Origin of the sequence: Paracraurococcus lichenis (genome assembly GCF_030657435.1) — a bacterium.
In the GTDB taxonomy this organism is placed as follows: Bacteria; Pseudomonadota; Alphaproteobacteria; order Acetobacterales; family Acetobacteraceae; genus Paracraurococcus; species Paracraurococcus lichenis.
Genome location: NZ_JAUTWS010000009.1, coordinates 1 through 52,423, shown reverse-complemented (window position 1 = coordinate 52,423; position 52,423 = coordinate 1). Strand labels below are relative to the sequence as shown.

64 protein-coding genes and 1 pseudogene (1 of these 65 cut by a window edge) are annotated in these 52,423 nt (G+C 69.5%); 24 read left to right on the top strand and 41 right to left on the bottom strand.

Annotated features, from left to right (window positions below; all coding sequences use genetic code 11):
• The 4 genes in view from trpA to Q7A36_RS11330 are tightly spaced (at most 57 nt apart) and all read left to right on the top strand, a layout consistent with a single transcriptional unit that may run on beyond the window.
• Nucleotides 1-752, top strand: the 3' portion of a protein-coding gene (gene trpA / locus Q7A36_RS11345) for a tryptophan synthase subunit alpha (RefSeq protein WP_305103803.1). Its footprint begins 67 nt before the window's first position; the window shows 752 of its 819 coding nt (coding positions 68-819); its start codon lies off the left edge, out of view; it ends in the stop codon at nt 750-752.
• 57 nt (nt 753-809) lie between these two features.
• The gene (locus Q7A36_RS11340; protein ID WP_305103802.1) at nt 810-1,049 is read left to right on the top strand and encodes a type II toxin-antitoxin system ParD family antitoxin; all 240 of its coding nucleotides are present in this window, start codon (nt 810-812) and stop codon (nt 1,047-1,049) included.
• Nucleotides 1,046-1,978 (top strand): acetyl-CoA carboxylase, carboxyltransferase subunit beta, encoded by a 933-nt coding sequence (gene accD / locus Q7A36_RS11335; RefSeq protein ID WP_305103801.1) that lies wholly within the window; start codon nt 1,046-1,048, stop codon nt 1,976-1,978. Before Q7A36_RS11340 ends, accD begins: the two co-directional genes overlap by 4 nt.
• The gene (locus tag Q7A36_RS11330) at nt 1,975-3,252 is read left to right on the top strand and encodes a bifunctional folylpolyglutamate synthase/dihydrofolate synthase (protein ID WP_305103800.1); all 1,278 of its coding nucleotides are present in this window, start codon (nt 1,975-1,977) and stop codon (nt 3,250-3,252) included. The genes accD and Q7A36_RS11330 overlap by 4 nt, the downstream gene beginning before the upstream one ends.
• A gap of 25 nt (nt 3,253-3,277) precedes the next feature.
• On the opposite strand, the gene Q7A36_RS11325 is transcribed toward Q7A36_RS11330, so the two are convergent.
• A complete protein-coding gene (locus tag Q7A36_RS11325) occupies nt 3,278-3,766 on the bottom strand; it encodes a hypothetical protein (protein WP_305103799.1) in 489 nt (162 codons plus the stop codon).
• A 17-nt stretch (nt 3,767-3,783) separates the two neighbouring features.
• On the bottom strand, nt 3,784-4,122 hold the full coding sequence (locus Q7A36_RS11320; RefSeq protein ID WP_305103798.1) for a hypothetical protein: 339 nt from the start codon (nt 4,120-4,122) through the stop codon (nt 3,784-3,786).
• A 427-nt stretch (nt 4,123-4,549) separates the two neighbouring features.
• Here Q7A36_RS11320 and Q7A36_RS11315 point away from each other — a divergent pair, with 427 nt between their 5' ends.
• From Q7A36_RS11315 to Q7A36_RS11305, 3 genes are all read left to right on the top strand, one after another.
• The gene (locus Q7A36_RS11315; protein ID WP_305103797.1) at nt 4,550-4,870 is read left to right on the top strand and encodes a HesB/IscA family protein; all 321 of its coding nucleotides are present in this window, start codon (nt 4,550-4,552) and stop codon (nt 4,868-4,870) included.
• Between the two features lie 139 nt (nt 4,871-5,009).
• Complete coding sequence (gene nifS, locus Q7A36_RS11310; protein ID WP_305103796.1) at nt 5,010-6,173, top strand: cysteine desulfurase NifS; 1,164 nt, start codon at nt 5,010-5,012, stop codon at nt 6,171-6,173.
• A 71-nt stretch (nt 6,174-6,244) separates the two neighbouring features.
• The gene (locus tag Q7A36_RS11305) at nt 6,245-6,835 is read left to right on the top strand and encodes a hypothetical protein (RefSeq protein ID WP_305103795.1); all 591 of its coding nucleotides are present in this window, start codon (nt 6,245-6,247) and stop codon (nt 6,833-6,835) included.
• A gap of 45 nt (nt 6,836-6,880) precedes the next feature.
• On the opposite strand, the gene Q7A36_RS11300 is transcribed toward Q7A36_RS11305, so the two are convergent.
• Complete coding sequence (locus tag Q7A36_RS11300; protein ID WP_305103794.1) at nt 6,881-7,294, bottom strand: Rieske (2Fe-2S) protein; 414 nt, start codon at nt 7,292-7,294, stop codon at nt 6,881-6,883.
• A 127-nt stretch (nt 7,295-7,421) separates the two neighbouring features.
• Between Q7A36_RS11300 and Q7A36_RS11295 the strand changes: the two genes are divergently transcribed.
• The gene (locus tag Q7A36_RS11295; RefSeq protein ID WP_305103793.1) at nt 7,422-7,868 is read left to right on the top strand and encodes a hypothetical protein; all 447 of its coding nucleotides are present in this window, start codon (nt 7,422-7,424) and stop codon (nt 7,866-7,868) included.
• Nucleotides 7,869-7,953: 85 nt separating this feature from the next.
• Nucleotides 7,954-8,274, top strand: a complete 321-nt coding sequence (locus Q7A36_RS11290; protein ID WP_305103792.1) for a hypothetical protein — start codon at nt 7,954-7,956, stop codon at nt 8,272-8,274.
• Nucleotides 8,275-8,316: 42 nt separating this feature from the next.
• Here Q7A36_RS11290 and Q7A36_RS11285 read toward each other — a convergent pair whose 3' ends face one another.
• The 10 genes from Q7A36_RS11285 to nifH form a co-directional block, all read right to left on the bottom strand.
• Nucleotides 8,317-8,940, bottom strand: a complete 624-nt coding sequence (locus tag Q7A36_RS11285) for a nitrogen fixation protein NifQ (protein ID WP_305103791.1) — start codon at nt 8,938-8,940, stop codon at nt 8,317-8,319.
• Nucleotides 8,941-8,954: 14 nt separating this feature from the next.
• A complete protein-coding gene (fdxB, locus tag Q7A36_RS11280) occupies nt 8,955-9,242 on the bottom strand; it encodes a ferredoxin III, nif-specific (RefSeq protein WP_305103790.1) in 288 nt (95 codons plus the stop codon).
• 3 nt (nt 9,243-9,245) lie between these two features.
• Nucleotides 9,246-9,446 carry a CCE_0567 family metalloprotein gene (locus tag Q7A36_RS11275; RefSeq protein ID WP_305103789.1) on the bottom strand — a complete coding sequence of 67 codons (201 nt, stop codon included), beginning with the start codon at nt 9,444-9,446 and terminating at the stop codon, nt 9,246-9,248.
• Nucleotides 9,447-9,460: 14 nt separating this feature from the next.
• On the bottom strand, nt 9,461-9,928 hold the full coding sequence (locus tag Q7A36_RS11270) for a NifX-associated nitrogen fixation protein (protein ID WP_305103788.1): 468 nt from the start codon (nt 9,926-9,928) through the stop codon (nt 9,461-9,463).
• Nucleotides 9,929-9,933: 5 nt separating this feature from the next.
• Complete coding sequence (gene nifX, locus Q7A36_RS11265; RefSeq protein WP_305103787.1) at nt 9,934-10,329, bottom strand: nitrogen fixation protein NifX; 396 nt, start codon at nt 10,327-10,329, stop codon at nt 9,934-9,936.
• Entirely contained in the window at nt 10,326-11,717 is a 1,392-nt protein-coding gene (gene nifN, locus Q7A36_RS11260; protein WP_305103786.1) for a nitrogenase iron-molybdenum cofactor biosynthesis protein NifN, read from the bottom strand. The genes nifX and nifN overlap by 4 nt, the downstream gene beginning before the upstream one ends.
• A gap of 11 nt (nt 11,718-11,728) precedes the next feature.
• Nucleotides 11,729-13,408: a nitrogenase iron-molybdenum cofactor biosynthesis protein NifE gene (nifE, locus tag Q7A36_RS11250; protein WP_370655659.1), complete on the bottom strand. Its 1,680-nt coding sequence runs from the start codon at nt 13,406-13,408 to the stop codon at nt 11,729-11,731.
• A 115-nt stretch (nt 13,409-13,523) separates the two neighbouring features.
• Nucleotides 13,524-15,083 carry a nitrogenase molybdenum-iron protein subunit beta gene (gene nifK / locus Q7A36_RS11245; protein ID WP_305103785.1) on the bottom strand — a complete coding sequence of 520 codons (1,560 nt, stop codon included), beginning with the start codon at nt 15,081-15,083 and terminating at the stop codon, nt 13,524-13,526.
• A gap of 73 nt (nt 15,084-15,156) precedes the next feature.
• Nucleotides 15,157-16,659 (bottom strand): nitrogenase molybdenum-iron protein alpha chain, encoded by a 1,503-nt coding sequence (gene nifD, locus Q7A36_RS11240; RefSeq protein ID WP_305103784.1) that lies wholly within the window; start codon nt 16,657-16,659, stop codon nt 15,157-15,159.
• A gap of 72 nt (nt 16,660-16,731) precedes the next feature.
• A complete protein-coding gene (gene nifH / locus Q7A36_RS11235) occupies nt 16,732-17,619 on the bottom strand; it encodes a nitrogenase iron protein (protein WP_305103783.1) in 888 nt (295 codons plus the stop codon).
• A 406-nt stretch (nt 17,620-18,025) separates the two neighbouring features.
• Between nifH and Q7A36_RS11230 the strand changes: the two genes are divergently transcribed.
• Nucleotides 18,026-18,457, top strand: a complete 432-nt coding sequence (locus Q7A36_RS11230) for a response regulator (RefSeq protein WP_305103782.1) — start codon at nt 18,026-18,028, stop codon at nt 18,455-18,457.
• 85 nt (nt 18,458-18,542) lie between these two features.
• Here Q7A36_RS11230 and Q7A36_RS11225 read toward each other — a convergent pair whose 3' ends face one another.
• The 3 genes from Q7A36_RS11225 to Q7A36_RS11215 are packed head-to-tail and all read right to left on the bottom strand — an operon-like array spanning nt 18,543 to nt 20,041.
• Entirely contained in the window at nt 18,543-18,773 is a 231-nt protein-coding gene (locus tag Q7A36_RS11225; RefSeq protein ID WP_305103781.1) for an FmdB family zinc ribbon protein, read from the bottom strand.
• A 55-nt stretch (nt 18,774-18,828) separates the two neighbouring features.
• Entirely contained in the window at nt 18,829-19,254 is a 426-nt protein-coding gene (locus tag Q7A36_RS11220) for a Rieske (2Fe-2S) protein (RefSeq protein WP_305103780.1), read from the bottom strand.
• A 34-nt stretch (nt 19,255-19,288) separates the two neighbouring features.
• Complete coding sequence (locus Q7A36_RS11215; protein ID WP_305103779.1) at nt 19,289-20,041, bottom strand: hypothetical protein; 753 nt, start codon at nt 20,039-20,041, stop codon at nt 19,289-19,291.
• A gap of 363 nt (nt 20,042-20,404) precedes the next feature.
• On the opposite strand from Q7A36_RS11215, the gene Q7A36_RS11210 reads away from it, so the two are divergent.
• The 3 genes from Q7A36_RS11210 to Q7A36_RS11200 are packed head-to-tail and all read left to right on the top strand — an operon-like array spanning nt 20,405 to nt 21,237.
• Nucleotides 20,405-20,725: a hypothetical protein gene (locus Q7A36_RS11210; protein ID WP_305103778.1), complete on the top strand. Its 321-nt coding sequence runs from the start codon at nt 20,405-20,407 to the stop codon at nt 20,723-20,725.
• Nucleotides 20,726-20,971 carry a hypothetical protein gene (locus Q7A36_RS11205; RefSeq protein WP_305103777.1) on the top strand — a complete coding sequence of 82 codons (246 nt, stop codon included), beginning with the start codon at nt 20,726-20,728 and terminating at the stop codon, nt 20,969-20,971. It abuts the gene before it with no gap.
• 26 nt (nt 20,972-20,997) lie between these two features.
• Nucleotides 20,998-21,237: a hypothetical protein gene (locus Q7A36_RS11200; protein WP_305103776.1), complete on the top strand. Its 240-nt coding sequence runs from the start codon at nt 20,998-21,000 to the stop codon at nt 21,235-21,237.
• A gap of 11 nt (nt 21,238-21,248) precedes the next feature.
• Here the strand turns inward: Q7A36_RS11200 and Q7A36_RS11195 are convergent, their stop codons facing one another.
• The 21 genes from Q7A36_RS11195 to sppA all read right to left on the bottom strand — a co-directional run bounded on the left by Q7A36_RS11195 (nt 21,249) and on the right by sppA (nt 33,555).
• Nucleotides 21,249-21,695, bottom strand: coding sequence for a Rieske (2Fe-2S) protein (locus Q7A36_RS11195; protein WP_305103775.1), 447 nt, complete (start codon nt 21,693-21,695; stop codon nt 21,249-21,251).
• A gap of 18 nt (nt 21,696-21,713) precedes the next feature.
• The gene (locus tag Q7A36_RS11190) at nt 21,714-21,929 is read right to left on the bottom strand and encodes a hypothetical protein (RefSeq protein WP_305103774.1); all 216 of its coding nucleotides are present in this window, start codon (nt 21,927-21,929) and stop codon (nt 21,714-21,716) included.
• A 20-nt stretch (nt 21,930-21,949) separates the two neighbouring features.
• Complete coding sequence (locus Q7A36_RS11185; RefSeq protein ID WP_305103773.1) at nt 21,950-22,258, bottom strand: 2Fe-2S iron-sulfur cluster-binding protein; 309 nt, start codon at nt 22,256-22,258, stop codon at nt 21,950-21,952.
• Between the two features lie 41 nt (nt 22,259-22,299).
• Nucleotides 22,300-23,502, bottom strand: a complete 1,203-nt coding sequence (locus Q7A36_RS11180; protein ID WP_305103772.1) for a DegT/DnrJ/EryC1/StrS family aminotransferase — start codon at nt 23,500-23,502, stop codon at nt 22,300-22,302.
• Nucleotides 23,499-23,768, bottom strand: a complete 270-nt coding sequence (locus tag Q7A36_RS11175; protein ID WP_305103771.1) for a DUF6129 family protein — start codon at nt 23,766-23,768, stop codon at nt 23,499-23,501. The genes Q7A36_RS11180 and Q7A36_RS11175 overlap by 4 nt, the downstream gene beginning before the upstream one ends.
• Nucleotides 23,769-23,820: 52 nt before the next feature.
• A complete protein-coding gene (locus Q7A36_RS11170) occupies nt 23,821-24,219 on the bottom strand; it encodes a DUF3024 domain-containing protein (protein WP_305103770.1) in 399 nt (132 codons plus the stop codon).
• A 17-nt stretch (nt 24,220-24,236) separates the two neighbouring features.
• The gene (locus tag Q7A36_RS11165) at nt 24,237-24,476 is read right to left on the bottom strand and encodes a nitrogen fixation protein NifZ (RefSeq protein WP_305103769.1); all 240 of its coding nucleotides are present in this window, start codon (nt 24,474-24,476) and stop codon (nt 24,237-24,239) included.
• Nucleotides 24,473-24,805, bottom strand: a complete 333-nt coding sequence (locus tag Q7A36_RS11160) for a nitrogen fixation protein NifZ (protein ID WP_305103768.1) — start codon at nt 24,803-24,805, stop codon at nt 24,473-24,475. Before Q7A36_RS11160 ends, Q7A36_RS11165 begins: the two co-directional genes overlap by 4 nt.
• Nucleotides 24,802-25,575 carry a 4Fe4S-binding leucine-rich repeat protein gene (locus tag Q7A36_RS11155; protein WP_305103767.1) on the bottom strand — a complete coding sequence of 258 codons (774 nt, stop codon included), beginning with the start codon at nt 25,573-25,575 and terminating at the stop codon, nt 24,802-24,804. Before Q7A36_RS11155 ends, Q7A36_RS11160 begins: the two co-directional genes overlap by 4 nt.
• On the bottom strand, nt 25,568-26,107 hold the full coding sequence (locus Q7A36_RS11150) for a hypothetical protein (RefSeq protein WP_305103766.1): 540 nt from the start codon (nt 26,105-26,107) through the stop codon (nt 25,568-25,570). The genes Q7A36_RS11155 and Q7A36_RS11150 overlap by 8 nt, the downstream gene beginning before the upstream one ends.
• A gap of 11 nt (nt 26,108-26,118) precedes the next feature.
• Nucleotides 26,119-26,442 carry a HesB/IscA family protein gene (locus Q7A36_RS11145; protein WP_305103765.1) on the bottom strand — a complete coding sequence of 108 codons (324 nt, stop codon included), beginning with the start codon at nt 26,440-26,442 and terminating at the stop codon, nt 26,119-26,121.
• Nucleotides 26,443-26,452: 10 nt separating this feature from the next.
• Nucleotides 26,453-26,677 carry a 4Fe-4S binding protein gene (locus Q7A36_RS11140; RefSeq protein ID WP_305103764.1) on the bottom strand — a complete coding sequence of 75 codons (225 nt, stop codon included), beginning with the start codon at nt 26,675-26,677 and terminating at the stop codon, nt 26,453-26,455.
• 14 nt (nt 26,678-26,691) lie between these two features.
• Entirely contained in the window at nt 26,692-28,212 is a 1,521-nt protein-coding gene (nifB, locus tag Q7A36_RS11135; protein ID WP_456306789.1) for a nitrogenase cofactor biosynthesis protein NifB, read from the bottom strand.
• 309 nt (nt 28,213-28,521) lie between these two features.
• Nucleotides 28,522-29,391 carry an SIR2 family NAD-dependent protein deacylase gene (locus Q7A36_RS11130; RefSeq protein WP_305103763.1) on the bottom strand — a complete coding sequence of 290 codons (870 nt, stop codon included), beginning with the start codon at nt 29,389-29,391 and terminating at the stop codon, nt 28,522-28,524.
• 4 nt (nt 29,392-29,395) lie between these two features.
• The gene (gene nifT / locus Q7A36_RS11125) at nt 29,396-29,611 is read right to left on the bottom strand and encodes a putative nitrogen fixation protein NifT (protein ID WP_305103762.1); all 216 of its coding nucleotides are present in this window, start codon (nt 29,609-29,611) and stop codon (nt 29,396-29,398) included.
• A gap of 103 nt (nt 29,612-29,714) precedes the next feature.
• Entirely contained in the window at nt 29,715-29,906 is a 192-nt protein-coding gene (locus Q7A36_RS11120; RefSeq protein ID WP_305103761.1) for a hypothetical protein, read from the bottom strand.
• Nucleotides 29,907-30,424: 518 nt separating this feature from the next.
• On the bottom strand, nt 30,425-31,060 hold the full coding sequence (locus tag Q7A36_RS11115; protein ID WP_305103760.1) for a phosphoribosylanthranilate isomerase: 636 nt from the start codon (nt 31,058-31,060) through the stop codon (nt 30,425-30,427).
• Nucleotides 31,057-31,770, bottom strand: coding sequence for an orotidine-5'-phosphate decarboxylase (gene pyrF, locus Q7A36_RS11110; RefSeq protein WP_305103759.1), 714 nt, complete (start codon nt 31,768-31,770; stop codon nt 31,057-31,059). Before pyrF ends, Q7A36_RS11115 begins: the two co-directional genes overlap by 4 nt.
• 4 nt (nt 31,771-31,774) lie before the next feature.
• A complete protein-coding gene (locus Q7A36_RS11105; protein WP_305103758.1) occupies nt 31,775-32,119 on the bottom strand; it encodes a LapA family protein in 345 nt (114 codons plus the stop codon).
• 151 nt (nt 32,120-32,270) lie between these two features.
• Nucleotides 32,271-32,597 carry an integration host factor subunit beta gene (gene ihfB / locus Q7A36_RS11100; protein ID WP_305103757.1) on the bottom strand — a complete coding sequence of 109 codons (327 nt, stop codon included), beginning with the start codon at nt 32,595-32,597 and terminating at the stop codon, nt 32,271-32,273.
• A 46-nt stretch (nt 32,598-32,643) separates the two neighbouring features.
• Nucleotides 32,644-33,555: a signal peptide peptidase SppA gene (gene sppA / locus Q7A36_RS11095; RefSeq protein WP_305103756.1), complete on the bottom strand. Its 912-nt coding sequence runs from the start codon at nt 33,553-33,555 to the stop codon at nt 32,644-32,646.
• 265 nt (nt 33,556-33,820) lie between these two features.
• On the opposite strand from sppA, the gene Q7A36_RS11090 reads away from it, so the two are divergent.
• Entirely contained in the window at nt 33,821-34,150 is a 330-nt protein-coding gene (locus Q7A36_RS11090; RefSeq protein ID WP_305103755.1) for a hypothetical protein, read from the top strand.
• Between the two features lie 64 nt (nt 34,151-34,214).
• Here the strand turns inward: Q7A36_RS11090 and rpsA are convergent, their stop codons facing one another.
• From rpsA to aroA, 3 genes are all read right to left on the bottom strand, one after another.
• Entirely contained in the window at nt 34,215-35,936 is a 1,722-nt protein-coding gene (gene rpsA, locus Q7A36_RS11085) for a 30S ribosomal protein S1 (protein ID WP_305103754.1), read from the bottom strand.
• 375 nt (nt 35,937-36,311) lie between these two features.
• Nucleotides 36,312-36,968, bottom strand: a complete 657-nt coding sequence (locus tag Q7A36_RS11080; protein ID WP_305103753.1) for a (d)CMP kinase — start codon at nt 36,966-36,968, stop codon at nt 36,312-36,314.
• A 154-nt stretch (nt 36,969-37,122) separates the two neighbouring features.
• Nucleotides 37,123-38,472: a 3-phosphoshikimate 1-carboxyvinyltransferase gene (aroA, locus tag Q7A36_RS11075; RefSeq protein WP_305103752.1), complete on the bottom strand. Its 1,350-nt coding sequence runs from the start codon at nt 38,470-38,472 to the stop codon at nt 37,123-37,125.
• Between the two features lie 161 nt (nt 38,473-38,633).
• Between aroA and Q7A36_RS11070 the strand changes: the two genes are divergently transcribed.
• The 3 genes from Q7A36_RS11070 to gyrB all read left to right on the top strand — a co-directional run bounded on the left by Q7A36_RS11070 (nt 38,634) and on the right by gyrB (nt 42,840).
• A complete protein-coding gene (locus Q7A36_RS11070) occupies nt 38,634-38,960 on the top strand; it encodes a TIGR02300 family protein (RefSeq protein WP_305103751.1) in 327 nt (108 codons plus the stop codon).
• 154 nt (nt 38,961-39,114) lie between these two features.
• Nucleotides 39,115-40,323 (top strand): DNA replication/repair protein RecF, encoded by a 1,209-nt coding sequence (gene recF, locus Q7A36_RS11065; protein ID WP_305103750.1) that lies wholly within the window; start codon nt 39,115-39,117, stop codon nt 40,321-40,323.
• A 66-nt stretch (nt 40,324-40,389) separates the two neighbouring features.
• Nucleotides 40,390-42,840, top strand: coding sequence for a DNA topoisomerase (ATP-hydrolyzing) subunit B (gene gyrB, locus Q7A36_RS11060; protein ID WP_305103749.1), 2,451 nt, complete (start codon nt 40,390-40,392; stop codon nt 42,838-42,840).
• A 975-nt stretch (nt 42,841-43,815) separates the two neighbouring features.
• On the opposite strand, the pseudogene Q7A36_RS42055 reads toward gyrB, so the two are convergent.
• A pseudogene (locus tag Q7A36_RS42055) lies at nt 43,816-44,103 on the bottom strand (helix-turn-helix domain-containing protein); the annotation flags it as partial.
• Between the two features lie 409 nt (nt 44,104-44,512).
• Between Q7A36_RS42055 and Q7A36_RS11055 the strand changes: the two are divergent.
• The 7 genes from Q7A36_RS11055 (at nt 44,513) to Q7A36_RS11025 (ending at nt 52,030) form a co-directional block, all read left to right on the top strand.
• Nucleotides 44,513-44,758, top strand: a complete 246-nt coding sequence (locus Q7A36_RS11055) for a hypothetical protein (RefSeq protein WP_305103748.1) — start codon at nt 44,513-44,515, stop codon at nt 44,756-44,758.
• Nucleotides 44,759-44,827: 69 nt separating this feature from the next.
• A complete protein-coding gene (locus Q7A36_RS11050; protein ID WP_305103747.1) occupies nt 44,828-46,084 on the top strand; it encodes a type II restriction endonuclease in 1,257 nt (418 codons plus the stop codon).
• A gap of 93 nt (nt 46,085-46,177) precedes the next feature.
• Nucleotides 46,178-46,975 carry an antitoxin Xre/MbcA/ParS toxin-binding domain-containing protein gene (locus Q7A36_RS11045; protein ID WP_305103746.1) on the top strand — a complete coding sequence of 266 codons (798 nt, stop codon included), beginning with the start codon at nt 46,178-46,180 and terminating at the stop codon, nt 46,973-46,975.
• Nucleotides 46,976-47,191: 216 nt separating this feature from the next.
• Nucleotides 47,192-49,165 carry an AAA family ATPase gene (locus Q7A36_RS11040; protein ID WP_305103745.1) on the top strand — a complete coding sequence of 658 codons (1,974 nt, stop codon included), beginning with the start codon at nt 47,192-47,194 and terminating at the stop codon, nt 49,163-49,165.
• 2 nt (nt 49,166-49,167) lie between these two features.
• The gene (locus Q7A36_RS11035) at nt 49,168-49,728 is read left to right on the top strand and encodes a hypothetical protein (RefSeq protein ID WP_305103744.1); all 561 of its coding nucleotides are present in this window, start codon (nt 49,168-49,170) and stop codon (nt 49,726-49,728) included.
• Nucleotides 49,729-49,789: 61 nt separating this feature from the next.
• Entirely contained in the window at nt 49,790-50,611 is an 822-nt protein-coding gene (locus Q7A36_RS11030) for a hypothetical protein (RefSeq protein WP_305103743.1), read from the top strand.
• Between the two features lie 807 nt (nt 50,612-51,418).
• Nucleotides 51,419-52,030 carry a hypothetical protein gene (locus tag Q7A36_RS11025; RefSeq protein ID WP_305103742.1) on the top strand — a complete coding sequence of 204 codons (612 nt, stop codon included), beginning with the start codon at nt 51,419-51,421 and terminating at the stop codon, nt 52,028-52,030.
• The last annotated feature ends 393 nt before the right edge of the window (nt 52,031-52,423 follow it).

The window sequence follows — 52,423 nt, the reverse complement described above, 5'->3', positions numbered from 1 at the left end:
TGCAGGCCTATGACCCGGACCCGGCGACCTCGCTGGCCATCCTGCGCGGCCTGCCCGGCGCGGGCGCCGATGTCATCGAGATCGGCGTGCCCTTCACCGATCCGATGGCCGACGGCCCCTCCATCCAGCGCGCGGCGATCCGGGCGCTGAAGGCCGGCGCGACGCTGTCGCGCGTGCTCGCCATGGTGCGCGACTTCCGCCGCGAGGAGGCCGCGACCCCGATCGTGCTGATGGGCTACTACAACCCCATCCTCGCCTATGGCATCGAGCGCTTCTGCACCGATGCCTCCTGCTCGGGCGTCGATGGGCTGATCATCGTCGACGTCCCGCCGGAGGAGGCCGACGAGGTCGAGCCCTCGGCCCGGGCGCAGGGCCTCGACCTGATCCGGCTGGTCGCACCCACCACCGACGAGGCGCGGCTGCCGCGCGTGCTCGGCGCGACCTCGGGCTTCGTCTACTACGTCTCGATCGCCGGCATCACCGGGACGAAGAGCGCGAGCAGCGCCAGCCTCGAGGCGGCGGTCCCCCGCATCCGGAGGCACACCGACCTGCCGGTCTGCATCGGCTTCGGCATCCGCACCCCGCAGCAGGCGGCCGAGGCGGCGAAGCTCGCCGACGGCGCCGTGGTCGGTACCGCGCTGGTCGACACGCTGGCCGCCAGCCTGGACGAGCAAGGCCGCGCCAGGCCGGAGACCGTGCGGCAGGTGCTCGACCAGGTGCGCGGGCTGGCGGAGGCGATCCGGGCGCGTTGACCCGGGCCGGGGCGGCGCCCATCTTCGTTCCGGTACCCCGGTCAAAGGGCCCGCCCCATGCCGAGCATCGACCTGACCCCGGAGCAGCTCCGCTTCGCCGGGGCCCGCCTGGCCGAGGGCCGCTACGGCTCCGTCGCCGAGGTGGTGGCCGCAGCGCTGGCCAATATGGAGCGGCAGCAGGCGGACCTGGCGGCCTTCCGGGCGAGCCTCGACGAGGCCTACCGCCGCGGCGAGGAGGAAGGCTGGCTGGAGCTGGAGGAGGTGATGGCGGACATGGATGCCATGAGGACCCGATGAACTGGATCAGCGAGTGGGCGCTGCCGAAGATCAAGACGCTGTTCGGCGCGCCGCGCGAGGTGCCGGACAACCTCTGGCGCAAATGCCCCGCCTGCGAGCAGATGATCTTCCACCGCGACCTCGAGCGGAACCTGCACATCTGCCCGCAATGCGGCCACCACATGCGGATCGGCGCGAGGCAGCGCTTCGACTACACGCTGGATGAGGGCTGGCAGCGGATCGAGCTGCCCAAGGCCCCTGCCGACCCCCTCCGCTTCCGCGACCAGCGCCGCTACGGCGACCGCCTGCGCGAGGCCCAGGCGAAAGCGGGCCAGGAGGATGCGGTGGTCGTCGCCCACGGCGCCATCGAGGGCAACCGCGTCGTCGCCGCCGCCTTCGAGTTCAGCTTCATGGGCGGCTCCATGGGCGCCGGGGTGGGGGAGGCGCTGGTCACCGCCGCCCGCCTCGCCGTGCTGCAGGACGCGCCGCTGATCGTCTTCACCGCCTCGGGCGGCGCGCGCATGCAGGAAGGCGCCATCAGCCTGATGCAGATGCCGCGCACCGTCATCGCCACGCGCATGGTCAAGGAAGCCGGCCTGCCCTTCATCGTGGTCCTCTCGGACCCGACCACCGGCGGCGTCACCGCGAGCTTCGCCATGCTGGGCGACATCCAGATCGCCGAGCCCGGCGCCATGATCGGCTTCGCCGGCGCCCGCGTCATCGAGCAGACCGTGCGGGAGAAGCTGCCGGAGGGCTTCCAGCGCGCCGAGTACCTGCTGGAGCACGGCATCCTCGACATGGTGGTGAAGCGCGGCGAGATGCGGGCGACCCTCGCCCGCCTCATCGGCCTGCTGCGGCTGCCGGAGCGCATGCCCGCCCTCGCCGAGCCGATGAGCCGCCCCGCCCTGCCCGCCCCCGCCGAGCCGGAAGGCGCCGGTCCCGCCGCGTGAGCACGACCCGCAGCGAGGCCATCATCGACCGGCTGCACGCGCTGCACCCGAAGCTGATCGACCTCAGCCTCGGGCGCCTGCAGCGGCTGCTGGCGCTGCTCGGCCACCCCGAGCGCAGGCTGCCGCCGGTGATCCATGTCGCCGGGACCAACGGCAAGGGCAGCACCTGCGCCTTCCTCCGCGCGATTGCCGAGGCCGCGGGGCAGCGGGCGCATGTCTACACCTCCCCGCACCTCGTCCGCTTCCACGAGCGCATCCGCCTCGCCGGCACTCTGGTCTCCGAGGAGGCGCTGGCCGCGGCGCTCGAGGAGGTGGAGGCGGTGAATGCCGGCGCGCCGATCACGGTCTTCGAGGTGATCACCGCCGTCGCCCTGCTGCTCTTCAGCCGCGTGCCGGCGGACGTGCTGATCCTGGAGGTCGGCCTCGGCGGGCGGTTCGATGCGACCAACGTCGTCGAGCGGCCCGTGGCGACGGCGATCACCTCGATCTCCATGGACCACATGGAGTTCCTCGGCGACAGCCTGGAGAAGATCGCCTTCGAGAAGGCCGGCATCCTGAAGCCGGGCATCGCCTGCGCGACCGGGGCGCAGGACCCGCGCGCGCTCGGCGTCATCGCCGATTGCGCGGCGGCGGTCGGCGCGCCGCTGCGGGCGCGCGGGCGGGACTGGCAGGTGGCGGAGCGGCCGGGCGGGATGCTCTATGCCGATGCGCGCGGCACGCTCGACCTGCCGCCGCCCGGCCTGCTCGGGGCGCACCAGGCGGACAATGCCGGCATCGCCATTGCCGCGCTGCGCGCCTGGAACCCGCCCTGGCTGACCGAGGCCGCGATCGCCGCCGGCCTCGCCGCGGCGGAATGGCCGGCGCGGCTGCAGCGGCTGCGCGGGAGGCTGGCGGCGATGCTGCCGGCGGGTTGGGAACTCTGGCTGGATGGCGGCCACAATGCCGGCGGCGGCGCGGCGCTGGCGGAGCAACTGGCGCGCTGGCGCGACCGGCCGCTGCACATCGTCGTCGGCATGAAGGGCGGCAAGGCGGTCACGGAGTTCCTCCGCCCGCTGGTCCCGCATGCCGCGACGCTCTGGGCGGTGGCGGAGCCGGGCCAGCACCTGGCGACGCCGGTCGAGCGCATCGTCGAGGCGAGCGGCGGCCTGGCCCGGCCCGGCCCGACGGTGGCCGGGGCGTTGGCGGCGATCCCGCGCGAAGGCCCGCCGGCGCGGGTGCTGGTCTGCGGCAGCCTCTACCTGGCCGGGGAGGTGCTGAAGGCCGACGGCGCCTGAGCAGCGAATCGCGCCGGACCCGGCGCTACCTGCCCAGCCCCCTGGCGAGTGCCTCGATCACCGAGCCGCCCACCTGGTCCGTCGGGTCCAGCAGGGCCAGGCGGTCGAGCAGTGCGCGCGCCTCGGCCGGTTCCTCCCGCCGCAGGTGGATGAAGGCCGTGGCCTTCAGCGTATAGAGCGCGAAGCGCAGCGCGCCCTCGGCCGGGACCGTCACCTGCGCCGGCGTCCAGTCCCGCCAGTCTGGCGGCAGCCCGGACTGGCGCGCGGCCTCGGCCAGGCCGGCATGGGCCGCCGCCAGCGCGGCATCGAGGTTCCGCTGGTAGGTGTGGATCTTGTAGAGGCAGAGATAGGTCGGCAGCGCCCCGGGCGCGAGGCGCAGCGCCTCGCGGAACAGCGCATCCGCCGCCGGGCGATCGTCGTAATAGGCCGCGACGCCGCGCTGCAGGAGGCCGTTCACCGCCTCCGGCAGCGGGCCGAAATTGATCAGGTCGCCTTCCGCCAGCAGGTCGGCCATCCGGGGCGGGGATGCCGTCACAGGACCGCGTCCGCCCGGTCCTCCGCCGCGTTCCAGGCCCCGACGCAGGCATATTCGAGCAGCATGATCGCGCCCGGCAGGTCGTGATGCGCCACCTGCTGCGCCGGCGAGACCGGGTCGAGGCCGCGCCACCACTGCATCATCCGCCGCATCAGGGTCCGGGCCGGCACCGCGTCCAGCGACGTCCCGCCGAAGGCGACGACGCCGAAGCTGTGTTCCACCGCATGGAGGCAGGCCTCGATATAGTCGCGGTCGTCCTTCGCCAGCGGCACCGGATGGTCGGGCACGCCCCGGATCAGCCGCTCATCCGCGATGCTCGTGACCTCGCCCTGCATGACACCCTCCATGCCGGCCCCGGCCGCCGCCTTCCGGCGACCGCGCGGCACGGCACACGCACGATCCAGGCCGTCCCGCCTTTCTAGGACAGCAACCTTGCGGGAAGGTGTACGGCGCCCGGAAGCCGCGCGCCGTACCCGACCGCACAAGGCGGGGTAGCAAGCGCCGTGCCCGGCTGGCGGCCCTTCGGCCGCCTCCGGCGCGATGCCTTGCGGCACAGGGCTTTCCAACGCCGTCGCGCCGATCGGTGACCGCCGCGCGCCGCGTCGGCGCGACGCGCGGGACAGCGCCTGTCGGAAACGCGACGCGATCCGTCGCGCATTGTCGTCCGCGCCGGAAAGATGCTGCCGGATCAGACCTTTGCGCCATGGCATGGGCATTGCTGCAGGCACCGCCGATCTCTTTCCCAACGCCCAGGGGTGTGCGGTGATCCATCTCACGAGCAGCGCGGCCGACGCGGTCCGCACGGCGGTCGCAGGCGCCGCCGAACCCGTCAGCGGCCTCCGCATCAAGGTCAAGACCGGCGGCTGCGCCGGCTACCAGTACATGATGGGCCTGGTGCGGCAGCCCGAGCCCGACGACATCGTCGTCGAGAATGACGGCGTGAAGGTCTTCGTCGAGGCGGGCAGCGGCCCGCTGCTCAAGGGCCTGACCATCGACTTCGTCGTCGCCCTCGAAGGGTCCGGCTTCACCTTCGAGAACCCGAACGCGACGGCAAGCTGCGGCTGCGGCAAGTCCTTCTCCTGAGCAGGTTTTCGCGGGTTGGGCCACACGTCGTCCGGCCCGATCCGTCGAAGCGAAAGCCGGCTCAGGGTTTTGTTGCAGCGCAAACCCCGAGGGGTTTGCTTGGCCGTCACGGGCGGCGCGGCGGCGGAGGGCAGCGGTCATGGGCCTCGTTTATCTCGACAACAATGCGACGACCCGCACCGACGTCGCGGTGATCGAGGCAATGCTGCCCTATTTCCGCGAGGTCTTCGGCAATCCCTCCTCCACGCATGCGCTCGGCGCCGATGTCGGCGGGGCGGTGCGGCAGGCGCGGCGGCAGGTGCAGGCGCTGCTCGGCGCGGCGCATGACCACGAGGTCGTCTTCACCTCCGGCGGCACCGAATCCGACAATGCCGCGCTGCTCTCGGCGCTGGAGACGCAGGCCGGCCGCGACGAGATCGTGACGACCACGGTCGAGCACCCCGCGATCCTGCAATGCGTCGAACACCTGCAGCAGAGCCGCGGCATCCGCGTCCACCGGATCGGCGTGGATGCCGGCGGCCGGCTCGACATGGGGGCCTTTCGCGCGGCGCTCGGCCCGCGTACCGCCGTCGCCTCCGCCATGTGGGCGAACAACGAGACAGGCACGATCTTCCCGGTGGAGGAACTGGCGGCGCTGGCGCATGCGGCCGGCGCGCTCTTCCACACCGATGCGGTGCAGGCGGCCGGCCGGCTGCCGATGGCGCTGAAGGGGACGGAGATCGACATGCTCTCCCTCTCCGGCCACAAGCTGCACGGGCCGAAGGGCATCGGCGCGCTCTATGTCAGGAAGGGCGTGCCCTTCCGCCCGCTGCTGCGCGGCGGCCGGCAGGAACGCGGCCGGCGCGGCGGCACGGAGAACGTGCCGGCGATCATCGGCCTGGGCAAGGCGGCCGAGCTTGCGGCACAGCACCTGCCGGCGGAGCGGACACGCGTCGCCGCCCTGCGCGACCGGCTGGAGCAGGGGATCCTGCGGCTCGGCGGTTCCCGGGTGAACGGCGACACCGCGCGGCGCCTGCCGAACACCAGCAACCTCGCCTTCGACCACATCGACAGCGAGGCGCTGCTGCTCAGGCTCGGGCGCGCGGGCATCGCCGCCTCCTCCGGCGCGGCCTGCGCCTCCGGCTCGACCGAGCCCTCGCATGTGCTGCGGGCCATGGACCTGCCGGAGGTCGCGCTGCACGGCGCGCTGCGGCTCTCCCTGTCGCGCGAGACCACGCCGGAGGACATCGACCGCACGCTCGCCGCCATGGCGGAGATCCTGCCGACGCTGCGCGCGCAGGCCCTGCAGGCCCTGGCCGGCTAGCGACGCACCATGCCACCCGAAGGTCCCGGCGCCAGGGCATGCCGCCGCGCCTTCCTTGTCGAGAGGGTACCATGACCGCGATCGAGAACACCGCCCTGGCCCGGCTGGAGCAGGAAGGGCGCCTCTTCAACGCGATCCTGAAGGGGCCGACCACGAAGCCGGGCCGCTTCGGCTTCCGCGGCGACATCGCGCTGAAGTTCCAGGCCCAGGTGGCCGACGAGAAGCGTCCGCCCGACTTCTCCGTCGAGCAGGTGCTGACCGTGATGCAGGCGGGCGAGCCGACCATCCCCGTCCTCGCCGGCTATATCCATTCCTTCGCCTATCTCGGCACCGCCATGGAGGTGCTGCAGGGCCTGCTGAGCCCGAAGGGCAAGTACTTCTTCTTCTGCAACAACATCGACCTGCTGGCGAAGTACAGCATCGCCTTCGGCGACGTCACGGTGATGGTGCTGCCCTGCGACGAGTCCACCGTCTGGAAGGAGATGATGGACCTGGTCGGCGTCGACAAGAACGACATCAAGAAGCTCGACACCGCGGGCAAGACCGATGTCCTGCTCGACGTGGCGATGAGCTTCAGGGAGAGCTTCACGCCGATCACCTACGCGCATGGGCTGGAGATCATGGAGCCGGTCAAGAACCGCAACGAGAACCGCCCGGTCTGACCGGTACGGGAGGCCGGCGCCGCCGCGCGCCGGCCGCGCGCCGGATCAGGGATCGTCCGGCGGCCCCTCCTCGTCCTCCTCCTCGTCCTCGGCCAGCCTGATGCCGGCGATGCAGATCTCGCCGTCGATCAGGACGAGCGGCACCGGCTCCAGCGCCTCGCCGCGACAGGGGCCGTCGGCGCATTCGCCGGTGCCGAGTTCGAACAGCGCGCCGTGCTTGCCGCACATCAGCCGTTCGCCATTCGGGTCGAGGAACTGGTCCCGCTCCCAGTCCAGCCTGCCGCCGTGATGCGGGCACCGGTTGACGTAGCCGAAGACCTTCCGGCCCCAGCGCACCACGACGATCGGCCAGGGGCGTTCCCGCCCCTCCTCGTCCAGCCGCATCAGCGTGAAGCCCCGCGCCCGCTGGCTCGGGATGTCGTTCATGCTGCAGATCACATAGGTCCTGTCCGACGCCATGCCCGCCCCTTCCGCGCCGCATCCCATCAATGCCCCGGCGCCTTGCAAGATTCGCGCTACGCCATGCCCGGGCGTGGCACGGAACTTGATGTCTTCGCTGCGGTGCAACCCATGGAGAGTCACGGACATGAATGTCGCAACGGAGTTCGCCGCCTGCAGCCTGGACGAGATCCAGGCGCTGCTCGCCGGCGGCACGCTGACGGTCTATTCGGTGGCGCGTCCGGCCTCGGCCGACCTGCCGGTGGACCGCAGCGGCGTGCTGGCGACCTTCACCTTCGCCACGCCTGCCTTCGCGGCGGATGGCGCACCGGCCTTCGTCGAGGCCGCGGTGCCCGCCGCCACGGTCGGGACGCCCGGCTTTGCGCGGGCGCGCAAGGCCGACGGCACGGTGGTCGCCGATTTCTCCGCCGGCCCCGGCAACCGCGAGATCAAGTTCGCCGAGGTTTCCTGCTCCCCCGGCGCGCCGGTGCGCGTCACCGCCTTCCAGGTGCTGGAAGAGCGCGCCTGGCCGGAGCGGCCCGACTACTTCAACACCAGGCCGCGTGCCGGCTTCCCCCTGCACGGCAATCCCTGAGGTGTCGCGTCAGCGACAGATGTCCGGATCCAGACAGGCGGCCACGCGGCATGGGCTTCGGCAGCGCGGGCGAAAGGGAACGACGATGGCCAGGGCGACATGGGTGAAGACCACGCAGGATGGCCGCAGGCTCGAGGTTGTCGGGCTGGCGATCCTGCTCGGCGGCAGGCTCGAGGCCTTCGAGCTGATCGAGGTCGCGAAGCACCCCAACCGGCGCGCCATCCTCGATGCCGTGCCGGATGCCACGCACATGGCCGGCCGCGTGCCGCTGAATGCCGGGCAGGCGGCGACCGTGCTGCAGGCGCTGGAACAGGCGGAGGCCGAGGTGCTGGCAAGCCCCGCGGCCATCCACGAACGGCACCGCATCGCCGCCATGTGGCGGGCGCGGGAGCAGGGCATCGAGTAGGGAAGCCGCCGCGCCCGGTCCGCCCGGGCGCGGCGCGCCGGGTCAGGGTGGCGCCGGCGCGGCGTTGTCGCGGCGCATGCGGGCGACCAGCGGGTCGCCATCCTCGGCGCCGAAGCAGGCCGCGAAGTCGTCGCATTCCGTGCAGACCGGCGCGGCGCAGAGGCTGAAACCCTCCGAGGCGCAGATGGTGCGGTAGAGGAACTTCTTCCACTTCATGTCGTTGCGGTTGCGTTGGGCCAGGACCGGGAAATGCTCCCGCATCAGACGCGAGAGCTCGCCGCGGTTCCGCAACCCGAGATCCTGCCAGAGATGGTTCGGCCGGAGGCAGCGCCGCGCGACCATGCAGGCCAGGTCGCGCTCGAAGCCCGTGGCGGCCGCGGCCGACATCCAGAGCACGTCGCGCACCGACTGCTCCTCGGCATCGACCGCCAGCGCCTCCTCCAGCACGAAACCCGCCAGCATGTCCTGGGCGCCGGGGAAGAGGGTGGCGGCCATCCGCCGCAGTGCCGCGGCGTCGAGCCCGAGGCGGGCGCTGAGCGTCGTGCCCTCGCGCCGCGCCTCCTCCATCCCGAGCGCCAGGATCGAGGCGGCGACATGGGTGTCGAACCGCTCGCCGCCCTCGCCGGCCGACTCCATGAGCCGCCCGTAGAAGCCCTCCGTGCCCATGGAACCTCCTTCCCTCAGGCGGCCAGCGCCTCGTGCGTCTGGCAGTTGGTCGGGCAGACCCGGGCACAGGCGCCGCAGCCGATGCAGGCGCCGGCGTCGTTCATCACCATGATCTTCTTGTCGAACTCCTCGTCATCGTCGTCGAGGCCGACGAGCTCGCCCTCGTCGTTCAGGCCCTTCAGCGTCATCACCTCGCGGCCGCAGACCTTGTAGCAGCGGCCGCAGCCGATGCACTTGCCGGCGTCGATCGCCACCAGGTAGTCCGGCCGCCAGCCGCGGCCGTCGCGCGTCGTCTGGGACATGGCTCAGGCCGCCTCGAGCGTCTTGAGCGCCGTCCGCCTCGCCTCGAGCAGCGCGAAGGCGTCATGCGCCCGCTGCGCCACGTCGAGGATGCTCTGCCAGTTCACCGGCAGCTCCTCCGACAGGTCGTGCAGGTCCATCTTCGCCTGCATCGCCTTGGCCGAGAGCTTCTTGATCTCGGCCTTCAGGGCATCAACTTCGCTCATGGTCCTGCATCCGCTCAGTAATTGGCGACCTCGGGGAATTTCCGGATCATCTCCACGCCCGACCTGACGTACTTGTCGCCCTCCTCGGCCAGCTTGCCGAGGTTGTCGAAGCCGAAGCGGTGCACGTCGCGGAGCTGCTTGTTGACGACGATCAGCCTGCCGCCGATCAGCACCATGCGGCCGAATCCCTCGTGGCTCATCTTCAGCATGGGCGTGATCATCACGCCCGTCTCCTTCTCGACCAGCAGGCAGACGGCGTTGAAGAACAGCTCCAGCCGCCAGAGGGTGTCCGGGTCCGGGTCGCCGATGATCGGCAGGGCGCGGCGCGCGGCCTTGTCGAGGATGTAGGGCTCCAGCAGCTCCAGGTCCGCCTTGCGCTCCCAGGCACCGTGGCTGTCCTGGGCGCGCCAGACCTTGATGAGCTCCCGGACGAAGGGAGCGCTGGCGGCATCGGCGGGCGGGGCTTCCGTGGTGACGGACATGGGGATCAATCCTCGAATTCGAGAGTGCGTTCGCGGCCCTTGGACATGACCTTGCGCAGCCAGGGCGGCGGGTTGCCCTTCAGCACGTCCTGCAGCTTCAGCAGCAGATCCTCGATCGGCTCGGGCTGGCTGACCTTCATCGGATGGATGTTCTGCGCCACAACCCGCGCGGCGCCGGAGCCGCCGATGGCGGCGACATAGAGGATGGCGCAATCCTTGATCGCCTCGAGCTTCGGGGCGAGCTTGTCCTCGTTGCCGTCCTCCTTGAGGTCGCCCTCGAACTGGACGGCCTCGATGAAGGCATAGCCCTCCGGCTCCAGCTCGTAGATGGCGATGTTGCGGGCCCAGCCGAAATGCGCATCGACCCGCTTGAGGTCCTGCGTGGCGAATGCGACTTTCATGCGGCCTCCAGGGCATTGCCGGGGTTGACGACGGGGATGTCGTCCAGGGTGCGCCAGGTCTCGGGCGTCGGCTCGTGGTTCTCCTCGCCATCGGCGATGAGCAGGTTGCTGATGGCGAAGATCAGGTCGCGGGTGCCGCGATAGCCGACCGCGGTGAGGTGCCCGGCCCCCAGCCGGTCGAACATCGGCATGCCGATGCGGAAGAAGGGGATGTGCAGCCGCCCCGCGGCCTGGCGGCCATGCGAATGGGTGACCAGCAGGTCGCAGCCCTTCTCCCTGGCACCGGCCTCGAGATCCTCGAGGTCGCCGATCAGCACGTTCCCGGCCTGCACCCTCTCCAGCACCGGCGATTGGGTCGTGGTCACCGCGACCTCGATATGGCTGCCCATCTCGTGCAGCATGGAGCTGATGTCGAAGAGCAGGTCGGGTTCCGCACCGATCGCCACCTTGCGGCCACCGAGATGGAAATGCCCGTCGAGCATGGCATCGACCAACTGGCCGCGCTGGCGCCGGTACTTCGCCGGCACCGGCCTTCCGCTGATCTCGCTGAGGGTCATGACGAAGGCATCGTTCGCCGCGAGGCCGCAGAGCCGGTCGAAGAGCCGGAAGGGCACGCCGGTCTTCTTCCGCATCGCCTCGGCCGCCGGGCGCATCTGCTCGCCGATGGCGAGGGTCCAGGCGGCGAGGCCCATGGTCGCCACCTCCTCCACCCCGATGCCGCCGATCGTCGTCGGGGTGAACTCGTCCGGGATATGGCCGTCGAGCGAGCCGGCGAGGTCCGGCAGGAAGGAGGGCTCCAGCCCGAAATCCTCGATCATCGTCCGCACCTCGTCGAGGTCGCCGGGCGTCATGTGGCAGCCTGGCAGGACGTTGACGCGCTGCGGGTCGCGCCGCGCGAGGTTGCGCGGCGCCTCGACCAGCACCTCCACCATCCGCGTGACGGTCTTCGCCCAGCCATCCTGGAAGGCATCCTTGAAGTCGGGCGTCGAGACATAGACCAGCGGGAAGTCCCGGAGCTGCGGGTGCTTCTCGCGGACCAGGCGGATGTAGCCCTCGACGTCGTCGCCCTTGGTCTCGGTGACGCCGGTCGAGCAGATGCCGATGATCTCCGGCTTGGTGCGGTTGACGATGTTGAGGATCGCCTGCTCGACATTCTCGTAGCCGCCGAGCACGGTCGCCACCTCGCTCATCGCCGTGGTCTGCAGCGGGATGGCTTCCTTGAAGTGACGCACGAAGAGCACCAGGCCGAAGGAGGTGCAGCCCTGCGAGCCGTGCAGCAGCGGCATGGCGCGGCGCAGGCCCATGAAGGCGAGCGCGCCGCCGATCGGCTGGCTCATCTTCAGCGGATTGACCGTGCAGGCCTTCCGGCCGAGCGTGACGGTGGCCATCGCGCCCTCCCCTATTCGGCCGCGAGCGGCAGCGCGGCGGCCGGTGCCGGCGGCATGGCGGCGAGGATGTCCTCGATGCGGATCGAGCAGGCGCCGCAGCCGCCGGAGGCATTGGTGTGCTCCCGCACGCCCTCCACCGTGGTCAGGCCATGCGCCCGGATCGCGTCCTCGATGCTGCCGAGATCGACGGCCTTGCACTGGCAGACCTTGGCGGCGCGCCGCACTTCCTCGGCCCGCACGGGATCGGCGGCGAGCGCGGCGGCCTCGGCCTCCATCTCCGCGATGGCGCGGGCCTGCCAGGTCCGTGCCGGATCGTCCCAGGGCGCGGGCTGGCGCACCTGTTCCCACATCGGGTTGTGGAGCGCCTTGTCGATCTGGCGCACCAGCTCGACCATGCCGACATAGCCCATATAGGCGTGGTGGCGTTCCTGGTTGATGTCCAGCCAGGGCATCGCCGCCTTGAGCGCGATGAACTGCGACCGGCCGCCCGAGAGCATGATGTCGGCCCGCGCGTCCTTCAGCATCTTGTACATCTCGCGCGGGGTCATGTCGTCGATCATATGGGCGTCCTGGCCCATCAGCTCCTTGATGCGCTCCTTGTCCTCCCGCGTGGACTTCTTGACGCTGGTGCCGACCAGCTCCAGCCCCGCCTCCTGCAAGGCGGCGACCACCGACCAGGATTTCACGCCGCCGGTGATCAGCAGGACCTTCTTGCCCTTGAAGCGCGGCTTGAAGGGCGCGATGCCGGCCCAGGCCTTCGCCTCCTCGCGCGCGATCACCGCCTCGGTGCGGGCAAGCAGCTCGTCCGGCGCGCCGCGCTCGACCAGCATCCGCGCGATCTCGCGCAGCGAATCGCTGGTGTCCTGGATGCCGTAGAAGGAGCCCTCGAAGAAGGGGATGCCATAGCGCTCCTCCATCTTGCGGGCGACGTTGATCATGGCGCGGGAGCAGACCATCATCGCCGCGCGGGCGCGGTGGGAGGAGGCGACCTCCCGGTACTTCCCGTCGCCGGAGATGCAGGAGAGGATCCGGATCCCGAGCTCATCGAGCAGCGGCTTGACCTGCCAGAGCTCGCCCGAGAGGTTGTACTCGCCGATGATGTTGATGTCGTAGGGCGTGGTGTAGTCCGGCTCCTCGGTGCCGATCACGTGCTCCAGCAGGGCCTCGCCCGCGAGCTTGTTGCCGAGGTTCTTCGGGCCGACGAAGCCCGGGGAGTTCACCGGGATGACCGGCTTGCCGAACTTGGCCGCGGCCGCCTTGCAGACGGCGTTGATGTCGTCGCCGGTCATCGCCGGCACGCAGGTCTGGTAGACGAAGACCGCCGGCGGGTCGTATTTCTCGATGATCTCGCGGATCGCCTTGTACAGGCGCTTCTCGCCGCCGAAGACCACGTCGGTCTCGTTGATGTCGGTGGTGAAGCCGGTGCGCCAGATACTGGAACCCGAGGATTTCGCGCCGCGGTTGTCCCAGGAATTGCCCTCGCAGGCGATCGGGCCGTGCACCAGATGCGCGACATCGGTCAGCGGCTGCAGGGCGATCTTGGCACCGTCGAAGGCGCAGCCGCCGGCCGCGCCGCCGGGCTGCAGCTGCTTGGTGCAACCCTTCTTGCGCTCGGCCGCCGACTTGTTGGCGTTCTTGCCGCAGCCCGGCTCGTTGAAAACATCCTGGATCGTCGCGGACAGCGAAGTCACATCCTGTCTCCACTCGCTTGGGCCGGGGCCGGTTGTGCGAAGGGCCGTGATCTCCAGCGATCGTCCTGGACCCTGGCGGCGTGCTGCCGCCAGGGCCGGACGATGCCGCGGAAGCTCAGCGGATGATGTCGAAGCTGTAGTCGCTCTGCGCCGGCACGTTGGTATTGGCGTCCATCGTGTCGAAGATCTTGTCGAGCAGCGTGATCAGCACGTTCAGGCCGCCCTGGTAGCCCCAGACCGGCCGGCGGTGATGATGGTGCCGGTCGAAGATGGGGAAGCCGATGCGGACCAGCGGGGTGCCGGTGTCGCGCTCCAGGTACTTGCCGTAGGTATTGCCGATCAGGAAGTCGACCGGCTCGGTGAAGAGCAGGGACCGCATGTGCCAGAGGTCCTTGCCCGGATAGACCTTGCACCCCGCGCCGAAGGGCGAGCTGTCGAAGAGCGCCTGCATCTTCGCCGCCCAGTCCTTGGTGCCGTTGGTCGCCAGGACATGCGTCGGCTCGGCGCCGAGCTCGAGCAGGAAGGCGGCCAGGCCGTAGCAGAGGTCGGGATCGCCGTAGATCGCGTATTTCTTGCCGTGGATATGCGAGCTGGAGTCGGCCATCGCATCGACCAGGCGGCCGCGCTCCTTGGCCAGCGCCTCCGGGATCTCCTTGCCGGTGATGCGGGAGACGGCCATCAGGAATTGGTCGGTCGCCGCCACGCCCACCGGGTGGTGGAAGGACGCCGTCTCCTGCCCATGCGCCGCGATCATCGGCAGGGTCTTCTCGGTGCAGTAGTGCTGCATCGAGATGGTGCCCCGGGCATGCACCGCCTTCGCCGTCTCCTCCAGCGTCGTGCCGCCGTCATACATGCGGAACTCGCCGTCGGTCGGGGTGTCGAACACCTCGCTCGCATCGCTCAGGATGGTGTACTCGACGCCCATCAGGTCAAGCATCCGCTTGATCTCGCGGGTATTGCCGACCGTGTAGCCGTCGAAGCCGCCGATGATGTTGAGCTTCTCGTTGGGCTGGCGCTCGAGCTTCGGCACCGTGCCGGCCTTGCCGTCCCAGAAGTATTCCAGCACGCCCTTCAGCGCATTGTCGTAGCCGGTGACATGGCTGCCGACGAAGGCGGGGGTATGGGCGAAGGGGACGTCGAAATCGGCGGGGATGGAGCCCTTCTCGCGCGAGGTCTTGATGAAGGCGTTCAGGTCGTCGCCGATGACCTCCGCCATGCAGGTGGTCGAGACCGCGATCATCTTCGGCTTGTACATGGCGTAGGTATTCGCCAGGCCGTCGATCATGTTGTTCAGGCCGCCGAACACCGCCGCGTCCTCGGTCATCGAGGAGGAGACGCAGGAGGTCGGCTCCTTGAAGTGCCGCGACAGGTGGCTGCGGTAGTAGGCGACGCAGCCCTGGGAGCCGTGCACGAAGGGAATGGTGCCCTCGAAGCCGACGGCGACGAAGACCGCGCCGAGCGGCTGGCAGGCCTTGGCCGGATTGACCGTCAGCGCCTCGCGGGCGAAATTCTTCTCCTTGTACTCGGGCGTCTTGGCCCATTCGCGCACCCGCTCGACCTCGGCCGGGTCCTTCGGGTTCTCGAACATCTGCTTCTTGGCGGCCAGCATCTGCTGGTATTCGGGACCACGGAAGAGCTCGAAGTGATCGAGCACATGATCGGCACTTTGCGGCATGATGAAGCCCTTTCAGGAGAGGATGGCTCGATCAGGGGTCCCGCCGGCCCCGCGGGGGGCCGGCGGGGAAGGCTCACTCGGCGGCCAGCAGGGTGGCCTCGGGGGCCTTTTTCCAGGGCGCCTTGGTCTGCTTCCAGATCGGCGAGTTGATCGCCATGTCCATGTCGCGCGCGAAGATCGCGAAGCCGTCGTAGCCATGGTAGGGACCGGAGTAGTCCCAGGAGTGCATCTGCCGGAAGGGCACGCCCATCTTCTGGAAGACGTACTTCTCCTTGATGCCCGACCCCACCAGGTCCGGCTGGATCTTCTCGACGAACTTCTCGAACTCGTAGCCCGTCACGTCGTCGTAGATGATCGTGCCATCCTTGACGTAGTGCTGCGCGGTGCGCTGGTAGTCGTCGTTGTGCGCGAACTCGTAGCCGGTGCCCACGACCTCCATGCCGAGGTCCTCGTAGGCGCCGATGACGTGCCGGGGGCGGAGGCCGCCGACGTAGAGCATCACCTTCTTGCCCTCGAGGCGCGGGCGGTACTTCGCGATCACCGCGTCCATCAGCGGCTGGTACTTGGCGATGACGCGCTCGGCGCCGGCCTTGATCTTGTCGTCGAAGTAGCTGGCGATCTTGCGCAGCGATTCCGCGATCTTGGAGGGGCCGAAGAAGTTGTACTCGCACCAGGGGATGCCGAACTTCTCCTCCATGTGCCGCGAGATGTAGTTCATCGAGCGGTAGCAGTGCAGGACGTTCAGCTTCGCCTTCGGCGTCGCCTCGAGCTCGGCCAGGCTGCCGTCGCCCGACCACTGCGCGATCACGCGCAGGCCCATCTCCTCGAGGAGGATGCGCGACGACCAGGCGTCTCCGCCGATGTTGTAGTCGCCGATGATGGCGACGTCGTAGGGGCTGGATTCGAAGCGCGGCGCCGCATTCGGGTCGTGCTTGTCGAAGATCCAGTCGCGGACGGCGTCATTGGCGATGTGGTGGCCGAGGGACTGCGACACGCCGCGGAAGCCCTCGCAGCGGACCGGCACGATGGTCTTGCCGCCGTATTCCTTCGACTTCGCCTTGGAGACCGCCTCGATGTCGTCGCCGATCAGGCCGATCGGGCATTCCGACTGGACGGTGATGCCGTTGTTGAGCGGGAAGAGCTCCTGGATCTCGTCCATGATCTTCGCCAGCTTCTTGTCGCCGCCGAAGACGATGTCCTTCTCCTGGAAGTCGGAGGTGAACTGCATCGTCACGAAGGTGTCGACGCCGGTCGTGCCGATGTAGTAGTTGCGGCGCGCCGCCCAGGAATACTGGCCGCAGCCGACCGGGCCGTGGCTGATATGGATCATGTCCTTGATCGGACCCCACACCACGCCCTTGGAGCCGGCATAGGCGCAGCCGCGGATGGTCATGACGCCAGGAACCGACTTGAGGTTCGACTTGACGCCGCAGTCGGACTTCCCGGCCTCATGCACGCTGAGGTGCTTGGCGCGCCTCTTCGCGGTTTTCTCCGGGTAGATCTGCAGGACGTCCTTGATCAGTTCCTTGTTGCGGGCCTTGACCTCCGCAACGCTCTCGGCTTTCGAAACGCTCATGGTGGCTCTCGCTCTACCCAGGTTGCGTGGAGGCGTGGCCGGCGCCGCTGAGGGCGCCGGCCCGGCCCGATCTCAGGCCCCGGCGGCCGTGAGCTCGGCGGCGCTCTTGCCGACCTGGCTCTCGTCCACGGCCTTCATGATGCCGTGCTCCATCAGCATGTCCTCGAGCTCGTCCATCGTGATCGGGGTCGGGATGATGCCCTTGCCGCCGTTGTTGTGGACCTTGCTCGCCAGGCTCCGGTAGTGGTTGGCCTGCTTGGACTCCGGCGCGTACTCGATCACCGTCATGCGGCGCAGCTCGGCGTGCTGGACGATGTTGTCGCGCGGCACGAAGTAGATCAGCTTGGTGCCGAGCTTCGCGGCCAGGGCCTCGGCCAGCTCCAGCTCCTTGTCGGTCTGGCGCTCGTTGCAGATCAGGCCGCCGAGGCGCACGCCGCCGGAGTTCGCGTACTTCAGGATGCCCTTGGAGATGTTGTTGGCCGCATACATGGCCATCATCTCGCCGGACATGACGATGTAGATCTCCTGCGCCTTGTTCTCGCGGATCGGCATGGCGAAGCCGCCGCAGACCACGTCGCCGAGCACGTCGTAGGAGACGTAGTCGATGTCCTCGTAGGCGCCGTTCTCCTCGAGGAAGTTGATGGAGGTGATGACGCCGCGGCCGGCGCAGCCGACGCCCGGCTCCGGACCGCCCGACTCCACGCAACGGATGTCGCGGTAGCCGATCTTCATCACGTCCTCGATCTCGAGGTCCTCGACGCTGCCGGCCGCGGCGGCGAGGCTGAGGATGGTGTCCTGCGCCTTCGCGTGCAGGATCAGGCGGGTGGAGTCGGCCTTCGGATCGCAGCCCACGATCAGGATGCGGTGGCCCATCTCGGCCAGGGCGGCGAGCGTGTTCTGCGAGGTGGTGGACTTGCCGATTCCACCCTTTCCGTAGAAGGCGATCTGGCGAAGCGACATGTGGGCACTCCTGTGAAACGTTGTGATGGCTGCCGCACCCGGGAGCGCGGCGCTGTTCCGCACGTCAGAAACGGGCTTGCTGAACCGGGAAGGGGTGCATCGCTCGTCAGCGCGTCGGCGTGCACCCAGCCCTCACCAGCCGTTTCGCCATGCCTTTCAGCAAGGGGTGTGCCAGCCCGATCTCCCGTCGCAACCCCCTCGAATTGCTTCCTTTTTCCTGAGGGATCGGGCCCTTCCAACCATGTGTCGAACCTGACACCGCGTGTCGGATCCTGGTGGCAAGACAACACCGAAGGGCGCCCTGCCTGCCGGGCCAGGCGCCGCGACGACGGGAACGGAACTTGCTTCGCGCCCCGGTGCGCCGACCGCGGGGCAGCGGCGGCCGACACCGGCGACGGAGGCAGGGATGCAGATCGGCGTTGAGACATCGAAGGCGTTGGACCAGCGGCGCGTCTTCGTCGTGGACCCGGACGAGATCACGCGCGCGGCGCTGCAGTTCATCCTGCATGACGAGATCGAGACGCATGAGCATGCGACGCTCGAGGAGGCCTTCGCGCATGGCACCGGCTGGCTGAAGCCGGACGTGATCCTCCTCGGCGTCGCGATCCTGAAGGAAGGGGGCGTCGGGCTGCTGGCCTCGGTGGCGGAGCGCTATCCCGGCATCCGCATCATCGTCGTCACCGAGAAGGCGGAGGAGGCGACGGCCGTGCAGGCGATGAAGGCCGGCGCGCATGCCGTGCTGGTCAAGCCGCTGACGCTGGAATCCGTCCGCATGAAGGTGGATACGGTGCTCGGCCGCCGCGGCGGCGCGCCGCTCGTGAAGCTCGGCCTTCTCTAGGACGGAGCCGGCGGCGCTGCAGTGGGCCCACCGGCGAGGCGGCCTCGCCGATGGGCGGGTGTCGGTGTTCCGACATCATGGTCGGTCAGGGCGTGCCGCGCTCCGTCCTTGAGTAGTTGGAGAGATGCCCCTCCCGCGCCGCCTGCGCGCGCCAGGCCCTGGCGACCGCCTTCATCCTGCCTTCCGGCGCCAGCCGCGCGAGTTGCTTCTGGGCCGCCGTCCCGCCGCAGCCCGGGCAGGGCGGCACCACATCGGCGGCGACCAATTCCTCGAAAGCCTTGCGGCAGTCGGGGCAGAGGAAGGTGAAAAGCGGCATGCGCGGTCCCTCTCGATCCGCACCGGTCGGAGCAAGAAGCCTGCCATGCGTGGCTCTAGTCCGAGGTGATCACCACCTCCGGCACGTCAGATTCGGGCAGGTCGAGGCCGTCCTCGTCGGCCAGGTCGACCCCGGATACGCAGACATCGCCGTCATCCACCACCAGCCGGATCGGCGTCAGCGCCTTGCCCTGGCAGGGCCCGGCGAAGCAGTGGCCGGTGTCGAGGTCGAACTGCGCGCCGTGATGGCTGCAGGTCAGGAAATTCCCGGCATCGTCCATGAACTCGCCCGATGCCTGGTCCAGGCGCAGGCCCTGGTGCGGGCAGGCATTCTCGAAGCCATAGAAATTCCTGCCCTTGCGCGAGACCAGGATCGGCCATGGCACCGTGCCGCCGGCCTCGCCGGGCCTGGCCAGCACGAAGCCGCGGGCGCCGCCATCCTCCACCTCATGCGTCGCGCAGATCACGAACAGCTCGTCCATTCCCATCGCCTTTCCCGGCCCGATGCCTGCCGCGTCACTGGCGCCGCGCGAGGGAGCGCAGGAAGCCGGCGTAATCCTCGGTCAGTTCCATATCCACCGCCGGCGCGGCCTGCAGCAGCAGGTTGGCGATGAAGGCCTGATCGTTGCGCGGATCCTCGAGCGCCTGGCGCAGCACCGGCAGCGTGTCCTCGATGTGATGCAGGAAGCCGACTTCCGCCTCGGCGATCGCGCCGAAGCGCGCACGGGCCCAGCGGGCGAGCGGGTACATGATCTCGTGCAGGAAATTCGACCTGCGCGCCTTCTCGAAGAAACGGAGCGCCGTGGTCCAGTCCTCCTTCGGCCGCAGCGGCGGCGGCGGGCGTTCGCCGGTCAGCCACTTCCGGGCGGCCTGGCCGACATGGTCCTCCAGCGTCATCGGCGTCTCGATCGCCCGGCGGACATGGCCGAGCGCGAAGGCGCCGGGGAAGTCCCGCCCGAAGCGCTCGACCAGCGCGACCTCCACCTTGTCCACCGCGGCCGCATCGGGCTTCAGCGCCGCGGTCATGCAGAAGGCGAAGATCGCGTCGTTGCCGACGTCCTGCCCCACGCCGCGCTTCAGGTCGGCCTCGGTCAGCGCGGGGGTGACGCCATCGGCCGGCATCTCCGCCAGGCCGGCGCGCTGCGCGCTGACGAAGGCGGTGATCTCCAGCCAGCCCATGAAGCTGGCGAGGAAGGCCTCCGGATCGACATGCACGATCGCCAGGTTGATGGGCTGCTTGCGCCGCTTCAGTTCGGCCAGGTCGGTCACCGGTCCCTCCTTGCGCTGACGGCCGCGATGCGGGCGCAGGGCGCCACCACGACAGATGCGGGCGGTGCCGCATGCGGTTCAGCCATGTGCGGACCGCAGCAACAACCGCAGCAACGGGAGAGCAACCGGCATGCCAGCCCCGATGCCGGCGGATGCCTCGAATGCGCGTACCAGCCGCGTCGGCTTCCCGACGATGTCGCCATCCCGACAGGCTCCTTCGCGCCAATCCGCCGCCCAAGGCCGCCCACGGGCACGCAGCGGCCGGAATCCGGCTGGCATCCCGCCTGCATGGACATGGTGGGACATCGCAGTCCCGCCTGAGGGCCCTTCCCGCAGGAGACGATGCAATGACGCGAATCGCCGATGAGCATCACCAGGCACGATTTCGGCAAGGCTAAGCGCCAGTCGCTGCGCCGCTTCCGGCAATTGCTCAGCCTCGATGCCATGCACGAGGCGAATATCCGCAACAACCCGGTCCCCTATCTCGAGCGGGCGAGCGAAAGGATCTACCAGCTCGAGAAGGCGCTGACAGAAGCCGCCGAGGCGGCGAAGCCGCCCTTCCACGCCCCTGCCGCCACCGAACGCGTGGACATAGACCGGGCGGAATACGAGCGGCTCCTCCGCTGCCGTCGCATCGTCGAGGACGCATTGGCCGCCTGCCGAACCGAGGGGGAGAATGGCTGAATGACGACACCCGCCGGCCATCGTACCGACCGGGACCGCCATGCCCGCGGCGCGGAGGATCCGGGCCCCGGTCATCGCCGCGGGGCCGGCACCGCCTCCCGCCATGTCGCCGCGACGACGAGGACCGGCACGGTCGCGCAGGCGTCCTTCCGGTACCGTGCGCTCCGCGACATCGGGCAGGCCGGCACCGAGGCGCCGCCGGTGGCGGGGAGCCACCCTGGGGGCCGGCCGGACGAGCGTTTCTGAACCCACCACCGGAGACCTGGCATCGCATGCTGCCGACAACCATCCTCATCGACGGGACGCCGAAATGTGTCGTGCGGCCGAACGACGGCAAGGCACTGAACCGGTTCCTGCGGAATGCCCGCCCCTATCTGCTCGGCACCCGCCTGGATGCGGCGATCACCCACCGCACCGCGGACGAGCGGGAGCGGGCGCGGTGGCAGGAGGCGCTGGACCTGCACCGTGCCTCGGGCGGGGAGGAGGAGGAGTTCTTCGGCACGCCGCTCTGACGTGCCGCGCATCAGGGATGGATGGTGATCTCCAGCGAGTCCTCGAGATCCTCGGGATGCCGCGGCGGGTCGTCATCCTCGACCAGCCGGATGCCGCAAAGGCAGACATCGCCCGCGACGAGGACGAGCGCCAGCGGCGTGAGGCTCTCGCCCGCGCAGGGGCCCCGCACGCAGAGCCCGCTCTCGATCTCGAACTCGGCGCCGTGGCGGCCGCATCGCAACCGCCCGCGGTCGGGCGTGAAGACCTCGCCGGCATCGATGTTCAGCCATGACCCGGCATGCGGGCAGGCATTGACATAGCCGTGGAAGGCATCGTCGCGGGTCCGGACGACGAGGAGGCGGAGCGGCCGCGCCGCCCCGTCCTCGTCGAGCCGATGGAGCAGGAAGGGCCTTGCCCCGCCCCGCGCGATGTCCTCCATGGCGCAGATGACGAAGACCTCCGGCGGATCGGCGCCCATCCCTGCCCTCCTCCGATGTCAGGCCGCGGCCGCGCCCTTCAGCGCATCCACCGCGGCGCGCGGCAGGCTGAAGCTGCCGCGGCCGCCGGCATAGGTGCGGTAGCTGTCAGAGGCCTTCTCGCTCAGCAGGTCGAACCAGGCCTGCGGCGCGACCGTCTGCGGCCGCTCGCCGATCTCCATCACCGTGCCGTTCGGCGCGAAACGCACGTGGATCATCACCTCGGGGTTTTCCATGACCATCTCCTTCGGGTGGATCAGAGACCGGAGCCGAAGCCGAGAAGCTCGACCTTGATGTTCTCGGTGCCCAGCACCTTCGCCTGGCAGGCCAGGCGGGATTTCGAGCCGACGCCGACGATGCTGTCGAGCCGCTCGTTCTCCTCGCGCGCGATCTTGGAGACGCCCTTGCGGCCCTCCTGGACGTAGATGTGGCAACTGCCGCACTTGGCATTGCCGTCGCACTTGTGCGGGATGGGCTCGCCGGCGGAGAGCAGCGCGGCGAGGATCGTCGTCCCCTCGCCCACGTCGATCGTCTTGCCGCTCGGCAGGATGGTCAGTGTTGCCATGCTTCGGGTCCTCTCCTGGCTCGGGTGGTCTCCGGCCGCCGTCAGTAGATGGCGGCGCCGGCGCCGACATTGACCGAGGCGTCCTTCATCGTCTGCACGATGAAGCCGATCTCGTCGTCGGTCAGATGCGGGTGGAAGGGCAGCGCGACCGAGCGGTCCGCAACCTTCTCCGTCACGAAGAGGTCGCCGCGCCGGTATCCCATGTCGAAGTAGTGGCGCTGCAGGTGCAGCGGACTGGCATAGGCCGCCGCCTCGATCTGCGCGACGCGCAGGTCCTCGACGATCATGTCGCGGCTCGAGCGCGTGAAGCGGGTGCCGAGATGCACGACGTAGAGGAACCAGTTCACCTCGGTGACGTCGGGGCCGATATAGGGATCCTTGATGCCCTCGAAGGACTGGACGTGCCGGTAGTAAAGGTTCTGGACGATGCGCCGACGCTCGAGGATCGCCTCCAGGCGCGAGAGCTGCGCGAGGCCGAGCGCCGATGCCAGGTCGCTCAGCCCGGCCTGGTAGCAGGGCGTGCCGCCGACCACGACGGAGGAGCGTTCGTCCAGCCGATGCGCGCGGTGGCGGCGGAGCGCGACGGCGAGGTCGATGTCGTCCGTCACCACCATGCCGCCCTCCCCGCAGGTCAGGGGCGAGGGCTGCGAGAAGTCGAAGACGGCGGTGTCGCCGAAGCTGCCGACCAGCGCGCCCTGGTAGCGGGAGCCTATGGCCTCGGTCGAATCCTCGATCAGCGCAAGCCCGCGCTCCTTCGCCAGCGCCCGCAGCGGATCCCAGGGTGCCGGATGGCCGTTGGTATTGCCGGCGAGGATCGCCTTCGTCCGGTCGGTCACCTTCGCCGCCGCCTTCTCGGCCGTGATGGTGCCGGCCCAGTAGTCGATATCGGCGAAGACCGGCCGCGCGCCGGCCAGGCTGATGGCATGCGCCGTCTCGCGGAAGGAATAGGCCGAGGTGACGACCTCGTCGCCCGGCCCGATGCCATGCGCCGCCAGCGCCAGCCGCAGGCCGATCGTGCCGCTCGGCACCGCCACCGCATGGGCGCGGCCGAGATAGGCGGCGAAGGCGCGCTCGAACTCCTCCGTCACCGCGCCGGCGGAGACGCGGGTCGAACGCAGCACGGCCTCCACCGCGGCGAGTTCGGCCTCGGTGATGTCGGGGTCCGAGAGGGGGATGAAGTCCTCCGCCACCTCGGTCTCGATCTCGAGCGCCGCGTCCTCGCGGTTCGACAGGATCCCGCTCATGCCGAGGCCGCCCTTCGCGCCAGCACCAGCCCGGTCGCCGCGGCCGGGTCGGTGGTGACCTGCACGCAGTGATCAGCCGCGCTGACCAGGTGCAGGTCATAGTCGGGGAAGACGCGGAACGGCGCCTCCGCCATGTCGGAGGCGTCGCAGCGGGTCAGCGACAGATGCGGCAGCCGCTGCCGCAGGGCCGCGGCGGCGCCCGGTGCGGCACCCGGCGGCGCGAGAAGCGCCTCGATCGCCGCAAGATCGGTTTCGCTGATGCTCATGGGCTTCGACCGCTCCGGGGCTGGCGTTGCGCTGTCGCGGGGGATGCCGGCGTCACTGCCAGAACTCCCGCCCGGGATCCTCATTGAGCCATGCGAGCAGGGCGTTCAGGTCCTGCCAACTGCTATGCGCCAGCCAGGCGCCGGCTGCATGGTCCTTGCGCCAGAGCGTCCAGCGCGCTGCGGCGTCGTCGTGGCGGAGCAGGGCGACGTCGATGATGCCGCCCTCGGCATCCACGCTGCGCGAGCAGCAGGGGCTCTCGATGCGATAGCCATCCGCCGTCGCGGCGATCTTCGGCGTCACGTAGCGGTAGCGCTTGCGACGGGACAGCACCCGCTCGATGCGCCGCAGGTCGAAGCCATTCGGGTGGCGCCGCGGCAGTGGCGCGGGCGCCGGCGTCGCGGCCTCCATGGGCGCCATCGCGGCGGATTGCAGCGTCAGCACCGATGCCATGGCACCCCCCCTTTCCGTCAGCTGACGACCAGCTCTTCCTCGAGGCAGCCGACCACCCGCTCGCCCTCGAATTCGACGAGGTAGACGGGCGTGTTGCTGTCCGTATGCATCCCGACCTGCACAATCTCGCCGAGGTCGCCGATCCTCGCCAGTACCGCGTCGGGCGGCGCCTTCGGATGGCTGCCGTCGTTCACCAGATCGATGGCCGCGCGGACGCGCTGGCCCCACTGGAATCGGGGTTGTCTCGGCTCGATCATCGCGGGGCTCCCGGGCGCAGGGGCGGCGGCAGCGGCAGGTCGTCCTCCTCGTCCTTCGGGACGACGGCATCCAGTTCCTTGCGCTTCATGCCGACGCGGTTGCCGCTCTCCATGAACTCGACGGCGTAGATGTAGAATTGCTGCAGGAAGGTCCCGATGCTGACGACGTATCCGACCTCCCCCTTGCGGGCGAGGATGTCGCCGATCTCCTTGCCGGCATAGGTGCCGTCGTTGCGGATGGTGCGCCGCGCACGGACCTTCTCGCCGAAGGCGAAGACCGGCGGCGCGGCGATCTCGACCACGTCGCTGTCGCGGACGATGTTGGTCATGTCCCCTTGTCCTCCCGCGGTTCGGCGTCACCCATCAGGCGGGACCGCGCCATGTCGCGGACCAGCGCATCCTCGTCCCCGGCCAGCGCCGCCAGCACATCGGAAGGCGCGCGGCTGGCGACCTCGAAGCGCAGCCGCCAGTCGGCGTCCTGCGCCAGGCCGCGCAGCAGGCCGGGCGGCAGGCGACGCGCCACCTCCAGGCGGACCTCGGCCGCCGCATCCTCCGCCATGCGCAGCAGCCATTCCTGCGGCAGGCGCTTCGCCACGGCGCAGCGCACGGTCGCCTCGGCGTCCTGCATCATGCGGGCGAGCAGCGGCGGCGCGACGCGGCGGGCCACGACCAGGCGCACATAGTAGTCCTCGTCCGCCATCATCGGGACGAGGTCGGCATCCTCGAGCAGGGCGGCAACGCGGATGCGCACCTCCCGATGCGGATCGGCGCGCAGCGGCAGCAGGTAGCGCTTCGGCAGGCGCCGCGCGGCGTTCCAGCGGACCGTCTCCTCCGGGTCCTGCAGCAGCGGCGGCAGCAGGAAGACATCGGCATGCCTGGCGGCGATCGCGCGCACCTCGAAATGCGGATGGCGCAGGTAGCGGTTGCCGAGGTCGGGATTCCAGGTGAAGAACCGGTCGATGCGGCGGGCGTAGCGGTCATGCACGCAGGCATGCTTCAGGCGGCAGCGCCCTTCCGCTTCCAGGCCGGCATGCGCGCAGCCGGCGCAGGAGACCGGGTTGCCCTGCCAGTCGATCGCCTCGTCGATGGCGTCAATCATCATCGTCCTGCCCCATGCGGTCATGGACCTCGAGGAGGAGGCGGGCGCCGATCTTGTCGGTGGGGTCGAGCTCCAGCAGCTTCAGCGTGGCGGCCCGCCCTTCCGCGAGCGCGCCGAGGCGCATCTGCAGATAGGCATAGCCCTTCAGCGTGAAGAGGTAGAAGCGCGGCAGCAGGCTCTCGAAGCGGCCGAACTCGGCATCGCCGGCCGCGACCAGCCGCCAGTCGCCGGCGATGTTCAGCTCGCGCGCCGCGACGGCGAGGCAGAGGCGGGCGATGGCGAGCGTCTCCGCGAGGCGCCCCTTGTAGAAGTAGTAGCGGTAGAAGCCGATCAGGACGGCGACATGCTCCGGCGCGGCATCGCGGGCGAGGCGAAGGTGTTCCTCCGCCAGGGCGTCGTCCTGCCAGGCCAGGCCGGCCAGGCGGAGATGGCGCTCGGCCGCCGGCGGCAACCCGCCGCCGAGGAGGGCGCTCGACAGCACCGCGTCCTCCAGGGGCGAGGATGTCGGGTTGTCCAACCCGGCCGGGCGCATCGCCGTCTCCGCTAATGCGCCAGCGCGCCGACCGACCCGCAGCTGATCGCCTTCGGGTCGTGGAAGACGAGGCCGGTCTGCGCCGCGCTGTCGCGGAAATCGATGGTCACGCCATCGAGCAGCAACCGGCTCTCGGCCGGCAGGAAGAGGCGGAGGCCATTGTAGTCGACCACCGCATCGCCGGGCTCCGGCGTCGTGGTGACGTTCATCTCGGCATTGAGGCCGGCGCAGCCCCCCGGGCTGACGGCGAGACGGAAGCCCGATTTCGGGCCGCCATCGGCGCGGAGCATCAGCCGGATGAAGCGCTCCGCCGCGGGCGTGATGGTGAAGGTCACGGCATGGGTCCTATGCGGGGGCCTGGTAGCGGGGATAGGCGGGATCGACCACGCAGGTCTTGTCGACGGGACAGACCTCCGCGCATTGCGGCTTGTCGAAATGGCCGATGCACTCCGTGCACTTCGCCGGATCGATGACGAAGGTGCCGCGCTTCTCGGAGATCGCCATGTTCGGGCATTCCGCCTCGCAGGCGCTGCAGCTCGTGCATTGCGAGGCGATGATCTTGAAGGCCATGATGCGTCCTCCGGTCAGGCGGCCGCGATCAGCGCGCCCTGGCGGATCGCCGCATCGCCGCGCTCGGCATGCGTGATCTCGCCGGACCTGACCTTCTCGAGATAGGATTTGAACCAGGTGATCGCCGACTTCTCGATGAACTCGTGCGCGAATTCATCCACCGGCTCTATGCCCGCCTTGATCAGGTCGCCCTTCGGGCAGCCGCCGATCTTCGCCACGAAGACGGCATGGCAGTCGTTGATGGCGCGGATGATGGTCTCCAGGCTCTCCTCCTCGCCATAGCCGCCCTGGCAGTACAGGTCGACGCGGCGATGGCCGACGAACTTCGCGCCGCGGGTCGAGAGCTCGTAGACCTGGAACTCCTTGGCATGGCCGAAATGCTCGTTGATCAGGCCGGACCCCCTGGTGGCGACGGCGACCAGCAGCGTGATGTCGCTCGCCTCGCCGGCCAGCGTCGCCAGTTCCTCCTGCTTCGCCTCGACCTTGGCGATGCGCTCCTGCTCGACCAGCGCCTGGTAGGCCTGACGGCCTTCCAGGTCGTAGTTGATCTCCATCTCCATGATCTTGTCGGTGGTGAACTCGGCGCTGCGGTCCTCGCCGAGCAGGCCGACGGCATCGGCGCGGCATTGCCGGCAATGCCGCATCATGTTCATCTCGCCCTCGCAGGAATCCTGCAGGGCCTTCAGCTCCTGCGCGCTCGGGCCGCGCTGGCCGTTCAGGCCGAAGACCGTGCCGTGCTCGGGCGCCGAGATCAGCGGCATGATGTTGTGCAGGAAGGCGCCGCGCGACTTGACCGCCTTGTTCACCTCGACGAGGTGCTTGTCGTTGATCCCGGGGATCATGACCGAGTTGATCTTGCAGAGGATGCCCCGCTCGGTGAGCATCTCGAGGCCGCGGAGCTGGTGCTCGGTCAGCAGCTTCGCCGCCTCGACGCCGGTGTAGCGCTTGTGGTTCCAGAAGATCCAGGGGTAGATCTGCGCGCCGATCTCCGGGTCGATCATGTTGATCGTGATGGTGACGTGGTCGATGTTGTAGCGCGCGATGGTGTCGACATGGTCCGGCAGCGCCAGGCCGTTGGTCGACAGGCACAGCTTGATGTCGGGCGCGGTCTTCGAGATCAGCTCGAAGGTCTTGAAGGTCTTCGCAGGATTGGCGAGCGGGTCGCCCGGGCCGGCGATGCCGAGCACGGTCATCTGCGGGATGGTCGAGGCGACGGCGAGCACCTTGCGCGCGGCCTGCTCGGGCGTCAGCTTCTCGCTGACCACGCCGGGCCGCGACTCGTTGGCGCAGTCGTATTTGCGGTTGCAGTAGTTGCACTGGATGTTGCAGGCCGGCGCGACCGCGACATGCATGCGCGCGTAGTGGTGGTGCGCTTCCTCGCTGTAGCAGGGGTGATTCTTCACCTTCTCCCAGATCTCGGGCGGCAGGTCGCCCGAGCCGGCGGCCGAGCCGCAGCTCGCCTTGCCGCTGCCGCCCGTCGTGCCGCAGCCCTTGCTCTCGGCCACCTTCTGCATCAAGGCGTCGATATCCGGCACGACGCCTGCCGCTACTCCGTCAGCGTGAGTCGACGCTTGCATGACCGTCCCTCGCTCCAGGCCTTGTGGCCAGATCCGGAAAAGATGTTCCGGAAGGACGGAGAGCAACCGGCATGCCAGCGCATTTCTGCAGGAAAATCATGGGTTTGGCATCCGCCACGACAGGTCGCGTTCTCGACAAGGACGGTGCGGCCCGTGGCGGGTGTGGGACACGCGACAGGCTGTCGTCCCGCCCGCCGGAACGCAAAGCGCCCGCGCGGATGCGACATCCGCGCGGGCGCCTGCGGGTCAAGGCGCGGGATGGCCGCGTCAGGCGGCGCCGGTCAGCAGCGGCAGGGCCTCGGCCAATGGCACGGCGATGGGCGTGATGCCCTCCTGCAGGAAGAACCTGGTCTCGTTCCTCGTCAGGCTGTCCGGCTCCATCACGGCATAGTGCCGCTCGCCGGAGCGCTTCTTCACCTGCCGCGCATAGCTCCGCAGCATCTGGTCGTGGAACCGGCAGCCGAGGAAGAGGAAGCCGCGCTCGGCGCGCCGGTTGCGGACGATGTCGGGAATCGGCGTCTGGATGTCGATCTCCGTCAGCACCTCGACATAGTCGGCGTCCGAGATCAGGAAGTTGCGCGCCGGCACGATGCCCCCATGCGGCTTGTAGAGCAGCGTGCGCCAGCCCTCGGCCGCGGCCGCGCTGCTCTCCCGCCCCTCGGCGTCGTAGAAGCGGAACCAGCGGTCCTCGCCGATGCCGGCGCGGGTGATGCCCTGCACCTCGCCCCAGTCGCTGCGCCCGGCCAGCGCGGCGCGCATGGCGCCGTCGTACCAGGTATCGACGATGAGGGGCAGCGGCAGGGAGGCAAGCCAGTCCTGCAGCGGCGCCGGAGGCACGGGCGCGGCGAAGGCCTCGCCCATCAGGGCCGAGAGCGTCGCGCGGTGCTTCATGCTCTCGATGTGCTGGGCGGAGGCCCAGGCATTGCCCTTGGCGCGCCGCGGCAGGGCGACCTTCGTGGCGAAGAAGGCCGCGAGCGCTTCCGGCGTCATCGGCACCGGCGGCGCGGAGAGTTGCGAAACCCCCGGGCCGAGATAGGGGACCAGCGCACCGGCGCGGAGCCGGCGACCCAACTCGCGCAGCAGGGCCGGCGCATCCATGGCATCGGACCCGGTTGCAGGCAGCACGGCGATGGTCATGGCCTCACTCCTCCTCGCCGCGCCGGCGGGCATTGACGGTGACCGGCAGGCGCGTGTCGACGGCCATCTCCGGCAGGTCGAGGACCCAGCCATTGGCGATGCGGATCCAGCCGCCCCAGAGGCTCTCGCGCTCCGATTCGACGATCGGCTCCTCGAGGTCCTTCTTCGGGACGTAGATGGACAGCCCGGTCTCGGGCGAGCGGCGGATCATGATCTTCATGCGCGGGGATCCTTCGGACGGTGGCTGGGATGGGCGGAGGCGGCATGCCCTCGCCGCGACGGCGGGCCGCCATCCCGGACGGGCGCCGGCAGGGCGGTCCCGGTCAGGCGTTGCTCCAGGGTGCCGAAGCCGGGCCGGTCGGCCGGCAGAGCAGCCTGTCGGGGCAGGCGGGGCAGCGGGCGAGGCCGGCGGGATCGACCACATGAATGGCGATCGTCACCGCGGCGGCGAGCGGGCATTCCGGCTCGCAGGCATCGCGCCCCGGGCAGGCAGTGCTTGGGATCCTGTGCGCCATGGGCTGTGTCATCCCGTCCTGACGAGGGTCTGCGGCGGATCGGCGCTGCGGCCCGCGAATCGTCGGCCGGGCGGCCAGCAAGCGGCGCGCCAGATCGTAAGATACTGAAAATGCTAAGCAAATTCGGTCAGCATGGGCAGCCCTGCGGGATCAGGTCGGCTTCCCGACAGGCCGCGTTGGGCCATTGTCGCGCGCGCGACATGGCCGGCGGCGCAGGCCTCTCCCCCGCTGGACGGGGCCGCGCCTTCAGGTGCTGCAAGCCTGAGCAAACCCCTCGGGGTTTGCGCTGCACCAAAACCCTGAGCAGGATTTCGCTTCGAAGGGTTGGGCCGCACCCGCGAAAATCTGCTCAGGGTGGGCGGCTCAGGCGCGACGGGCCGGGATGACCTTCCCGGCAGCGCCATCCCGCGACGCGGGACGCGGCCAGGCGGCTTGCGCTGCGCTTCGTGCGGGCCCAGGCCCTCGAGCCGGGCGTCCGCTCAGGACCTGATGGCAGCGCAGCCCCCGAGGGGCCTCGCTCAGCCCCGCGCCGCCGCGACGAAGGCGGCGATGCGCGCCGGGTCCTTCACCCCGCGCGCCTGCTCGACGCCGGAGGAGACGTCGACCCCCGGCGCGCCGCTCTGCCGCAGCGCCTCGCCCACCGTTTCCGGCGTCAGCCCGCCCGCCAGCAGCCAGGGGCGCGGGATCGGCTGCCCCGCAACCAGACGCCAGTCGAAGGCCGCGGCATTGCCGCCCGGCAGGCTCGCCCCGGGCGGCGGCTTGGCATCCAGCAGGAAGCGGTCCACCGCCGGCGCATACTCGGCCAGCCGCACGAGGTCGGCGGGCACGGCGACACCCAGCGCCTTCATCACCGGCCGGCCGAAGTGCGCCCGGATCGCGGCCGCGCGCGCGGGGGTCTCCTCCCCATGGAGCTGGATGAGGTCCAGCGGCACCGCCGCCAGCACCGCCTCGAGCAGCGCGTCATCCGGGTCGACGAAGAGCCCGACGCGCTGCGGCCCGCCGGCCACCCGCCCGGAGAGGTCCGCCGCCGCGGCCGGCGTCACCGCCCGCGGCGAGGGCGGGTAGAAGACGAAGCCGACGAAATCCGCGCCGGCCGCCGCCGCGGCGTCGAAGCCGGCGGCATCGCTCACGCCGCAGATCTTGACCAGCGTCACGCCGGCAGGCCCTCGGCGATGGCGCGCGCCGCGGCGGCCGGATCGGCAGCGCCCGTGATGGGCCGCCCGACCACGATCCAGTCGGCGCCGGCCGCGACCGCCTCGGCCGGGGTCGCGGTGCGCGCCTGGTCGGCCGTCGCGCTGCCGGCCGGGCGCACGCCCGGCACCACCAGCAGCGGCGCCGTCCCGAAGGCGTCGCGGATCCGCGCGACCTCCTGCGGCGAGCAGACCAGCCCGTCCGCCCCGGCCTCCAGCGCCAGGCGGGCGAGGCGCAGCACCTGCTGCACCGGCCCGCCGGCAACGCCGGTCGCCGCCAGCGTCGCGGCATCGAGGCTGGTCAGCACCGTCACCGCCAGCAGGATCGGCCGCGCCGCCCCGGCCTTCTCCGCCGCCTCCCGCGCCGCCGCCACCATGGCCGGGCCGCCGGCGCCGTGCAGCGTCAGCATGGCCGGCCGCAGCGGCAGCAGCGACCGGACGGCGCCGGCCACCGTGTTCGGGATGTCGTGCAGCTTCAGGTCGAGGAAGACCGGCGCCACGGCCGCCATCGCCCGCACCGCCCGCGGTCCCTCGGCCGCGAAGAGCTCGAGCCCCAGCTTCAGCGCGCCGGCATGCGGGGCGAGCGCCGTCGCCAGGGCCGAGGCCCGCGCCGGGTCATGGGTATCGATCGCCGGGATGATCCGGGCGGCAGGGGTGGCCGGGCGCGCCAGCACGCGCTCAGGCCGCCGGGCGCGGCGCCGCGACCAGGCTGGTGCCGGCGCCGCGCGGCGGCACCGGGCCGACCCGCTTCGCCGCCGCCGCGCGATGCTCGGCAAGCTCGGCCTCCATCACCTGCGCCGCCTCCTGCATGCGGTGGGCGCGGCTGCGGTGGGGGAAGCTGGCGAACCAGGCGATCAGGGCGCCGAGCAGGAAGAAGGCGGCGCCGATCACCAGCACGCCGACATAGAGCGGGCCCGTCCAGGTCAGGTCGGTGGGCCAGAGCTGGAAGGTCGCCGCCTGCTGGTTCGACAGGCCGAACAGCACCAGCAGGATGAGCAGCGGAAGGATCAGGATCCAGCGCATCGGGGTCCTCCGAGGGACGGGGGCGGTGCGCCATGCCTACAACCGCTGACGGCGCAAGGAAATGGCCTGCGGCAGAGGCCCGGCGGGCAGCCGCGGCTCCGGCCGATGCCGGCGAGGCCCGGCCATGACGGGGCGGGAGGGGTGGCGGGCTTCAGGCCTCCACCCGCGCGCGGGGGGCGCGGGCCGGCGCCTGCGGCTCGCCGCCATTCACCCGCTCCCGCAACTCCTTGCCCGGCTTGAAATAGGGCACGGCCTTGCCGGCCACCGGCACGGCGGCGCCGGTGCGCGGGTTGCGGCCGGTCCGCGCGTCCCGCTTCTTGGCCGAGAAGGCGCCGAAGCCGCGCAATTCCACCCGGTCGCCGCGCGCCAGCGCGGCGGTGATCTCGTCGAAGATCGTTGCCACGATCAGCTCGATATCCGGCTGGCGGAGATGGGGGTTCTCCGCCGCGAGTTGCGCGATCAGCTCGCTCTTGGTCATCGCCGAGGATCCCAGGGGGTGGACCGACCCCCGGCGCGAGCCAGGGTCAGGGCGCAGGCTGCCAGAGCAGCCGGACGCCGTCAACGCCAAGCCATTCTGAAACAAGGGTTTTCATCGCACCCTTCCAGGCCGCCCCGACCAGCCGCTCGGCCGCCCCGCGCAATTCCAGGTCGCGGATGGGCAGGTCCTCCGCCACGCCCTTCTGCGCCGCCAGCCAGGCCCGCGCCTCCTGCTCCCCGCCGATCGCATCCACCAGCCCCGCCGCCAGCGCCTGCCGGCCGGTGACGACCCGGCCATCGGCGACCTCGCGCACCCGCTCCTCCGGCAGCTTGCGGCCGGCGACCACCATGCCGACGAACTGGTCGTAGAGGTCGCCGATCACCCCCTGCAGCGCGGCGCGGCCTTCGTCGCTCAGCGGCCGGAAGGGACTCGGCTGGTCCTTCAGCGGGCCGGAGCGGATGGTCTCCATCCGCACCCCGAGGCGGGCGATCAGGTCGGAGGCATCGGGCGTCTGCAGCAGCACCCCGATCGAGCCCGTGACGGTCGAGTCGCGCGCCCAGATCCGCTCCGCCGCGACGGCCGTCATGTAGGCGGCCGAGGCGGCGGTGCCGCGCATGACGGCGACCACCGGCTTTCGCTCCCGCAGGCGCAGCAGGGCATTGTGCAGCATCTCCCCGCCGCCGACGCTGCCGCCCGGGCTGTCGATGGAGACGATGACGGCCTTGGCGCCGTCCTCCTTCGCCAGCTTGTCGATCGCCTCGGCGAGCTTGCGGTCGTCCGAGATGAAGCCCTCCACCGGCAGGCGGACGACATGGCCGCCGCCGAGGCCGTCCGGCAGCCCCTTCAGCGCCCAGGCCAGGCCCCCGGCAAGCAGCAGGAGCACGGCGAAGGCACGCCAGAGGGCGATGCGGCGCTTCAGGCGCCGGCGGTCGATGAGGAGGTCGGTCTCGAGGGCCATGCTGCGCTCCGGGGAACTGCCGGATGTTGGGGTGGAGGATCGCCTGGACCAGGGTCCGACAGTCGCGCAACGGCGGGCGGATCACCAGCCTCGCGCGGCGCCGTCCCGCCGCAGGTCGCCCCGGCAAATGCAGGCCCGGGCGCCCGGGCGATTCTTGTGCGTAAACCGGATCGGATGCGGCGGCGTGAGGACGCAAATCGTTGCACGCGGCATTGCTAGCATGCCGGGGGACCGAATCCGGCGTGACAGATGGGAGCAGCGCGCAATGAAATTCACCTGCAGGCTTGGGGGGCTCGCCCTCGTCGTGCTCGGCCTGGCAGCCTGCGAGCCGTCGAGCCAGAGCGGCCCGCTCAGCACCATGCCGACCGGCACCAATGAGTCCCTGCTCCGCCAGCAGCAGCTGCGGAACGCGCAACAGGATCCCAGCCGCGCGATGCAGAACCCGACGGTCACCAATGTCAGCCCCGGCGCGGCGGGCATCGAGCGCGCGCAGACCGGCGGCGCGGGCGGCACCGGCGCCGGCGCGCCGGTTTCGGTCAGCCCGGGCGCGGGCGGCATCGAGCGCGCCCCGGGCATCGGGGCACCGACCCGCTGACATGAAAAAGGGGAGCGGGCCTCGCGGCCCGCTCCCCCGATCCGTCCCGCAACGCGGTGCGGGATTACTCCTCGCCGGCCATCTCGCGGCGGCGACGGATCGCCGCGCCGAGGATGTCGCCGAGGGAGGCGCCGGAGTCGGTCGAGCCGTACTCCTTCATCGCCTCGCGCTCCTCGTCCACTTCCTTGCCCTTGATGGTCAGCGACAGGCGGCGGGCGGCGCGGTCCACCGCCACGACCTTGGCATCGACCTTCTCGCCGACGGCGAACTTGTCGGGGCGCTGGTCGCCGCGGTCACGCGCGAGCTCGGCCCGGCGGATGAAGCCGGTGAGCACGTCCTCGACCTTCACCTCGATGCCGTTGGCCTGCACCTGGGTGACGATGGTGGTGACGATGTCGCCCTTGCGCACGCGGTCCAGCACCTCGGCGGCCGGGTCGGCCTGGAGCTGCTTGATGCCGAGCGAGATGCGCTCCTTCTCGACATCGACGTCGAGCACCTTCGCCTTGACGACGTCGCCCTTGTTGAAGCGCGCCATCGCCTGCTCGCCGGCCTCGTCCCAGGAGATGTCGGACATGTGGACCATGCCGTCGATATCCGGGCCGATGCCGATGAAGAGGCCGAACTCGGTGATGTTGCGGATCTCGCCCTCGACCTCGGAGCCCGGGGGATGCGCCTCGAGGAAGAGTTCCCAGGGGTTGCCCTGGGCCTGCTTGAGGCCGAGCGAGATGCGGCGCTTCGGCTCGTCCACGTCGAGGATCATCACGTCCACCTCCTGCGAGGTGGCGACGATCTTGCCGGGATGGACGTTCTTCTTGGTCCAGCTCATCTCGGAGACGTGGACCAGGCCCTCGACCCCCGGCTCCAGCTCCACGAAGGCGCCGTAATCGGTGATATTGGTCACGCGGCCGCTGAACTTCGCGCCCACCGGGTACTTCAGCGCGACGCCGTCCCACGGGTCGGCCATCAGCTGCTTCATGCCGAGGCTGATGCGCTGGGTCTCCGGGTTGAAGCGGATGACCTGCACCTTCACCGGCTGGCCGATGGTCAGGGCCTCGGAAGGATGGTTGATGCGGCGCCAGGCGATGTCGGTGACGTGCAGCAGGCCGTCCACGCCGCCGAGGTCCACGAAGGCGCCGTAATCGGTGATGTTCTTCACCACGCCGTCGAGGATCATGCCCTCCTTCAGGCCCTGGATCAGCTCGGAGCGCTGCTCGGCGCGGGTCTCCTCGAGGACAGCGCGGCGGCTGACCACGATGTTGCCGCGGGCGCGGTCCATCTTGAGGATCTGGAAGGGCTGCGGGCTGCCCATGAGCGGCCCGACATCGCGCACCGGGCGGATATCGACCTGGCTGCCCGGCAGGAAGGCCACGGCGCCGCCGAGGTCGACGGTGAAGCCGCCCTTGACGCGCCCGAAGATGGTGCCGTTGACGCGCTGCTGCGCCTGGTAGGCCTTCTCGAGGTTGGTCCAGGCCTCCTCGCGCCGCGCCTTCTCGCGCGACAGGACGATGGAGCCGTCCCGGTCCTCGTAGCGCTCGACGAAGAGCTCGATGACGTCGCCGGGCTTCACCTCGGGCTTCTGGCCCTGCGGCGCGAATTCCTTGAGGGGCACGCGCCCCTCGCTCTTCAGCCCCACATCCACGACGGCATAGTCGTCATCGATGCGGATCACGCGGCCGGAGACGACGGAGCCGGCGAAGCCGGTATCGGGCCCGAGCGTGGCATCGAGGAGTGCGGCGAAATCCTCGGTCCCCGCATCATGATGGGCGAGGCTGGTAGCGGATGCCATGAAGCAGTCTGTTCCTGGAATGCCCGCGAGATGCGGGCAGGCTTCCTGCGCCTCCGCCGCGGTCCCGGACCTGGCCGGGGGCTGGACGGACACGGCTTGGTCCGGCGTCGACCCTCCCGCTGCGGGAGCGGCCCGGGCGCCTGACGACCCTGGTGCGGAGGCGGTGTATCGGCCCGCCCTTTGCCGGTCCGTCCCGCGGGCGCCGGCTGGCCGGCCCCGGAAACACGGACGCCGCGGCCCCCCTAGGCGCGCGGACAGGGCTCGCTAAGCCTTTGCGAAACGTGCGTCAAGCGGAATCGCATGAAGCCGCGGGGATGGCCGGGTCGGACCGGGCCCGGACGGAGCCGCGGCGGCGGCCCAACCCCCTCGGCCAAACTAGGGCGGCAGCGTATCGCCCAGGCGTTCCCGGACCAGGGCCATGGCGGCGGCGAAGGCGGCCTCGGCGTCCAGCTCGGTGGTGTCCAGCACGGCGGCATCCGCGGCCGGGACCAGGGGGGCGACGGCGCGCCGGCTGTCCTGCTCGTCCCGCGCCAGCAGCTCGGCCAGGACCTGCGCCGGGTCGGCGGCGGCGCCGCGGGCCTGCAGTTCGAGGAAGCGGCGACGGGCCCGCTCCCCGGCGCTGGCGGTGACGAAGAGCTTCACCGGCGCCTCGGGGAAGACGACGGTGCCGATGTCGCGGCCGTCCAGCACCGCGCCGTGGCGGCGGCCGAACGCCCGCTGCCAGTCCAGCAGCGCGGCGCGCACGGCCGGGATGGCGGCGACGGCGGAGGCGGCCAGGTCGGCCTCCGGCCCGCGCAGGTCGGTGCGGGCGAGGTCGGCGGGGGTCAGGGCGCGGGCGGCGGCCTCGGCCGCGGCGGGGTCGCGCGGATCGGCGGCCCCGTCGAGGACGCGGCGGCCGGTCGCGCGGTAGAGCAGGCCGGTATCGAGATAGGGCAGGCCGAGCGCGGCGGCGAGGCGGCGGGCGAGCGTGCCCTTGCCGGCGGCGGCGGGACCATCCACGGCGACGACGAGGGGCGGGGCGGAGGCGGTCATGCGGACACCGGCATCGGGCGGGACAGGAAGGGCCTATCGATGGCCAGGCTCTTGACGGCGCCGCCGAAACCGGGCCTCCCCGGCCCGCATCCCGCCCGATGCGGGCTGCGCCGCCCGGGGGCCAGCCGCCGGGCGAGGCCGCTGCGGCCGCGCCTCACGCCGGCCCGATCGCCGCCTCGCCGGCCGCCGCGTTCAGCAGCGCCGCGAAGCCGGGGAAGCTGGTCTCGATGAAGGCCGCATCGTCCACCGCGACCGCCTTCCGCGCCGCGAGGCCCATGACCAGCGCGCTCATCGCCAGGCGGTGGTCCATATGCGTCGCCACCGTCCCGCCGCCCGGGATGGCGCCGCCGGTGCCCTGGACGACCAGGTCGTCGCCCTCGATCCGCGCCGCGATGCCGTTGGCCGCCAGCAGGGCGGCGGTGGCGGAGAGCCGGTCGCTCTCCTTCACCCGCAGCTCGGACAGGCCGCGCATGCGCGTCTCGCCCTCCCCCGCCGCGGCGGCGACCGAGAGGATGGGGTATTCGTCGATCATGGACGGCGCCCGCCCGGGCGGCACCTCGACGGCCCGGAGCGGCCCGTATTCGGCGGTGATGTCGCCGACCGGCTCGCCGCCCGCGACCCTGGCATTCTCCACCGTCAGCCGCGCGCCCATCTCCCTGAGCGTCGTGAAGAGCCCGGTGCGGAGCGGGTTCAGCCCGACATTCGCCACCGTCACCCGCGACCCCGGCACCAGCAGCGCCGCGACGACCAGGAAGGCGGCCGAGGACGGGTCGCCGGGGACCAGGATCGGCGCCGCCGCCAGCTCCGGCTGGCCCTCCAGCTCGATCAGCCGGCCATGGGCCAGGTCCTCGACCCGGACCGTCGCGCCGAAGTGGCGCAGCATGTTCTCGGTGTGGTCGCGGGTCCGCTCCGGCTCGATCACCCGTGTGGTCCCGCGGGCGCACAAGCCCGCCAGCAGGCAGGCCGACTTCACCTGCGCCGAGGCGACCGGCAGGGTATAGTCCAGCGGCAGCGGCTCCACCGCCCCGCGCACGGCCAGCGGCAGCCGCCCGCCCTCCCGCGTCCAGAAGGCGGCGCCGGTCGCCGCGAGCGGCTCCGTCACCCGCTTCATCGGCCGCTTGCGGAGGGAGGCGTCGCCGGTCATCACCGCAAACAGCGGATGCCCCGCCAGCAGCCCGCAGAGCAGCCGCGCCGCGGTGCCGCTATTGCCCATGTCCAGCACATCCGCCGGCTCGACCAGGCCGCCGACGCCGCGGCCGGCGACGCGCCAGGATCCGGAGCCAATCTGCTCCACCGCCGCCCCGAGCGCCCGCATGGCGGCGGCGGTGCGGAGCACGTCCTCCCCCTCCAGCAGGCCGGTGATCTCGGTGGTGCCGACGGCGAGGGCGCCGAACATCAGGGCGCGGTGGCTAATGGACTTGTCGCCCGGCACGGCATGGCGGCCGGCGAGGCCACGGGCCGGCGCCGCGGCGCGCAGCGGTTGCGGGGCAGCGGAGTGGGCCATGTGGCGCGTTTGACACGGGGCGTGCCGCGTGGCAATGCGCCAGACCCTTTTTTGACCGCCCGGAGTCCGCCGCGCCGCGGTGGCGCCGCGGGTGGTCGCGCCGTTCGCACGGGCCCGGGCCCGGCCGCGGGCGGCCCGAATCGAGACGAGGCTTCACCCCCATGGCCAAGCCCGAACTGGGCCTCAAGCGCGTCTGCGTCGCCTGCAGCACCAAGTTCTACGACCTGATGCGGGCGCCTGCGATCTGCCCGAAATGCGGCACCGAGCAGCCGGCCGAGCAGCCCCGGCTGCGCCGCGCCGCCGGAGCCCTGCCCGCCGACGAGAAGCTGAAGAAGCGCACGGTCGCGCCGGAGGCGGACGCGGACGAGGTGGAGCTGGAGGATGTCGAGGGCGACGAGGCGGTCGAGGACGCCGAGGAGCTCGAGGACGATGCGGACCCGATCGGCGAGGAGCTCGAGGTCGAGGCCGACCGCGACGAGGAGGGCTGACACGCAGGGGCGCCGCGCGTCCGGGCCTGGACGCGGCGCCGCGGCCGCGCTGCGGCCGCGCATCGGGGGCCCGCATCGCGGCCCTGGCCCCCGGCGAGCCGCCCCGATAGGGGGTCCGGTCCGCATCCGCGCGCGGCCGGCCCCGGGGCGCTGAATGGCGCCCGCCCTCTGCCTGACCCGGCTCATGCTGCGAGATTTCCGGAGCTGGCCGGCGCTGACAGCCCCGTTCCGGAGCCGCATCGTGCTCGTCACCGGCCCGAATGGGGCCGGCAAGACCAACCTACTGGAGGCGATCAGCCTGCTCGGCCCCGGGCGCGGGCTGCGCGGGGCGCGGACCGTCGAGTTCGGCCGGCAGCAGGGCGGCACCCCCCTGCCCTGGGCCGCCGCCGGGCGCTTCCGCGACGCCTTCGGCACGGAATTCGACATCGGCACCGGCACGCCGGAGGCGGGGCCGCGGCCGGGCTCCCCGGCCGCCGAGGGCGGACGGAGCGCGCTGGAGCGCCGCATCTTTCGTCTCGATGGCGCGCCCGTGCGCTCCCAGGCGGTGCTGGCGGAGCGGGTCTCGGCGGTCTGGCTCACCCCGCAGATGGACCGGCTGTTCCAGGAGGGCGCGGGCGACCGCCGCCGCTTCCTCGACCGCCTGGTCTGGGCGCTGGAGCCGCACCATGCCCGCGAGGTCGCGGCCTATGACAATGCCATGGCGCAGCGGAACCGGCTCCTCTCGCAGGAGCGGCGGGAGGGGCTGCGGATCGACCAGGCCTGGCTGGCCGGGCTGGAGGACGCCATGGCGCGGCACGGCGTCGCCGTGGCCGCCGCCCGGCGCGGCCTGGTGGCGCGGCTGAATGCCGCCATGGCGGGCGGCGTCACCGGTGCCTTCCCGGCGGCGCGGCTGGCGCTGACCTGCCCGGTCTCCGCCGCGCTGGCCGGCGCGCCGGCGCTGGCGGTGGAGGACGGGCTCCGCGCGGACTGGGCGGCCTGCCGGGGGCGCGACGCGGCGGCAGGGGCGACGCTGACCGGGCCGCACCGGGCCGACCTGCTCTTCACCCATGCCCCGAAGGAGATCCCGGCCGCGCTCTGCTCCACCGGGGAGCAGAAGGCGCTGCTGGTCGCGGTGGTGCTGGCGCATGCCGCCCTCATCGCGCATGCCCGCGGCTTCGCCCCCCTGCTGCTGCTGGACGAGGTGGCGGCGCATCTGGATGCCCCGCGGCGGGAGGCGCTGTTTGCCGCGCTGGCCGACCTGCCGGCCCAGGCCTTCCTCACCGGGACGGATCCCGGGGTCTTCGCCCCCCTCCGCGGCATCGCCGAGGGGTTCCGGGCGAGCCCCGGCGTACTTGTTGCGGATACGGATTTTCCCGTGCCCTAAGGCCCCGAAATCCCTATATTCAGCAGACGAATCCCGCCGCTTTGACCTGAGGAGTATGCCGCCGGCATGAGCGATCCCGCCGCGCGCGCCGAACCGGTCCCGCCTGACCAGAACGGAGCCGACTACAACAGCGCATCCATCACCGTCCTCCGTGGCCTCGAGGCCGTGCGGAAGCGACCGGGCATGTATATCGGCGACACCGATGACGGCTCGGGCCTGCACCACATGGCCTTCGAGATCATCGACAATGCGGTGGACGAGGCGCAGGCGGGCTTCGCCACGCGCGTCGAGGTCACGCTGAACGGCGACGGCTCCGTCACCGTGCGCGACGACGGCCGCGGCATTCCCGTCGACATCCACGAGGAGGAGGGCATCAGCGCGGCCGAGGTCGTGCTGACGCGGTTGCACGCCGGCGGCAAGTTCAACCAGAACTCCTATAAGGTCTCGGGCGGCCTGCACGGCGTCGGCGCCGCTGTGGTGAACGCGCTGTCGGAGTGGATGGAGGTGCGGATCTGGCGCAACGGCCAGGAGCACTTCATCCGCTTCGAGCATGGCGACACCGTGCAGCCGCTGAAGGTCGTCGGCCCTTCGGAGGAGCGCGGCGGCACCGAGGTGACCTTCAAGCCGTCCAGCGGCACCTTCACCAAGGTCGAGTACGAGTTCGCCATCCTCGAGCGGCGGCTGCGGGAGCTGGCCTTCCTCAACAGCGGCCTCGCCATCGCGCTGAAGGACGACCGGCACGTCCCGGCGCAGGAGATCTTCTTCCAGTTCAAGGGCGGCCTCACCGCCTTCGTCGAGTGGCTGGACCAGGGCAAGGAGCCGCTCTTCCGCCCGCCGATCAGCCTGGTCAGCAAGGACACCGACATCGGCATCCGCGTCGAGCTGGCGATGTGGTGGAACAACAGCCCGCGCGAGGTGGCGCTGTGCTTCACCAACAACATCCCGCAGCGCGACGGCGGCACCCACCAGGCCGGCTTCCGCCAGGCGCTGACGCGCGTGGTGATGAAATACGCCGAGGACCTGGCGAAGAAGGAGAAGGTCGAGCTGTCCGGCGAGGACATGCGCGAGGGCCTGACCTGCGTGCTGTCCGTCAAGGTGCCGGACCCGAAGTTCAGCAGCCAGACCAAGGACAAGCTGGTCAGCTCCGAGGTCCAGCCGGTGGTGCAGATGGCCGTCGCCGATGCGCTGAGCCACTGGTTCGAGACGCATCCGAAGGAAGCGAAGACCGTCCTCGAGCAGGTCGTGCTCGCCGCCGCGGCGCGCAAGGCGGCGCAGCTCGCGCGCGAGAAGGTCGGGCGCAAGAACGCGCTCGACATCTCGACCCTGCCCGGCAAGCTCGCCGACTGCCAGGAGCGCGACCCGACGAAGTGCGAGCTCTTCCTCGTCGAGGGCGACAGCGCAGGCGGGTCCGCCAAGCAGGGCCGCAACCGCGCCTTCCAGGCCATCCTGCCGCTCAAGGGCAAGATCCTGAACGTCGAGCGCGCGCGGGTCGACAAGATGCTGTCCAGCGCCGAGATCGGCACGCTGATCACCGCGCTCGGCACCGGCATCGGCCCGGGGGAGCCGGCGAAGGGCGGCTTCGATCCGAACAAGCTGCGCTACCACCGCATCGTCATCATGACGGACGCGGACGTGGACGGCAGCCATATCCGCACGCTGCTGCTGACCTTCTTCTTCCGGCAGATGCCGGAGCTGATCGCCCGCGGCCACCTCTACATCGCCCAGCCGCCGCTCTACCGCGCCAAGCGCGGCAATGACGAGCGCTACCTGAAGGACGACCGGGCGCTGGAGGACTACCTGCTGGAGAAGGCCGTCTCCGGCGCGACGCTGACGCTCGGCGACGGCCGGGCGCTGCAGGGCGGCGAGCTGCGGGCGGAGGCGGAGCAGCTCCGCCAGGTCGCGGCGCGCATCCGGCGGCTCGCCGCGCATGTCCCGGCCGAGATCGTCGAGCAGGCGGCCGTCGCCGGCGCGCTGACGCCGGAGGCCGCGCGCGCGACGGGCGCCGCCGCGGCGCTGGTCGCGCGGCTGAACGCGCTGGCGCTGCCGGCCGAGCGGCACTGGAACGCGGCGCCGGCCGATGGCGGGCTGCAGCTCTGGCGCACCGTGCGCGGCGTGACGGAGCGGCACGCGCTGACGCCGACGGCGCTCCGCAGCGCCGAGGCGCGCTGGCTGGACGAGCGGCGCGAGGCCCTCGCGCGCGATTATGCCGAGTCGGCGCGCCTCGCGATCGATGGCGGCGAGACGGCGGTCATGGGGCCGATGTCCGCGCTCGACCGCATCCTGGCGCAGGGCCGCAAGGGCCTGACCATCCAGCGCTTCAAGGGCCTCGGGGAGATGAACCCGGAGCAGCTCTGGAAGACGACGCTCGACCCGGCGGTGCGCACGCAGCTCCAGGTCAAGCTCGGCGACGACGAGGACGCCGAGAAGGTCTTCTCCACGCTGATGGGCGACGTGGTGGAGCCGCGGCGCGAGTTCATCGTGGACAATGCGCTGAAGGTGGCGAATCTCGACGTGTAGCGTTGTTGTTCGGTGGTCCGTAACGCAGAATTTGCGAAGCCCGATTCAGATAACGCGAAACTTTCTCAGGCGCGGACTTGCGCCTGAGCGAAGTTTGTCAACGGCTTGAACCGCGTCCACTTCGGAATCCATAGTTCCGCCCCTACGACCACGCTCGCTCACCGAACCCTTAACCGCTAGCGGCAGGGCTACGGGTCTCAAAGTGGACGCGGTTTAGTCTCACGGCTCGGATTTTGGTGGTACCCCTAGACAACCATGACATATTCGCGCGCCGGGTCCCGTGAGTACGAGTCGCGCACCCGCAGGCTTCGCAGGTGGTTGATCTACATAACAGCGGTGTTCGTAACGATTGTCGCGCTGGATGACTGTGACCACGGGCGAAAAGATCGAATGATTTTACGATAGGACTGGCAAAAGTGAGGTGAAGGCCGGTCTGCCGATTATGGCGCAACGGCGAGTGGTCTCCACATTTTGACCGGGGACACGGCACAGAGAGCCGCTGCATCGCGTCTCGCTGGGTTTTAGCTCGACCGTGCAGAATCGCGCTGACGTGACGTGGCCGTTAGGACCCGTGTTACTTGGATCCGTGCCACATCCAGGAGGAGGCACAGGTCTCCCTGGAGGAGGCGCACCTTTTCGCTGACGACGCGAAGCCTTTCAAGGCTGGGCCCAAGGCACAGTGCCACGAGGCTCGAGAGCAAGCGGTCAAGCAAAGGTGTCGGAGTTCGTGCGCCGGATGCCCACCCTTCCATGTCCCCTCCGCGCGCAGACGGAGCCTGCGGGTGGGGCGGTGCTTCGTGCGATCGCGGTCGGCCCAGAAGCCCAACGGCGAGGCAACTGAGAGCGATGCCCGCTCGCCGCTCTCGGGCAAGACGCGCAAGGCTCGGCAGTCCAGGGTCCGAGACAATGCCTCGGGCGCCAAAGGCTCTCAGCGCTCGGCGCGGTCTGCCGCCAAGTGCTCATCAATGGTCTGCGTCAGCGGCGCTTCCTCGTCCGAGGCTTTGAGTCCGGAACGGCTTCGGGCTGCGCAATTCCAGGGGCCTCCTTCAGAAGGAGGATCCCCATTGCCACTTCACCGGTCTCTTCCAAAAAGCGGACACCACGCTTCCTGAGGACCGCGAGGATTGAGCCGAGGCTGTCGGCCCGCATGGTCGATAGCCCCGCCTCATACCGGCCGACCGAACTCACCGCGAGTCCCGCCTCGGCAGCAAGCTCGCGCTGAGACAGACCGACGAGCACCCTCGCCGCAGCGAGGAGACGCGGGGGGGGGAGAATGCTGGGCGCTTCAGAGAGACGGGTAGGCACTCCCCATTGTTGACAACGAAGAATCCTAGCGCGTCCACCCCGAATTTCTTTCTCGCTATTAGTAAAAGCGCAAACGCTATCAAAGCTAGCGAATTCTGTTGACGGGCAGCGGCGCCCTATGGAACGCTCCCTAGCAGTCGGCCGAATCGAATGGCATTCGGCAGTCCTGGGAGAGGGGTTGGCCCGCATGCGGACACCTCAGGAAGCACACCACGACACACAGACACCGGCTCACCTCCGCGCGGCCGACCACGCTGCCTGATGTGCGCTGACGACGGTCGCGCATGTGAACGTCATGGAGCATTCCACCACGCACGGTGGTCGACCCCGGCACATCCTTTTGGAAAGCCGCCTCGGGAGCGAGGAGATGAGCGACCTGAAACCATTCGCCACACATCTGCCTAACAGCACTGCCGCCATGGCGGGTGAACGCATCCACGGCTACATGCTATTCGTCGACCGCGATGGCGTGCGACATGCAGTCCGCCCTGGCGCCGTCATCTGCCTGAGCGACGCAGACGATTGCCGGGACACGACTGCCATCCAGCTTCCTGGAGCGCGCATCATCTTTGTAGCAGCGTCGCTCGACGACGTACTGGCTACCTTCCCCTGACCCCGTACATGCCTCGGACGGCCGCTTTACCATGCGGTGTACGGTGAGGCGGAGCACTCAGAGGTGAGCATGTCAGATGCCCTACTTCCGTTGATAAGCAAGGCCCGAAGTGACCCGGGGAGCACGTACCGGACCTGGTTTCTGGGCAACGCGCGCGTCAGGGGATTCCGCTCGGTTCGCCGCGGCATTCAAAGGGCCGCTGCGAAGATTGAAGCGGGCACCTTCGGCTGCGTCTATCGTGGCTCCGCCTTGGAGGAGGTGGTCGGTGCGATTGCCGCGCAGGGTAGAATTCTGAATGGCACCGAATGTGCATTTCTCTGGCGGCCGAAGCTGCACAGCCCCGACATATACAAGAGCACTGACAACCAGCACGCGTTCGGTCGGATGCTCGATGTTTGCCTGCGCTGCGGCACTGAAAGTCAAGTCATCGCCGCGATCCGGCAACTCGACGCCGAGCGCATCAGGGGCGTAGGGCCTACCTCGGCTAACCTGCTGTACTTCCTCCACCCGACCATCGTGCCACTCTACAGCACCGCCATTGTAGACGGCTTCAATGCCCTGACCGGCAGCAAGATGAGACCCGGGCGCTGGGACGATTACCTTGCGATGCGGCGCACGATCGCAATGCTGAATGCCAGGCATCGAACACTGCTGTCGGACGACCTCGGCGCCATCAGTGCACTGCTGTTTGATGTTGGTAGCGGGCGCTACCCAGCACCGCCCTGTGGTGACAACGAGGGTGCTCGCGCGCAGTGGGTGGCTGACCTTGCACGTGTACGCGCGGAGGGCATCAACATGGCAAACGCAACGCAAGCTGACAACTTGAGCCATACGGAGGTCCAAGGTCTGCTCCGCGACCTCGGCTCCTCACTGGGCTTCGATATCTGGGTCGCAGCAAATGACCGCAACCGCCCATTTGGCGGCGGGAAGTTAGGTGACCGATGCTTGCCGGATCTTCCGGGAATAGATGAAGATACCTGCGCCGACGCGATCCGCCTCATCGACGTGCTGTGGCTGGACCCAACGTCGAAGCGTGTCGTGTCCGCCTTCGAAGTTGAGCACACAACGGACATCGCAGCCGGTCTGGTCCGGATGCTATGCCTCGCGCTGGGGCCCGCGCCGCATTCACTTGAGGCACTCTTCGTTGTGGCGCCCGATCGCCGCGAAAGGGAGGCAAGGAGCCAGTTCTCCTATCCAGCCTTCAAACTGAACAGCGGACCAGAGATACTGTTCCTGCCTTACGGCGCATTGCAGACGCACAAGGAGGCAATCGCACGCTTTGGGGCTGGCGTGAAAGCAATCCAGGCCATCTCACGTCGTCCATAGCCGGTCCGTATTCCCTTGAACGGTGGTCGGCAGCTTGCGCCGCCGATAATTGGCCGGACGACGTGCGACCGGCACGTGGGACAGGAGGGAACGATGGACACCAGCGTCGAAGACGCCCGCAGTACCATCATAGGGAATGCCGAGCGCCTCGTGCGTAAGCACCCGGTCCCAGGACTCGCCCTCGAGGTGGTGGTGGGTGTGGCCGACCTCATCCACATCGATTGGCGTCTGGCAGACGCCAACGATACCACTCTCATTCCCGTCGCGCCCTTTGAGCCGGATGCGATTGTTCGGCGCTGCGACCCGACAACCCAAGCATGGCGCCCTGAGGAGGGCGAGGCCGACACTGAGCAGGGGTACTACACCGAACGCCGCAGCCGGGAAGAACTTCACGACCACATACGCTGGATTGGCCACCACTCAGGCGAGTCCAGACGCCGCCTGAGTGGACCTGGCATGCGCGCTTTTCTCAACGTCTGTGATGCCTGGGGCCTGCCAGACGCCGACCGCCAACGCATGCTCCGCACGACGGCCGCCGACTATGGCGCCTGGGTCCAGGCGGCGCAAAGCCACGCCACGCTCACTCTCGATATCACCACCCTTTCGCAGATCTCGGTGACACTCGGCATCTATCAGGCGCTCCGTGTCCTCCATGCGTCTGACCGAAATGCGGCTGCCTGGCTCCGCAGTCCACACCGGGCGCCCCCGTTCGATAGTCGGGCGCCAGTCGAACTCGTGACGGGTGGCCGCTTCGAGGCGATGCAGGCCACTTTGCGTTTCCTCCAGGGCGCCGGGCAGAGGTTCTACATGCCGCCTATCCCTGAGCTCGACGGCGACTTCCGGCCCTACACGGACGCGGACCTTACTTGGGACGACGTCGAAGATCGATGAGCCCCGGACGCTGGGATGAGTATCTTGCGATGCGGCGGGCAATCATGACGCCGAATGCGAAGTGCCGAAAACCTCTGGCGGACGCCCTCTGCAACATCAGTACACTGCTGTTCAATTCTGGCATCGGGCGCTGCCCAGTGCCGCCCCGTGGCAGCGGCGACTACCGACCAGCATTACCGTGTCGCCATTCCGCATACCCGCAGACGGGGTTCCAGCATGTCCGCCGACCATGATGCCGTAGACGACGACCTTTCAGGCGATAACGAACTTCCAGAGGATGAGCCGGATCTCTGGTTGCCTCGGGCCGTAGACCCAGCCCAGGTCGCCGCCCGGCTTGCTGTCCAACGCGCCCTGACCGAGCAGGGGATCAGTGTCGAAGCTCTGGCAGGCGCCATTATCATCGAGGTGCCAAGCCCGGATTGGGTGTCGCCCGTCAGCATGGCTTGGCGGGATATCGCCAAGGTGCCCAGCAAGCGGACGTCCACCAGTAGGGCAGGCGACATCGAGGTCCGGCCGGGCGCGTGGATGGTGGTCGATGCCGATGGCTCGAGATCGCGCCACCGGCCGAAATATGAGAACGAGCAGATCGCGGAGAGCCTTTGGCAGGGCCAGAGCGTCCTCGGAGTGTCCCACGCGCCGGACCGGCTCCTGCCAACGGACCTGATCCGCGCCGCCGACCTGCGGATTAGCCTGCCGCCCTTAAACGCCGAAGACCTGAAGAGCGTAGCGCACTCGGTCACGTCCAACGCCACGGACCTGGTGCTCGCCCCCGAGGTCTGCGCCGCCGTGTCGCCGGTGGTCCTGAGGTTGGCACGACGGCAGGGGCAGTCGGCTGACGATTTCCTCCGGCGTGCTGAAGCTATCGTGGCGCGCGCAGCCTCCGGAGCACCGCGGCCCGCGCCTTCGCTGGACGACCTTCCTGGCATGGATGCTGCGATAGCTTGGGGGCGCGATTTGGCACGCGACCTCGACGCTTATGGCGCCGGGTGGCTCTCCTGGGCCGACATCGACCGCGGTTGCCTGCTCGCCGGTCCTCCCGGCACCGGCAAGACCACTTTCGCACGCGCGCTGGCGGTGACTTGCGGCGTCCCGCTCGTTGTCGGCTCCTACTCGATGTGGCAGGCGTCGAGGGAGGGGCACCTCGGTGACCTGCTCAAGGCAATGGCGGCGACCTTCGACGAGGCCCGGAAGGCTGCGCCCGCTATCCTGTTCATCGACGAGCTCGACAGCTTCTATAGCCGGACCGCCGACAGTCGCCATCGGGACTGGTGGGCCTCGGTGGTCGGCGCGCTGCTCGAGCACCTAGACGGCGTCGGCGGGCGCGAGGGCGTCGTGGTGGTCGGGGCTACCAACCATCCCGAGATGGTGGACCCGGCCATCACGCGATCCGGTCGCCTGGACCGCATTATCGCCGTCCCTCTCCCTGACCAGCGCGCGCTCGCGGCGATCCTCCGCGTCCACATCGGAACGGACCTGGCAGGCGTCGACTTGACCCAGGCGGCGCTGCTCGCCTTGGGCGGCACGGGTGCTGATTGCGAGCGCTGGGCGCGCGGCGCACGACGGCGGGCGCGCAAGGACGGGCGCCCAATGACGCTCGATGACCTGCTAGCGGAGATCCGGGGTGCCGGTCAGATGTCACCAACAGGTGCCCGGCGGATTGCAGCGGTCCATGAGGCCGGGCATGCCCTGGTTCAGGTGCTAGAGCAGCCGGGTGCCCTGCAACATGTCTCCATCCGTGAGGACGACCAGAGCGGCGGACACACGGCCGTCGCTACGCAGAGCGGGGATGTCACCGAAGCCTGGCTCGGCATGCACCTACGCCGCCTCCTGGCTGGCCGTGCTGCTGAGGAGGTTGTGCTCGGGCACGCGACGGGCGGCTCCGGGGGACCGATCCACAGCGACTTGGGTCGGGCCACCTGGCTGGCGGCGAACGCCGAGACGGCGATGGGTATATCCGCGCGGCCTTTGCTCTGGCTCGGGCTCTGGGACGAGCGGAATCTCGCCACCTTGCTGGTGAACCGGTCGGATCTGGCGCAGCGTGTCGAGGAGCGCCTCAACGCCGCCTATGAGGAGGTTTGCCGCCGATTGCAGGAACACCGGCCTGCACTGGATGCCCTAGTGGCTGGACTGCTGGAGCGGGAGGTGCTGACCGGCGCCGAGGTGGAAGCTATTATGCAGGAAAGCCGCTGATTGTGAGGGCGAAGGCAGACCTGCTGGCCCACCAGCGGCAGTACCTGGACGATATCTTCAGTCTCACGGATGGCGAGGCGGAGGCACGCCGCCGCTTCGAGGAAATGGCGATCGACACCATAGAAGCTCTCTTGGCAGCCGATGCCCGTCCAGTGGTGCCCTTCTACATCGACCCATCGAGTGCCTTTTGCTGGTCCGAGACCAGGTGGCAGCACCATCTGGTCTCTCCCGAGCTCGTAGAGCGATGGATACATTGGAAAGCGGACTACCCCGCCTTGCAGGCTCGGAACCCGAAGCTCGATTTGCATGACGCCCTGGGCTGGTGCGCGGAGACGCACGACGCGGCCAGTTGGCCATACGGTTGGGAGCGCTGGATTTACGACTGGGTCGCCTCGGGCGATTTCTCCGCCCGACCGTTCAGCGACGGCATGCGGATCGTCACAGCGGACTTCTATGCGCGTCTGCGCCGCCTCCAGGCCGCCGTCGATGGCTGGCTGGTCTGGTCGGAGGAGGCCGGGCGGGTTGTCCATGTTCCCGGTGACGAGTGGGGGCGGCGGTCATGAGTCACGTCGGTCGTCAGCAGGTGCTCAACACTTTCGGTCGTCGTCGCTGAGGAACGGCATCATGAGCCCCGAGGAATTCCGGGAATGGCAGAAGAGCGAGCCCGACTTCCACGAACTCCTCGATGGTCAGCCGGTCCGCTTGTCCGACGCGCACCAAGTCACCCGCCGCATTTTCCGCTTGCTGGTGGCTGCGGTAGAGGCAAAGGGTAGCGTATGGCATGGCCGGGAGTGGATCGAGACGCCTCACGCCGAGCTCCGCGGCATCGAGCCTTGGAGGCATGCCGAAGGCGGATGGGAAGGTGTCCACAAATGCTTGGCTTGGCTGGCCAAAGCCTATCCCGGCTGCACGAACTACGATCCCGATAGAGCCCTCATCCAAACCGGAGCGCCTGCTGACCTCCTGGAGGAAGCCGAGCGATTTGCAGCGATCGAGCGCCGTCGCCGACTGAGCGGGCCCGGGCTGCGCACCTTACTGGCAATCACGGATCTCTGGGGTCTGGACGACGCCGAGCGCCGCCGCGTGCTCGGCGGGTCGCCGGAAATCGATACCTGGATCCAGTCGGCCCGGGCGCACCATCCCCTCGCGCTGCCGGATGACGTCCTTGCCCAGATCTCCTCCATCCTCGCCATCCATCAGGCGCTTGGCGTCCTGCACGTCCTGGAGCACGAAGGGGTGGAGTGGCTCAGGACGCCTCATGCCGCGCCTGTTTTCGGCGGCCGTCCGCCGCTTGATATCGTCATCAATGGGGAGCCATCAGGACCGCTTGTTGTCCTGGGATTCCTGCATGCCGCGCAACAGGGCCTTTACATGCCGCCTGGTCCGCTCGACCGGCACTTCCGGCCCTACGACGACGATGACATCTCCGGATGGCTTGTGCCGTAAGCTCCTGACAAATCGATTTTGTCCCACAAACCAACTGATTTTTCGTTCGCGGGGCGATGTTAGGCCGAGGTCAGGCGCTACATCCGCCGTCGAAAATGCGGCGGATATAGCGCCTGACCACCTCTGCGCGCCCGTGACGGACACCCTCGACTACTCCGCGGCGTTCCAAACCTGACCGCGGCCTGACCAGAGCGAAGTCAGTCAAATTTCGATGGCGTCGAGGACTTACCCACGACCCACACCAGTTTGACCTCAGCGGGATTACGGACAGCCGGTGCGGGAACTTCACGTCGATGTTTTCCCACGGCGGCGCAAGCCGCAGGCTGAGAACGGGATCCAGCCGCGGCGGACGGCTCGCCGGGCACGACCTCGGCCAGCTAGGTGTCAGCAGCAGCGTCAGGTAGATGAAGAGGTGTTCGCCGTCAGCCTGCTCCGTGCTCGGCCCGCCATCGGATACCTGCCATTCGGTGGTCTTTCCCGTTCATCGCGTCTGTGCGCCACGCGGCGCTCCGGTGCAGATCCTCCATGGCCTCGGTCGGGGCGGAAAGCGCACCCCGATGGTCCTCAATCAGAACACCTGAGCAGATGATTCCCTGCGGTGCAACGACGGCGCCAGCCTTTCGTAGGAACATAGTAGATGCGGCTTGGGCCCGCTCAGTAATGTTGACAATATTTCCCATGATTTTTTTGTTCTGCTGTGCAATTCTTAGTGCAATCTCCACCCAGCTTACTTTACGATGATCCCATGAAGGCGCCGCAGCAGCGGCGCTCCTTTTTTGAGAGGATACTGGTATGTGCTGCGGGCAAATGAGCGAGAAACTCGACTGGCTACCGGGTCTGCGGGCAACGGTCGTCGCAGACGGGGAGTCTCCGTGCATTTATGAGCGAGTGCTCAAGCTGAACCCAATGCACATGTCACTTTGTGACCAGGACCTGATCGCGCTTGAACCACGGATCCCGGCGTTTCACTGGGGTGATCAGACGGTCCTACAGGTGGCAAGCGAGTTGGATGACAGTCAGGATCCGGATGGTCGCATCGACTTCGCGCAGTTTTGGAACTGCGGGCTGTCAGCGCATTTCGTCGGACTCCTTTTGCTCGCGCGACGCCTCGGTTGCTCCTGGGTGTGCTTGACGCCGAGTGCGCCCACCATCCAGGAACTTGCGGTATTCCCGCAGTATCAGGTGCCTGAGGACCGATGCGTACTCGCGGCTCCTTTCGAGATTGGGGAAGTCGTTTGGTGGCGGGGCGCAAAGTACGAGTATGTTGGCGTCGTCCCGCATCTCGGCGGGCATACCTTTGCAAGCCCGAACGACACGGCGGTGACGTTCGATGATGCGGAGTTATCTGAGGCGCTGAGGAACTACGAGTTTTGCTCCGATGAACTGGGCCCGGAGTGTTCCCTCGATAGCAGCGAATGAGCGGACTTCGCACTGCGGCTATCTGGCGGCGCGCTGCTGACTCAGTGAGCCCGCAACGGCGTGGCGCCAGGGAACAGTAGAGGGCGGCTAACCCTGCTTGGAGCATGGATACCCATCCTCATGCGCACCACCGGGATCCGACCGTACGTTCGTGACCGCCGCTACGCTGCTGTTCACGAAGCAGGCCATGTTGTGATGGCGCGGCACATTGGCTTGCGGGGCGTTTCTGCTTGGATTGCTCCCAGTGACGCTGTCCGTGCCTTTCCGCGAGCCGTACGGCCGCATCGCACTCGACCCAGATCTGCTCTCGTGGACCTACGTCGTGGCGCGGCGGCTCGGGGCCGTCGATCGGTACGCCGAGGCGCTGTTCCGGGCCGTGTTCGTGGACGACCT

Excerpts from the sequence above, each read along its gene's own strand:
- Q7A36_RS11150 (WP_305103766.1), bottom strand. The coding sequence starts at position 26,107 with ATGCGCCCGGCCGGGTTGGACAACCCGACATCCTCGCCCCTGGAGGAC.
- nifN (WP_305103786.1), bottom strand. The coding sequence starts at position 11,717 with ATGGCCACCGTCACGCTCGGCCGGAAGGCCTGCACGGTCAATCCGCTG.
- Q7A36_RS11170 (WP_305103770.1), bottom strand. The coding sequence starts at position 24,219 with ATGGCATCGGTGCTGACGCTGCAATCCGCCGCGATGGCGCCCATGGAG.
- Q7A36_RS11320 (WP_305103798.1), bottom strand. The coding sequence starts at position 4,122 with ATGCAGGGCGAGGTCACGAGCATCGCGGATGAGCGGCTGATCCGGGGC.
- Q7A36_RS11270 (WP_305103788.1), bottom strand. The coding sequence starts at position 9,928 with ATGTCCGTCACCACGGAAGCCCCGCCCGCCGATGCCGCCAGCGCTCCC.
- gyrB (WP_305103749.1), top strand. The coding sequence starts at position 40,390 with ATGAGCGATCCCGCCGCGCGCGCCGAACCGGTCCCGCCTGACCAGAAC.
- Q7A36_RS11175 (WP_305103771.1), bottom strand. The coding sequence starts at position 23,768 with ATGAGCATCAGCGAAACCGATCTTGCGGCGATCGAGGCGCTTCTCGCG.
- ihfB (WP_305103757.1), bottom strand. The coding sequence starts at position 32,597 with ATGACCAAGAGCGAGCTGATCGCGCAACTCGCGGCGGAGAACCCCCAT.
- Q7A36_RS11275 (WP_305103789.1), bottom strand. The coding sequence starts at position 9,446 with ATGAGCGAAGTTGATGCCCTGAAGGCCGAGATCAAGAAGCTCTCGGCC.
- Q7A36_RS11090 (WP_305103755.1), top strand. The coding sequence starts at position 33,821 with ATGAAATTCACCTGCAGGCTTGGGGGGCTCGCCCTCGTCGTGCTCGGC.
- Q7A36_RS11225 (WP_305103781.1), bottom strand. The coding sequence starts at position 18,773 with ATGCCGCTTTTCACCTTCCTCTGCCCCGACTGCCGCAAGGCTTTCGAG.
- Q7A36_RS11200 (WP_305103776.1), top strand. The coding sequence starts at position 20,998 with ATGCTGCCGACAACCATCCTCATCGACGGGACGCCGAAATGTGTCGTG.
- sppA (WP_305103756.1), bottom strand. The coding sequence starts at position 33,555 with ATGGCCCTCGAGACCGACCTCCTCATCGACCGCCGGCGCCTGAAGCGC.
- Q7A36_RS11165 (WP_305103769.1), bottom strand. The coding sequence starts at position 24,476 with ATGATCGAGCCGAGACAACCCCGATTCCAGTGGGGCCAGCGCGTCCGC.
- Q7A36_RS11190 (WP_305103774.1), bottom strand. The coding sequence starts at position 21,929 with ATGGAAAACCCCGAGGTGATGATCCACGTGCGTTTCGCGCCGAACGGC.
- Q7A36_RS11160 (WP_305103768.1), bottom strand. The coding sequence starts at position 24,805 with ATGACCAACATCGTCCGCGACAGCGACGTGGTCGAGATCGCCGCGCCG.
- aroA (WP_305103752.1), bottom strand. The coding sequence starts at position 38,472 with ATGGCCCACTCCGCTGCCCCGCAACCGCTGCGCGCCGCGGCGCCGGCC.
- rpsA (WP_305103754.1), bottom strand. The coding sequence starts at position 35,936 with ATGGCATCCGCTACCAGCCTCGCCCATCATGATGCGGGGACCGAGGAT.
- nifS (WP_305103796.1), top strand. The coding sequence starts at position 5,010 with ATGGGCCTCGTTTATCTCGACAACAATGCGACGACCCGCACCGACGTC.
- Q7A36_RS11325 (WP_305103799.1), bottom strand. The coding sequence starts at position 3,766 with ATGGCCGACCTGCTGGCGGAAGGCGACCTGATCAATTTCGGCCCGCTG.
- Q7A36_RS11195 (WP_305103775.1), bottom strand. The coding sequence starts at position 21,695 with ATGGGCGCCGATCCGCCGGAGGTCTTCGTCATCTGCGCCATGGAGGAC.
- Q7A36_RS11120 (WP_305103761.1), bottom strand. The coding sequence starts at position 29,906 with ATGGCGCACAGGATCCCAAGCACTGCCTGCCCGGGGCGCGATGCCTGC.
- Q7A36_RS11185 (WP_305103773.1), bottom strand. The coding sequence starts at position 22,258 with ATGGCAACACTGACCATCCTGCCGAGCGGCAAGACGATCGACGTGGGC.
- Q7A36_RS11340 (WP_305103802.1), top strand. The coding sequence starts at position 810 with ATGCCGAGCATCGACCTGACCCCGGAGCAGCTCCGCTTCGCCGGGGCC.
- Q7A36_RS11105 (WP_305103758.1), bottom strand. The coding sequence starts at position 32,119 with ATGCGCTGGATCCTGATCCTTCCGCTGCTCATCCTGCTGGTGCTGTTC.
- Q7A36_RS11055 (WP_305103748.1), top strand. The coding sequence starts at position 44,513 with ATGAGCGACCTGAAACCATTCGCCACACATCTGCCTAACAGCACTGCC.
- Q7A36_RS11305 (WP_305103795.1), top strand. The coding sequence starts at position 6,245 with ATGACCGCGATCGAGAACACCGCCCTGGCCCGGCTGGAGCAGGAAGGG.
- Q7A36_RS11155 (WP_305103767.1), bottom strand. The coding sequence starts at position 25,575 with ATGATTGACGCCATCGACGAGGCGATCGACTGGCAGGGCAACCCGGTC.
- nifT (WP_305103762.1), bottom strand. The coding sequence starts at position 29,611 with ATGAAGATCATGATCCGCCGCTCGCCCGAGACCGGGCTGTCCATCTAC.
- Q7A36_RS11290 (WP_305103792.1), top strand. The coding sequence starts at position 7,954 with ATGGCCAGGGCGACATGGGTGAAGACCACGCAGGATGGCCGCAGGCTC.
- accD (WP_305103801.1), top strand. The coding sequence starts at position 1,046 with ATGAACTGGATCAGCGAGTGGGCGCTGCCGAAGATCAAGACGCTGTTC.
- Q7A36_RS11285 (WP_305103791.1), bottom strand. The coding sequence starts at position 8,940 with ATGGGCACGGAGGGCTTCTACGGGCGGCTCATGGAGTCGGCCGGCGAG.
- nifK (WP_305103785.1), bottom strand. The coding sequence starts at position 15,083 with ATGCCGCAAAGTGCCGATCATGTGCTCGATCACTTCGAGCTCTTCCGT.
- nifH (WP_305103783.1), bottom strand. The coding sequence starts at position 17,619 with ATGTCGCTTCGCCAGATCGCCTTCTACGGAAAGGGTGGAATCGGCAAG.
- Q7A36_RS11230 (WP_305103782.1), top strand. The coding sequence starts at position 18,026 with ATGCAGATCGGCGTTGAGACATCGAAGGCGTTGGACCAGCGGCGCGTC.
- nifX (WP_305103787.1), bottom strand. The coding sequence starts at position 10,329 with ATGAAAGTCGCATTCGCCACGCAGGACCTCAAGCGGGTCGATGCGCAT.
- Q7A36_RS11295 (WP_305103793.1), top strand. The coding sequence starts at position 7,422 with ATGAATGTCGCAACGGAGTTCGCCGCCTGCAGCCTGGACGAGATCCAG.
- Q7A36_RS11070 (WP_305103751.1), top strand. The coding sequence starts at position 38,634 with ATGGCCAAGCCCGAACTGGGCCTCAAGCGCGTCTGCGTCGCCTGCAGC.
- Q7A36_RS11140 (WP_305103764.1), bottom strand. The coding sequence starts at position 26,677 with ATGGCCTTCAAGATCATCGCCTCGCAATGCACGAGCTGCAGCGCCTGC.
- Q7A36_RS11045 (WP_305103746.1), top strand. The coding sequence starts at position 46,178 with ATGGACACCAGCGTCGAAGACGCCCGCAGTACCATCATAGGGAATGCC.
- Q7A36_RS11040 (WP_305103745.1), top strand. The coding sequence starts at position 47,192 with ATGTCCGCCGACCATGATGCCGTAGACGACGACCTTTCAGGCGATAAC.
- Q7A36_RS11130 (WP_305103763.1), bottom strand. The coding sequence starts at position 29,391 with ATGACCATCGCCGTGCTGCCTGCAACCGGGTCCGATGCCATGGATGCG.
- Q7A36_RS11300 (WP_305103794.1), bottom strand. The coding sequence starts at position 7,294 with ATGGCGTCGGACAGGACCTATGTGATCTGCAGCATGAACGACATCCCG.
- Q7A36_RS11025 (WP_305103742.1), top strand. The coding sequence starts at position 51,419 with ATGAGCGAGAAACTCGACTGGCTACCGGGTCTGCGGGCAACGGTCGTC.
- Q7A36_RS11030 (WP_305103743.1), top strand. The coding sequence starts at position 49,790 with ATGAGCCCCGAGGAATTCCGGGAATGGCAGAAGAGCGAGCCCGACTTC.
- Q7A36_RS11050 (WP_305103747.1), top strand. The coding sequence starts at position 44,828 with ATGTCAGATGCCCTACTTCCGTTGATAAGCAAGGCCCGAAGTGACCCG.
- nifD (WP_305103784.1), bottom strand. The coding sequence starts at position 16,659 with ATGAGCGTTTCGAAAGCCGAGAGCGTTGCGGAGGTCAAGGCCCGCAAC.
- Q7A36_RS11220 (WP_305103780.1), bottom strand. The coding sequence starts at position 19,254 with ATGGACGAGCTGTTCGTGATCTGCGCGACGCATGAGGTGGAGGATGGC.
- fdxB (WP_305103790.1), bottom strand. The coding sequence starts at position 9,242 with ATGTCCCAGACGACGCGCGACGGCCGCGGCTGGCGGCCGGACTACCTG.
- Q7A36_RS11205 (WP_305103777.1), top strand. The coding sequence starts at position 20,726 with ATGACGACACCCGCCGGCCATCGTACCGACCGGGACCGCCATGCCCGC.
- Q7A36_RS11210 (WP_305103778.1), top strand. The coding sequence starts at position 20,405 with ATGAGCATCACCAGGCACGATTTCGGCAAGGCTAAGCGCCAGTCGCTG.
- Q7A36_RS11080 (WP_305103753.1), bottom strand. The coding sequence starts at position 36,968 with ATGACCGCCTCCGCCCCGCCCCTCGTCGTCGCCGTGGATGGTCCCGCC.
- Q7A36_RS11180 (WP_305103772.1), bottom strand. The coding sequence starts at position 23,502 with ATGAGCGGGATCCTGTCGAACCGCGAGGACGCGGCGCTCGAGATCGAG.
- recF (WP_305103750.1), top strand. The coding sequence starts at position 39,115 with ATGGCGCCCGCCCTCTGCCTGACCCGGCTCATGCTGCGAGATTTCCGG.